Genomic DNA, 43,928 nt, shown 5'->3' on the forward strand with positions numbered 1-43,928 from the left:
CTTGACCACCGCAGCGTAGGGGTCGGCTAGGCCAAAATCGGAGAGAAAGAAAATTTCCCGCATCTGCTGCAGTTTATACGATAAGCCTGCCCAGGTATTTGCTGTGTACCTGAAAACTTGCTGCAAGCCCACTGGCTACGGGCTATGGACTATTGGCCATCAACGATGGACTTTCAAATCCGCTTGTTTAGTTCTTATTTTTGGAGCCCCCATCCGAAGCGCTGCAACTCGAAGCAATCGCAACAGATAAGCTTTTGCCAGCGCCTAGCGAAACGCTTCGGGTGGGGTTCATATCAGCTACCCAACAAGGTGCGAGCCAAAGGCAAATTAGCGACCAGGGCTAGCACAACCCCTGCAAGCACCCAGGCCGTAGCCCCGGCCAATGCCCCCTTGGTGCGCATATAGAGCCAGCCCAGGAAAAGACTCGCCATCAGGAAAAACACCGTAGGGCCAGGAATCGCCAGGGCAAAAAGCATCGGAATCATAAAGGAGCTGAGTTCTTTATAGCGTTCCTTGAAAACCGGATATCCCACCCCTCGAATGACCAGTTCCAACAACGCCATCCCGAAGAAGATCGGATACATAGTACCCAGACCGCTCAGACCGAGGGGTTTGGCAATATAGGAATACAAAACCAGCAAAGCCAACAAGACCAAGCCAGCCCAGGTGCCCTCAACCCAGCCCGTGCGCGATCCCAGGGTATTTACCATGCCCTCTCGGCTGACGGCCTGGTATGCAATCAGCAGTGCAAAGGCTCCGAGTAGGAAATAGAACACAGGACGCACCACCAGACCTTGGAAAGGGGTGAACAAAGCCAACAAGTTTTGGTAGAGCACCTGTCCAATCCCCATTGCTGCCAGCCCAGCTAGCACCAACGCCAGCAGCAGCCACATGTGGATAGAGCCTGGACCATAGCGCCGCTCGGTACCCATCTCAACCGTGCGCATGGGCTCGATGCGGCTCTCACCGTATAGTACCAGCGCCAGATAGATCAAAAAAACAACCAACCAAGGCCAGACCTTTGCCAGCAGGCTGCTGGGCAGGCTCATCCTCGAGGAGAGCTGGCGCAAGACCAAAGCGCCCTTGTCAAATTCGCCCAGACCATAATAGACCATCGCCAGCAGGCCCAGGGTTCGGGTGTAGTCCCCCTCCAGGGGACCCAGGCGGGGCAGCACCTCCTCCAGGGCCTCCGCGGCTGCACGGGTATCGCCCGACAGCCACATCAGGCGGGCCTTGGCAAGTTCTTCCCTGGGGCTGTTGCCCAACAAACCCAGCGCCTCTTGGGGGCGGCCCAGCCGTTCGGCCAGCCGGGCCGCGCCCAGCCGGGCCTCTTCCGAAGCCGTTACCCGGCGGAAGGTGGCATAGGCTTCCTCGTAGCGGCCCAGCGCTTCGTTGATCTGGGCACGCAGAAGCACCGCCTCGGTGTTCAAACCCCGCGGCAGCCGGGCCAGGGCATCGGCGGGGCGGCCCTGCAAAAGCTGAAAGCGCGCATCCAGCAGGGCCACTTCGGGGTCTTGTGGGCTTAGCCGGATCATTTGCTGAAGAAATGGTTGGGCCGCAGTGGGGTTGTTTTCCTCCAGATAGATTCGCCCCAACAGCTTAATACTGGGCAAGTGATTGGCATCGGCTACCAGCGCAAGCTGACAGGTGGCCCTGGCACTATCCCGCACCCCCTGGTCGTAGAGGGCTTTGCACTGCGTATAGTAGCCCTCGGCTCCAAGCTGGGCCGAGGCCGTGAACGCAAATAGGGCGATTCCCACGGCAAAAAGAACCGCTCGTAACGCTGTCATGGGGGTAGTGTAACACGACAACCTAAGATTCCTGCACACAGATGCACATCCGGTAGAATCGGTAGGGCATGGCATGAGGCCATTGGCCGCCAGGGAGGAAGCTGTGAGAAGTTTGGTACTGGTTCTGGTATTGGGGTTGGCGCTGGGTTTGGCCCAAAACGCCGCAACGGTTGAAAAATTGGTGGACGACGGCAAGTTTCAAGAAGCCTACGAAGCCGGCTTGCGCCTGGGCAGCGCTGAAGGTCTGATTTTGGCTGCCAAAGCGGCCAGCTATTTCGCGGGCTACCAAGCCAAGGACAACGAAAAAGCCGGCTGGTTTGGCCGGGCCGAAGCCGCCGCCCGCCGGGCCATCCAGGCCGACGGCAACAGCGCCGAAGCCTACTTTGAGCTGGCTCGAGCCCAGGGCCGCCTTTCGCAGTACCGGGGCATTCTGGAGAGCCTGGGGCTGGCCAGCGGTATCAAGGAAAACCTGGACAAAACCCTGCGCCTGAACCCCCGCCATGCCGGGGCCAGGGTTGCGCTGGCCCTGTGGCACCATTCGCTCATTTCCAAGAACGTGGGCTGGCTGTATGGGGCCAACGGCAACCAGATTATGCCGTTATTCAACGAGGCCATCCAGCTCGAGCCCCAGACCATCATCCACAAAGTAGAGCTGGCCGGGGTGCTGGCCGCTCAGGGCAAGAAAGAAGAAGCCCGCAAGCAGTATGGGGCCGCTTTGGCGATTGCTCCCAAAACTGCCGCTGACCGTTTCGACCTCGAGCGCGCCCGGCGCGAGTTGGCGGCTTTGCAGTAGGCCGGTCGCGGATTGCTGTCGGTCGGCCCCTCGCAACCCGACCAGCCCTATACAAGCCCATCCATGGGGAACCCCGCATACCTGTCATGTGGTATGGTTTGATACAATTTCAGAGGGCTAGCCCCATTTTATAGGTCTCAATTTTCAAAAGGAGCTTTGATGAACGACCCTTTTGGCCGTATCCCCGGTTGGAGTCCTCAGCAGCGCGTAGGCCTGTTCGTAGATACCCAAAACCTCTACCACTCAGCCCGCGACTACTACGGGCAGAACGTCAACTTCGAAAGCCTGATGCGTTATGCCGTGGCCAACCGCCAACTGGTGCGGGCCACCGCCTACGTGGTTGAGCGTGAACACGACACCTCGGCCTGGCCCTTTATCTATAAGCTCTCCACCATTGGCTTCCGGGTGCGCCGCATGAACCTGACCCTCAAGGAGACCACCGACGAGGGCAAGCCCATCTACGAAGGCAACTGGGATATGGGTATCGCCGCCGATATGGTGCGGCTGATGCACACCCTGGATGTGGTGGTGCTGGGTAGCGGCGACGGTGACTTTGTGGACATCGTGGAGGTGCTAATGGAACGCGGCCTCCGGGTTGAGGTGATCGCCTTCAAGGAGACCACCTCGCAAAAGCTGATTGATGCTGTAGACCGCTTTATCCACCTGCCCGAGATTGAGAATGCCTTTGTGCCCAGCAAGGAACGGGAGCGAACCCTGATACCGCGCAGCGAGTCCTAACCCTAAATTCCATGAACCTCGAGGATTTTGACTACCCACTACCCTCCGAACTCATCGCCCAGAGCGGGGCCGAGCCCCGCGACGCCTCGCGGTTGATGGTGGTTGAGCGCCACACTGGCCAGATTGAGCACCACATCTTCCGCGACCTGCCCCAGTACCTTCGGGCGGGGGATGTGCTGGTGCTCAACCAGAGCAAGGTGATTCCGGCCCGCACCTTTGCCACCAATCCACACGGAACGGGGCTCGAGGTGCTGTTGGTGCGGGAAATTCCCTCCAGTGAGGGGCTCTGGGAGGCCCTGCTCAAACCTGCCAGGCGGGCTAAGGTGGGCTCGAGGCTGACCTTTCCCGATGGGCTCTTCGCTACCGTGGAGGCCATCGAAGCAGACGGAACCCGGCTGCTCAGGTTTTCCGGCAATGTCTGGGAACACCTGGAAAACATTGGGAAGATGCCGCTGCCCCCCTACATCCAGGCCTCGGTAGACCCGGCCCGCTACCAGACCGTGTACGCCAAAACCCCCGGCTCGGTGGCCGCCCCCACGGCGGGGCTGCACTTTACCCCCGAACTGCTGGACAGGGTGCGGGGGCTGGGGGTGGATGTTCAATACGTCACCCTGCATGTGGGCCCCGGCACCTTCAAGCCCGTCCAGGACGACCCCGACCGGCACGTGATGCATTTGGAGCCCTACGAGGTTTCGCCGCAAACTGCCGAGGCAGTCAACCGCGCCAGGGCCGAAGGGCGGCGGGTGATTGCGGTGGGCACAACAGTGGTACGCACCCTCGAGACCGCCTACAGCGCCGAGCTAGGCGGCGTGCGAGCGGGCAGCGGCGAGACCCAGCTATTTATACGCCCAGGGTTCAGGTTCAACGTGATAGACGCGCTGATTACCAACTTTCACCTGCCCAAATCCACCCTGCTGATGCTGGTCTCGGCCTTTATGGGGCACGCGCTGATGAAACAGGCCTACCGGACCGCGGTGGCTGAGCGCTACCGGTTTTATAGCCTGGGCGATGCCATGCTGATTCTGTAGAGGCTAGGCTTCCACAGGTTCGAGCGCCTCTTCCCGAACGACAATCTGCGCCGGGTTCCCGATGGCGGTTGCACCGGGGGGCACGGGTTTGGTGACCACCGCCCCGGCCCCAATTTTGGCCCCATCGCCCACCACGATAGGCCCCAGCACCACCGCATGGGCCCCCAGCAGCACCCCCTTGCCAATGGTGGGGTGGCGCTTCTCGCGGGTGAAGCCGGTGCCGCCCAGGGTCACCCCGTGGTACATCAGCACATCATCGCCCACCTCAGCGGTCTCGCCAATTACAATGCCCATGCCGTGGTCAATCACCACCCGGCGGCCAATGCGGGCGCCAGGGTGAATCTCGACCCCCGTGAGCATGCGGGTAAAGTGGGCCAGAATGCGGGCCAGTAGCTTGAAATTGGCCCGCCAGAGCCAGTGGTTGAGCCGGTGCATCCACAAGGCGTGCATCCCCGGACTGAACAGGATGGCCTCGAGGGCACCCCTGGCCGCCGGGTCTCGGTCCAGCACGGCCCGCACATCCTCTCTAAACCGTTCCACTATGGATACCATTCTGGGACACTCGAGGCAGAGCCAACCCTGCCTGCTGATTAAGATTAGCCAGTCTTCCTTCAGCCTGGCTGTGAGCTTGCATCCTATTGGGCCCGAGAGTATGCAGTACACCCGGTCAGGGTTTGGCCCGGTTCTGTTCTCGAATGGCGGCTATCTGCTCGGTCTCGAAACCGGTTTGAGCCAGCATGGATAGAATCAGGTCGCTTTTGGCCTCGATATAAGCCTCGATGTTGTGGGCATGCTCCTGGGCAAGACGCTTCTTGAGGGCACCATACGCCTGTACCGCCGCGGGATGAGCCCGGAGATAGTCCCGCAAGGCCAGGTGGTTGCGCAGGCTCACGCTGTCTTGCAGACAAACATACAGGTGATGCAGCGGCAGGTGGGCCGGTTGTTGGAAGGCTTCCCGCCCCTCGATACCCAGGTTGCCCCGGTGGACATAGCCCAGCGTTCCCAGGCGTTCGATGGCCAGAGGAATTAGGGCGGCAGAGGCGATGACCACATCCATATCTATGATGGGCTTGGCGGCCAGTCCCGGCACCGAGGTACTGCCCACGTGCTCGATGGCCAGGGCAAAATCCTGTACTGCCCGCCAGACCGGCGCCCGGAGCCGTTCAAAAACTTGGGGCCAGGTAGGGTCGTAGTCCACCACCACAATGGGTTGGGACATACCTAGGCCCCGATCGAGACGTTATCGAGGTTCAGGTTGGTGTACACGTTCTGCACATCGTCGAGCTCTTCCAGGGCTTCCACCATGCGCAGCACCTTCTCGGCCTCTTCCTGGCTCAGGCTCATGGTGTTTTGCGGCACCATGGTGATCTCGGTGTCTTCGGGCTTGAAGCCTTTGGCCTTGAGGGCGTTGGCTACGGCATAGACTTCCTGGGGGTCGGTGTAGATTTCCATACCTTCTTCGCTCTCCTGAAGATCAATCGCTCCGGCCTCGATAGCAGCTTCCTGCGCGGCCTCGGTGTTGGGCTCAACCCAGATATAGCCCCGCCGGTCGAACTGCCACGAGACCGACCCGCTAGCCCCCAGGCTGCCCCCGTGCTTGTTGAAGATGTGACGCACTTCGGAGGCCGTGCGGTTGCGGTTGTCGGAGAGGGCATTCACAATAATCGCCACCCCACCCGGCGCATACCCTTCGTAAACCACTTCCTCGTAGTGGCTGCCCTCGTCGTCACCCCCGGCCAGACGCTTCAAAAGGCGTTCGATGTTGTCGTTGGGAACGTCGGCGTTTTTGGCCGCCTCAACCAGGTTGCGCAGGTTGACATTGGCCGCCGGGTCTGCACTTCCCCCCGCCCTAGCCGCTGCTGCGATAAGGCGCAGGTATTTACTCACCACCTTGCCTTTCTTAAGGTCGTTAGCCGCTTTTTTGCGCTTAATTTGTGCCCATTTGCTATGACCAGCCATACATCACCGTCCTTTAGTATACGGGAGCGACAAGGCCCTGGGAAAGGTCACGCAGACTGCAAGCTGGCCATGCTCGGCCTGGGCTTATAGCAATTCCGGCCGTGGTCTATAATGGCCCTCATGCGTCGCGTCGTTGTTACCGGAATTGGCCCGGTGGCCCCCAATGGCATCGGAGCCGAAGCCTTCCACAAAGCCCAGCTCGAGGGCAGGTCGGGCATCCGCCGGATCACCCAGTTCGATGCCTCGAGCTATCCCGTGCAGATTGCAGGCGAGGTGGACGTCAACCCCGAGGCGTACATAGATAAGCGCGAGCTGCGCCGCCTGGATCGCTTCACCCAACTGGCCCTGATCGCCGGGCACCTGGCCTTGCAGGATTCGGGGCTGGAGGTCGAGAAAGAAGACCCCACCCGCATCGGTACCCTGATTGGAACCGGCATTGGGGGCATGATCACCTGGCAGGAGCAGAGCAAGGTGCTCTTCGAGAAGGGCGGCACCCGCCTCTCCCCTTTCTTCATCCCCATGATGATTGCCAACATGGCTTCGGGCCAACTGGCCATGAAATATGGCTTCATGGGGCCCTCCTCCACGGTGGTGACGGCTTGTGCGACGGGTTCAGATGCCATCGGCAACGCTTTCCGGGTGATTCAACTGGGCGAGGCCGATGTGATGCTCACCGGCGGTACCGAGGCGGTGGTTACAGAGATGGCCATTGGCAGCTTTGGGGTGATGCGGGCCCTCTCGACCCGCAACCATGAGCCCGCGAAGGCCAGCCGCCCGTTCACCAAGAGCCGCGACGGCTTTGTGCTCTCGGAAGGGGCCGCGGTGCTGGTGCTGGAAGAGTACGAGCGGGCCAAAACCAGGGGTGCGCGAATCTATGCCGAGTTGGTGGGTTTTGGCCGCAGTGCCGACGCCCACCACATCACCGAGCCCCACCCCGAGGGCAAGGGTGCGGCCCTGGCCATGCAGGCGGCCCTCAGGGATGCCAAGGTGAGCTCCGAGCAGGTCGGCTATATCAACGCCCACGGCACCTCCACGCCGGTCGGGGACAAAGCCGAGACCCTGGCCATCAAAAAGGTCTTTGGCGAACACGCCTACAAGCTCTCGGTCTCGTCCACCAAGAGCATGATTGGGCATCTGCTGGGCGCAGCAGGGGCTATCGAAGCGATAGCCAGCATCCAGGCCCTGGTTTCCGGGGTACTACCCCCCACCATTAACCTCGACGACCCCGACCCGGAACTCGACCTCGACTATGTGCCCAACACCCCCAAAGAAAAGCAGGTGGAGTATGCCCTCTCAAACTCCTTCGCTTTTGGCGGCATGAACGCCACTTTGCTGTTCAAGCGGGCCTGAACCAGCGGACGTAAAACAATTCAACCATCGTCTCGAGGTCACACGAACCACTTCAGGCCCTCCGCTGCCCAGAAGTTCTCGCAGCGACGATTTAGCGTTCACTAACGCACGGGCCAGTGCGCGGCGCTGAGCAGAGTACTACCGCTGTTCTGTACCGGCCTTGATGGTCATGGCGCCGGTGTTGACGTTGACTGCGTGGCAGCTTGTGCAGTTATTTCCGGATCGTTCCGCAAAGGTAAAGCGGTTGGAAACGAAATCGGGGTTCCGGCTCAGGTGGAGCAGGTGAATGACTGAGGTAATGGGCCGCCCCTGGCTTTTGTGGCAGGCGATGCACTGGGTTGGAATCGGCACGGCTCCGGTTGTAATAATCTGGGTTACATCCGGATGCCGCCCCAGCAGAGCAGTAGCCCTCGGGAAAACGGCTTGTGCGACGTTAATGGCCTCCTTGGGACTACCCTGGGTTGCCCAGAGCCGCAAGGTGGTGGACAATCTAAGGTCTCGGTTGGCAGTCTGTCGGTGACAATCCACACACCCATTGGGTTTGTCGTCGGCGGTGGTAATGCCCGGCCAAGCAGGCACACCTGTTTGTTGCGCACCCACCACCAGGAAACCCGCGAGCCCAAATAGCGCAGTTATAACAAGTACCCTTGACAACATAGGCTTTACCTCCTGTTATTGGTAGCACTTTGATATTTCTACCTATTCACTCCATTGACCAGATTCAAATGTCCCTTTGACGGCCATGGAAAAGCTGATGCAAAGGTCAAATACCAGCAATACCCGTTAGAATCAAGCATGTCGCTTCGAACCCAGTTTCCTGCTCTAGCCGGTGGATTTAGCTTTCTCGACAATGCCGCTGGCGCCCAGGTTCCCAGGCAGTGCATCGAGGGCATTGCGCAGTTTCTGGCCAGCTCGAGCTGCAACGTGGGCATGCCCTACCCCGGCTCACAAGCCGCTACGCAGGTGCGCGAGCGCACGCGCGAAGAAACCGCGGCCTTTTTCAACTGCAAACCCAGCGAGGTAGCGATTGGGCCGAGTGCCACCGCCCTTACCTTTATCCTATCGAGGGCCTTTGCCCGGCTATGGGGCGAGGGCGACGAGGTGGTGATTTCCGAGCTCGAGCACGAGGCCAACGCCTCGCCCTGGCGCAACTTGGAAGAAGTCGGGGTGCGGGTCAAGGTCTGGAAAGCCCGTTGGGACGAAGGGGGCCGGCTCGAGCCCGCCGACCTCCGGGCCTTGGTCACGCCCAGAACCCGGCTGGTGGCGGTGACCTCGGCGGCCAACTCGCTGGGCACCACCCCCGATGTGGCCGCTGCCGCCGAAATTGCCCACGCGGTAGGGGCCTGGTGCATTACCGACATGGTGCATTACAGCCCCCACCACCTGCCCGACGTAGAGGCCAGCGGGGTAGACATGGCCTTTTTCTCAGCCTACAAGGTGTTTGGCCCCCACCTGGCCTTCCTGTACGTGCGCGAGGCGCTTATCGCGCAGCTCCCCACCGACAAGCTGTGGTTCATCCCGGACGACAGCCTGCTCAAGTTTGAGCCGGGCACCAACAACCACGAGTGCATGGCCGGCTGGCTGGGCACCCTGGACTACCTGAGAAGCGAGCTGGGGGGCGGCCAGCCGGGGCGCGCGGGCTTGCAGGCGGCCTACCGGCAGATCGAGGCCATCGAACAACCGCTGGTCGCCGAAGCCCTCGAGCGACTCCAGCACATTCCCGGCCTCGAGCTTTACGGGCTACCCACGCCCCAGGGCCGGGTGGGCACTTTTTGCTTCAACCTGCAGGGCCAGCCACCCATGGCCGTGGCCGAACGCCTAGCCAGGCTGGGCGTGGGGGTAGCGTCCGGGCACTACTACGCCACCATGCCCATGCAGGCCCTGGGCCTGTGGCCCCGAGGGGCCATCCGGGCCTCCATCGCCCACTACACCACCCCCACCGACCTGGACAAGCTCATAACGGGCTTGCAGGGCCAGGACTGATACAGTTTCCGCTTGAATCCTTCACCGTTGGACGTAGTCAGAGGTGAAGGATTCAAGCCGACCGAAGGGAGTAGAAAAGCATTTCGGTAGTGTCGTTTAGGCTTGACAAATTGAACGATACTACCGAAATGCGTATGAACCGGCGCTAGGGACACAGCGTCCAGACGGTGTCTTTGTTGAGCATCAGCGAGCGGCTAAAGCGCAGAAATCCGGGCTGGCCGGGCTGGGTGCCCTCGGCCCGTAGCTCATAGCGGCCTTCGCGCAGGCTGGGAAAGAGCCTCGAGCCCCGCACGGTTCCGATAAACTCTCCGTTGATGTAAAAAAACACGGTCTGGTTGGGGCCGGTGCACTGGTTCTGCACAATCAAATCGAAGCGCCGCACCTCGGTAACGCTGGGCGCACAGGCCGAGAGGGCCAGCAGGGTGATAAGGCCGCAGAATAGAACACGCATCATCCAGACCGTGATACCTCGAGCGAAGGCAAAATGTATGAGGGTCTGCTTTGGCCCGTTGAACGAGAATCTTTGCAAATACAAGTGCCCTGCCACTGATTTTCCTTCGCCATGCGGCTCCGGCAAGAAGCGTGCGAAAACACGGTTCAGGGGGCGAAGCTTCTCGTAGAGCCGGTTTGTCAGGGGCACGGGGCCAGCGTAAACTGGGCGCATGTTGTTCGAACGCAGCCGCCTCGAGGCCCTCGAGGCCCAGAACCTTGCCCCTTACGCCGTTAAGTCGGGCCAGAGCCGGGGCCGCGAATACCCCGAGCCCGAGTCGCGCTACCGCACCCCCTTCCAGAAAGACCGCGACCGCGTCAACCACACCACCGCCTTCCGGCGCTTGCAGTACAAAACCCAGGTGTTTGTGAACTTCGAGGGGGACTACTACCGCACCCGCCTGACCCACACCCTCGAGGTGGCCCAGGTGGCCCGCTCCATCGCCCGGGCCCTGGGGCTGAACCCCGAGCTCACCGAGACCATCGCCTTTGCCCACGACCTCGGGCATCCGCCCTTTGGGCACTCGGGCGAGGCGGTGCTGGACGGCCTGATGCAGGGGCACGGCGGCTTCGACCACAACCAGCAGTCCATGCGCATCGTGACCTACCTCGAGCAGCGCTACCCCGGCTTTCGCGGCCTTAACCTGTGCTGGGAGACCCGCGAGGGCATCGTCAAGCACGAGACCCGCTACGACCTGCCCGACGCCGAGGGCTACGAGCCCCACCTGCGCCCCAGCCTCGAGGCCCAGATCGTCAACCTGGCCGACGAGATCGCCTACAACGCCCACGACCTCGACGACGGCCTGCGCTCGGAGCTCCTGGTGGCCGGCCAGCTCTGGGAGGTCGAGCTTTTGCGGGACTTGCTGGGAGAGCTGGGTATGCACCCCGACCGCTTCGACGAGATGAGCCGCCGGGTTTTTATCCGCGAGCTTTTGGGCCTGATCATCACCGACACCATCACCGCCACCCATGCGCTGCTCGAGCAGCACCGGATAGATAGCCTCGAGGCCGTCCGGCAGCACCCAGCCCCCCTGGCGGTTTATTCCGAGACCCTCACCCGGCAACTGGACGAGCTGCGCGACTTCCTGTACGCCAACCTCTACCACCACTACTACGTGGTGCGGCAGGTGGGCAAGTCGCGCTTTGTGCTGGAAAAGCTCTTTGAGGCCTACACCCAGGACCCCCGCATCCTGCCCCCCCAGGTGCAAAAAGCCGCCGAGACCGAGGGCATCCACCGTGCCGCCTGTGACTACATCGCCGGTATGACCGACCGCTTTGCCCTCGACGAGTACGCCCGGCTGTTTGAACCGGAGTTTCACCGCTGACCGGGCAGTTGATGGACCGTGGCCCAAGTGCGCTGTGGATCTTGGGCTTTTTCTGACGCCTTTGCAACACGAACTATACAAAACGTCATATATGCGGGGTAGACTGGAAGGGTGGAAAACCTAGAAACCAACTTTGAACCCCGTTTCGCGGCCCGCACACGGCGCATCCAGGCCTCAACCATCCGCGAAATCCTCAAGCTCACCACCCAGCCGGGTTACATCAGCTTTGCGGGGGGGCTGCCGGCAGCCGATCTCTTCCCCATAGAGCGCATCGGCGAGGCCACCCAACGCATCCTGCGTGAGCAGGGGGTTCAGGCCTTGCAGTACAGCACCACCGAGGGCCACCTGCCCCTGCGGGAGTGGATTGCCAGCCGCGTACCCGGTGCCACCCCCGAGAATGTGCAGATAGTCTCGGGCTCCCAGCAGGGTCTCGATCTCATTGGCAAGGTGCTGATCGACCCCGGCTCGAGGGTGCTGGTAGAGGCCCCCACCTACCTGGGGGCGCTGAGCGCTTTCAACCCCTACGAGCCCCAGTATGTTTCGGTGGATATGGACGAAGAGGGGCTGGAGCTGGGGGCGCTCGAGGCCGCCCTCAAAGCCCATCCCGTAAAGTTTATGTACGTGCTGCCCACCTTCCAGAACCCCTCGGGCCGGCTGATGGGTCTGGAGCGGCGCAAGGCCATCGTCGAGCTGGCCCGCAAATACCGGACCCCCATCCTGGAAGACGACGCCTACGCCGAGCTGTACTTTGATGGGAAGCCCCTGCCCACCCTCTACGCCCTCGACCACGCGCTGGGTGGCGGCAATGTGATCTACCTTAGCACCACCTCCAAGACCCTGGCCCCTGGCCTGCGGGTGGCCTGGGTGGTGGGACCCCGGCCGCTGATTCAAAAAATCACCTTTGCCAAGCAGGGCGCCGACCTGCACACCCCCACCCTGAACCAGATGCTGGTCTACGAGCTGGTGCGGGATGGGGCCTGGTACCGAGCACAGATCGACAAAATCCGCCAGACCTACCAGGCCCGTTGCCACTGGATGTTGCTGGCCCTGCAAAAATACATGCCCGAGGACATGGGCTGGATTGTGCCGAAAGGGGGCATGTTCTTCTGGCTCACCGCCCCCGCCGGACTGGACAGCCTCGAGCTCCTCAAAAAGGCGGTGGAGGAAAAAACAGCCTTCGTGCCGGGGCAGCCCTTCTTTGCCGATGGCAGCGGCAAGAACACCCTGCGGCTTTCGTACTCGAGCGCCTCACGCGAACAGATCGAAGAAGGCATCAAGCGCTTGGGCCGGGCCATACATCGGATGCTGGGTCGGGAGCCGGTGGTATAGGGCTTGTGTTACCAAAATCGGTATAATGCGCCCTGGAAAACCAAAGCTGCCTGTAAGCAGCACTTATGGTGGAGACTGTCAAAGGTCTCTACCCTTTGTTATGTTGTGGGGGGTTTTTACCGGAGCAATCTATGGTGGTCGCTAGCATCGTCGCTTTTTTAGGAGCTCTTACGGCACCGTGGCTCTACCGCTGGCTGGGCAGCGCGGCAGGCTGGGTACTGGCCCTGTTGCCGCTGGGCCTTGCAGTCTACTTTGCCAGCCTGCTGCCGGACGTGGTGGGGGGCCAGACCCTCCGGCACAGCCTGGCCTGGGTGCCCAGCCTGGGGGTCAACTTTTCCTTCTACCTGGATGGGCTTTCGCTACTGTTCGCCCTGCTCATCACCGGCATCGGCGCCTTTATTGTGATCTACTCGGGCGGCTACCTGAAGGGCCACCCTGACCTGGGCCGGTTCTACCTGATCATTTTGCTCTTCATGGCCTCCATGCTGGGGCTGGTGCTGGCCGACAACATCGTGACCCTGTTCGTGATGTGGGAGCTGACCAGCCTCACCTCGTACCTGCTGATTGGCTTCAGCCACAGCGAGTTCAAGTCGCGCCGGGCCGCCACCCAGGCTTTACTGGTAACGGCGGGTGGAGGGCTGGCTCTGCTGACCGGGCTGATTCTCCTGGCCCTCATGGGCGGCTCGATGGAGATTTCCGAGCTGCTGGGCCAGGGCCAGCTACTGCGCGAGCATCCGCTCTATCTGCCCGCCCTCATCCTGGTGCTTCTGGGAGCCTTTACCAAGTCGGCGCAGTTTCCCTTCCACTTCTGGCTGCCCAACGCTATGGAAGCCCCCACCCCGGTCTCGGCCTACCTGCACTCGGCCACCATGGTCAAGGCTGGGGTCTACCTGCTGGCCCGGCTCCAGCCGGCCCTGGGCGGCAGCGAGGTCTGGAGCAGCGCCCTGATGGTCTTTGGGCTGGCCACCCTGCTCACCGGGGCCACCCTCACCTTCCGCCACACCGACCTCAAGCGCCTGCTGGCCTACTCCACGGTGGCCGCCCTGGGGGCGCTGGTGTTCTTAATCGGGCTGGTGCCCCTCACCGACTACTATGCGGCCATGGGCTTTGCCGCCTTTTTGCTGGCCCACTCGCTCTACAAGGGCGGGCTCTTTATGGCGGCGGGCGCGGTGGACCACGAGGCCGGCACCCGCGACATCACCCAGCTCGGGGGCCTTTTCCGGGTGATGCCCCTCACCGGGGTGGCGGTGGTGCTGGCCGCGCTTTCGCTGGCCGGGTTGCCGCCGGTGCTGGGCTTTATCGGCAAGGAAGTGCTCTATGTGGCCGCGCTGCAGGCAGCCCCGGCCTGGATGGTGGGGCTGGCGGTGCTGGGCTTTGCGGTGGGGGCCATGCTGGCGCTGCTGCTGGTGGTGCCTTTCTTCCGGGGCCAGCCGCCCCAGGAGGTACACGAGGGGCCGCCCAGCCTGTGGCTGGGGCCCTTGGTGCTGGCGGGGTTGGGGCTCTTGCTTGGCTTGTTTCCGGGGCTCTATAACCCCCTGGCCGATGCGGTGGCCAGCGCGGTAAAGGGTCAGGCTGTGGCCTACCACCTGAAGCTCTGGCCCGGCTTCAACCTGGCCTTGCTCCTGAGCCTCCTGACGGTGCTGCTGGGGGTAGGGCTCTACTTCCTCTATCCCCGCCTACAGGCCTGGATGGTTACCGACCCGGTGCCCGGCCCCGAGAATGGCTACAATGCCCTGTTGCGCGGACTGATGCGTCTTGCAGCGGGTGTCACAGGGCTGTTGCAGAGCGGCTCGCTGCGGGCCTATCTGATCTGGACTTTTGCCGGGCTGGTAGGGTTGGTGGGGCTGGCCCTGCTGCACTCGGGAACCCTGCTCTGGCCCTCGAATGCCTCGGAAGTCAACCCGGCTCAGGTAGTGCTGATGGCCATGATGCTCCTGGGGGCCATCATCGCGCTGGGTTTGCGCTCACACCTGGGAATGGTGGTAGTGGTGGGGATCGTAGGCGCAGGGGTTGCGATCTTATTCATGCTGCAAAACGCCCCCGACCTCTCAATCACCCAGTTCCTGGTCGAAACCCTGACCGCCATCCTGATTGCTCTGGTGCTGCTGCAAATCACCACGATTGGCCAAGTGCCTGCGGGCCGACCGCTCGATGCGGTGGTGGCCATGGGTTTTGGGGGTCTAATGACCCTTCTAATGCTGGGGATGTTATCACAACCGCTGGAGTTGCACCTGAGCAATTTCTTTACCGACAAGAGTCTGCCCGAGGGCTTCGGACGCAATATCGTCAATGTAATTTTGGTGGATTTTCGCGCCCTGGATACCTTCGGTGAAATTTCTGTGGTAGGACTGGCAGGGCTGGGGGTGTATGCCCTGCTCAGGTGGCGCACTCGCAACGATAAGGAAGACGATCCTCTTCGGGGTACAACCAGCTCCGTGCATCTCATAGGAGCCACCTTGAATACCCTGATTCTGCAGACCGCCTCGAGGTTCCTTTTCACCCTCCTGATTCTGCTCTCGCTGTTCTTGCTCTTGCGTGGTCACAACGAGCCAGGGGGTGGTTTCATTGGGGCTTTGGTGGCAGTCGGGGCCTATGCGCTCTATGCACTGGCCCACGGGCTAGCAGCCTCACGCAAGCTGCTACCAGTCCGCCCCCTGCGCCTGGTGGGAGTCGGCCTACTGATTGCGCTGCTCAGCGCCTTTCCGTCTCTGTCCAGCCAGCGGCCCTTCATGGCGGGTGAGTGGTTTACGGTCTTTGGAGTCAAGATTGGCACCCCGGTGATCTTCGATATAGGGGTCTATCTGACCGTGTTCGGGGCACTGCTCGCGGCCATCTTTGCGCTCGAGGAGAGCGCTCTCAACCAGGAGGCTCCCTGATGGAAATCCTGCTGGCCTTTCTGGTAGGAGGCCTTTTTGCCGTAGGGGTCTACCTGATGCTGCGTCCCCATCTGATTCAGTTTTTGATTGGGTTCCTGGTGGTGGGCAACGCCGCCAACCTGCTGATCTTTACCGCAGGCCGTTTGGGCAGCCAGTTCCCCCCCCTCATCCACAGCAATGGTGGGGTGGCCCAGCCCATCGCCAACCCCCTGCCCCAGGCCCTGATCCTGACTGCTATCGTGATTGGGTTTGCCTTGGCCGCTTTTGGCATTGTGTTGTTTTTTCGAGCCCAGCAGGTATTGGGCACCCTCAACGGTGAGGAGATGCTCGAGGCTTTTGAACCTGCTCCCATCCCCTCGCTGGTAGATGAACCCCACGACCCAACCCAACCTTCGCAGGAGCAAATCCCCTCATGAGCTGGCTCATTGTCCTCCCCCTCATTATCCCCCTTACCACGGCCCTCTTATGCCTGGTGGTTCCCTACCGTCGGGCGCAGCGCTATTTCAGTCTGGTCGGTGCCCTGGCGCTGCTGGCGGCCGCTCTAACCCTCCTGAATCAGGTTGGTCAACGCGGCATTAGCGCAGTGCAGATTAGCGACTGGCAAGCCCCTTTTGGCATCACCTTTGTAGCCGACCACCTTTCGGCCTTGATGGTGGTAGTAACGGGGATCGTGGCCCTGGCGGTAGCGCTCTATGCACTGGCTGCAAACGACACTGCGCGCGAGGCTCTGGGCTATTATGCCCTCACCAACTTCTTGCTGGTAGGGGTCAATGGGGCTTTCCTGACCGGCGACCTGTTCAACTTATATGTATGGTTTGAGGTGTTGCTGCTCTCTTCGTTTGTTCTAATGGTTCTGGGCGGCGACAAGGCCCAGCTATCGGGGGGGGTCAAGTACTTCGCGGTTTCGCTCTTGTCCTCGGTGCTGTTCCTGAGTGCGGTGGGACTCTTGTACGGAGCCACCGGGGCCCTCAACCTAGCCGACCTAGCGACGCGAGTGCAAGAGGTACCCACGGGTCTGCTAAGCGCTCTGGCCATGCTCTTTCTGGTGGCTTTCGGCCTCAAGGCAGCGGTGTTTCCCTTCTTCTTCTGGTTGCCTGCCTCCTACCCAGCACCTCCGGCGATGATTTCGGCTTTGTTTGCCGGGCTCCTGACCAAGGTGGGGGTCTACGCGCTGATCCGGGTCTTCACACTGCTCTTCACCCACGAGACGGCATTTACCCATAGCGTAATTCTGTGGATCGCCGGACTGACGCTGCTACTGGGGGTGCTTTCGGCGCTGGCCCAAGGGGAAATTCGGCGCATCCTGTCCTTCCAACTGGTGAGCCATATCGGCTACATGCTGATGGGGCTGGGCATCCTGACTCCACTGGCCCTAACTGGCTCGGTGTTTTATGCCCTAAACCACATGATCATCATTTCGGCCCTGTTCTTGATCGCGGGCCTGATCTACCGCCTGCAAGGCACTGGGGTATTGGTTTCGTTGGGCGGGCTGTACCGGAGTCATCCCTGGCTGGCAGTCTTGTTTCTGTTGCCCGCACTTTCGCTGGCTGGGATTCCCCCTTTTTCGGGCTTTTGGGCCAAGCTCACCCTGGTAACAGCAGGTTTACAGGCCGAACAGTACTGGATTGTAGCCGCAGCGCTGCTGGTGGGCCTTCTGACCCTGCTCTCGATGGGCATTGTGTTTGCTGAAGCCTTCTGGAAAAATCCCCCCCCGAAAAGTTACAGGTTCACTCCGGGGGCTACCGGCGGATGGTTTGCCCTGACCCTGCCGATCGCTGGGCTGGTGCTGCTCAGTGTAGGGATTGGCTTGTGGGCAGACCCTTTGCTGCGTTTGTCCCAGACTGCTGCCCAGGAACTGCTGGATCCCAGCCAGTATATTCAAGTTGTTCTGGGGGTGAGCCGATGAGAGCTTTTGTCCACAACGTGGTGCTAACCATCTTCTGGATGGCCGTGACCGAAGCCTTTACCCTCGGGAATTTCCTAATTGGCTTTGCCCTTTGTTTCCTGATTCTGCTGCTGGCCCGGCCCCTCTTCGACCCCCAGTCCCAACGCTACTTTATCCTAGCCTGGAAACTACCCCGCTTTGCTGGCCTGATGCTGTGGGAGATCGTGCTGTCCAGCATTCGTGTGGCTCAGGCGGTGCTCTCGCCAGACATGAAGATTAAGCCCGGTATCATTGCCTATCCGCTGCAGGCCAAGAGCGACCTCGAGATCACCTTGCTGGCCAACCTGATTACGCTCACACCAGGCACCCTGAGCCTGGACGTCTCTTCTGACCGTAAGGTGCTCTATGTGCACGGGATGTTTGTGGACGACCCGCAAAAGGTGATCGAGTCTACCCACGAAAGCCTGGAAAAAGCCGTACTGGAGGTGACCCGATGAGTTTCCTAGGGGGGGCTCTGGTCGTTCTGATGCTCACCATTCCTTTGGCAGTTTATCGGCTGGTCAAAGGCCCCAGCCTGGCAGATCGGGTGGTGGGGCTCGACCTGATTACCTCGGTCTCGGTGGCCTTGGCAGCCCTGTATGCGCTGGTCAGCGGCCAGACCGCTTTTCTGGATGTGGCCATTGCGCTGGCCTTATTTGCCTTCCTGGCTACGCTAGGGCTCGCCCGCTATATCGAGTATCGGGGACACCAAGGGGAGTAAACATGCTTGATTTAGTGGTTTATGCGCTGGTATCGGTGGGCATTTTCTTTCTGTTTATTGCTGCGATTGGCGTGGTGAGGATGCCCGACCTCTACAACCGCATGCACGCCACCTCCAAGGCAGGCACCCTGGGCGTGGGATTGATTTTGGTGGCAGTGGCGGTGTTCTATCAAGACCTTTCGATCGCAACCCGTGCGCTATCTGCCCTGGCTTTCGTCATTCTGACCGCGCCGGTAGCCGCTCACGCCCTGGGCCGCGCGGCCTATCTTTCGGGGGTCAAGCCCTGCGACACCACCTTCGTGGACGAACTGGCCGGACACTACCAGGCCAACCACAAGCTCGAGTCGGTAGAGGAAACCCTGCCTGCAAGCAACCCGGAGTCAAACCCCTAAGCGCTCGAGCTCATACGGCAGCATCTTCTGCCACCAAGGCCAGTCGTGGTCTACGTCGTGGCCCCAGTAGTCGAAGGTAGCGTACACACCCTTCTGGTGGAGCAGTTCCTGCATCTCGCGGGTGTCGCGGATACACTCTTCCTCCCAGCGCCCCTGGCCCACTGCAAACACAATCTTGTTGCGCCGGTAGGCGTTTAGCTTGTCTTCGTCGGTAAGATTGCGCAAATACCACAAGGGCGAGTTGTAGTAAGCATCCATGCCCCCTTCGTCCCCCACAAACCCCCCCACCTGATACAGTCCCGATAGTGCGATCAGGCCGTCGAAAACCTCGGGATATTTGAAGAAGAAGTTGGTCGCGTGGAAAGCACCCATACTGCAGCCCGTAACCCACATGGTTTGTAGGCCGGTGTTCTTGCGCACAAACGAGACCACTTCCTGCATGATGTAGGCATCGTAGTCGTTGTGGCGGCGGGCGCGTTCGGCAGGCGAAATGCTCTTGTTGGTCCAGCTCTGCCAATCAATGCCGTCCACGCAAAAAAACTTGACCCGCCCTGCCTCGATCATGGGAGCCAGGGCCTGGGCCATCCCGGCATGGCCTTCCCAGTCAAACCAGCGCCCGTTCTGGGCCGGAAACACGATGACCGGCTGACCGTAGTGGCCATACAGCTTGAGCTCCATCTCGTGCTGCAGAGCAGGACTGTACCATTTGTGGTATTCGGTATGCATATAAGTGCCTCCAAAGTGTGTTTGTCACCATATCAGAACTTGGCGTCCACTGGGGTTCTGCGCCCTTAAGCGTGCGGCTGTGGGGGATAAATCCCGAATTTGACGACCTAAGTGGGGCGCAGCAGAGACCTCGTCAAGGGCCATTTTGGCTTAAGGCTTGACCTTCGACCCTAGGCTCTTTCTTGAATCGCCTGGGCTGCTTTCAGCATGATGTTCAGGTCGGGGTGGCGCAGGATATAGCCGTTGTTACCAATGGCCCCTGCAAAAATGCCGCTAATGCGCTCGTGGTGAGCTATTAGGGGGCCAAACTCAGCCATGACCTGTTCGTGTGAGCGCTGGTAGTGGATGTGGTCTTTGCGGCCCACATAGGTACAGAAATAGGGGTGCTTGGCTTTCTCCCCTACCGTCCCGTGGGTGAGCACATTGACCCACTCCCTGAAGATGTCGATGTCGTTGGCATAGTTGAACATGTCAATCGAGAGGCCGCCGGGTGGGCGCATGTTCACTTCCAGCGCCACCAGGGAGCCATCTTCCAAACGGAAGAACTCGAAGTGGAAGAAGCGCTCGAGCACGCCAAAGGTTTGGGCTACCTTGCGCCCCGCCTCCCGCAAATCTTCGGGGATTTCCCGCACCATGTAGTAATAAATGTCGGTATCCTCGTTGACCACATCCATGACGCCCTTGGAGTACTCGAGGGAGCTATCAAATACCACGTTACCCTTGATGTCGGTCAGACCATCGTAGGTGACGATCATGCCAGGGATGAATTCCTCAATGATGTAGTCCACCGGGGGCTTGGTGGCAATGTAATCCATCAAGTCTGCATCGTTGTTGATTTTGTAGGTTTTGGCCGCACCCACCCCAATATCGGGCTTGGCGACCACTGGGTAGCCCACCTCTTCCACAAAATCCTGGGCTTCTACCGCTGTGCGGCAAACCTTGCCCCGCGCCACCCGCAAGCCCGCCAATTGGAAGTATTGTTTCATGACCGACTTGCGCTTGACGTGGCTCATGTCCTCGGGGCGCAAGCCAAAAATATTGAAGTCTTCGCGCAGCATGGCCTCGGTCTCGAGCCAGTACTCGCTCATGGACTCAATCCGATCCAGCTTGCCGTACTTGTGGGTGAAATAGCCCAGGGCCCGCACCAGCTCGTCGTAGTTGTGCATGTCGCCCACTTTGTAGTACTCGGTGAGGGCATTCTTTAGCTCGGGGCGGAGCTGGTCGTATTCAGCATCGGCTAAGCCCAGCACAGTATGCCCAGCCTCGCGCAGGCGCACGCAAAAAGGCCAGAAGTTGGGGGGAAAATGGGGGGAAAGAAAAACTACATTCATGCCTTACCTCCGGGCTGTCAAGTTGCTCCACAGTATTCCCAACCTGCGCCCACAAATCAAGTTTTTTCTACAAAAAGGGCTCTGCAAGATTCGTCTCAGCCACCTCGGTCATCAAGTCTTTCGGCCAGACCCCACCCAGCCGCACCCAGGCCCGCTCTATATCGGCCGGGATGGGAGCCACAAAATGCAGGTATTTCCCACTGCGGGGATGTTGCAGCCGTAGTTCGTAAGCGTGCAGGGCCTGTCGTGCAATGAGGTCTGAGCCCTTGCCGTACACCTCATCGCCCAGAATGGGGGCATGTAGATGCTTGAGGTGTACGCGAATCTGGTGGGTGCGCCCGGTGTGCAGGATGGCCGAGACCAGGGCATGCGATCCGGCCACCGCCAGTACCTCGAACTCGGTCTGGGCGTGCCGGGCGGCCACCCCCCCCACGTGCATGCGGGTGCGGTCGACCGGGTGGCGTCCAATGGGGGCCGAGAGGATACCTTCGCGCGGGATGCCCACCGTGAGGGCGAGGTAGCGCTTGTACACGTTGCGCCCGGCGAAGGCTTCGGCGAGCCGGCGGTGGGCGGCCTCGTGGCGGGCCACCACAATCACCCCGCTGGTGTCCTTGTCGAGGCGGTGCACGATGCCAGGACGCACCAGCTCGGGTCGGGGGGCTTGCAGGCGCAGCTCGCCCTCCTCCTCGGGCTCGCCCAGCGAGAGATCTAGCCCAAACCGCCCCAAAATGGCGTTCACCAGCGTTCCGGAGTACACCCCTGGGGCCGGGTGGGTGATCATACCGGCTGGTTTGTTGATCACGATCAGGTCGGGGTCTTCGTACAGGACGTGCAGCGGGATATCCTCGGCGGCCACGCTGGCCGGCTGGGGGGGTGGGGGCTCCACCTCCACGGTCTCACCCCGCAGCTTGTAGGCGGGCTTGGTCACCACCTGGCCCCCTACCCTGACCAGGCCGGCCTCGATCCATTCCTGGGCCTTGGCCCTGGAGGTATTGGCCTCAAAGGCCAGGGCCTGGTCGAGGCGAACCCCGCTGGCAGAAAAGCGCACCATCAGGGGGTATTGTACGTCACGCCAAAATGACCCGGCCCCCTTTGGTGGAGGTGCTAAGGTGGGCCTAGCGATGGATGGCCGCAAGCGCCTATTTATACGGTTTTTACACCGTTCGGTCTGGGCTTATTTTTGGGGTTCGCTGGCGGTTTTAATCAATGCCCTAATCGTGCACGGGTTGTACTTCGGCTGGCCGGCCTGGGCCTGGGGGTATGCGATCGCGGTGGGGATGCTGGTAGCACCCCTGGTCGCGCTGCTGGATCTATGGTGGGCCCGCCGGCAGCTCAACCCGACGCAGAAGGTTTTTCTGGGTGGTGCCGATAGCCTCGAGGCGGCCCGACAGGCCTACCGCAACCTGGTGCACTGGCCGGTGCTCTCGGTGGGTCGGGTGATGGGGCCGCACCTGCTCGCTACCATGGGCGGCTTTTTGCTGGCCATCGACTGGGCGCATCACTGGGGCGGCTTTCCTACGGGGCCGCTGGAGATGCTGCACTTGCTGCCGTGGTATCCACTTAACGCTGCTTTGCATGCCATCATCGAGTATCTGGTGGGGGCTAGCCAGTCCCAGCGCCTGATGGCCTATCTGCGCACGCGCTTTGGCGACGAGGTGGTGGTTCCCTCCCGTCTGCGCATCCCCTTTGTTTTTAAGGTACTGGGTGTGTTGGTGGCTTTGGGGTTGTTTCCGCTCTTACAGGTGGCTGTGCTGGTTTACTTCCGGCTTGAATCGACCCATCTGCCGGGGCTGGTGGCCTGGGGGTTGTTTTCGGGCCTGGTGCTGATGGTGGCTGGGGGCGTTCTTCTCTCCCGTGAGGTGGCCCGGCCCGTGCAGGCGGTGCTCGAGGGTATGCAGGCCATACAGGAAGGAAAAGAGCCGGTGCGGGTGAGCGCGGTGGCCTGGGACGAGCTGGCCGACCTGGCCCTGGGCTTCAACAGCCTGGCCCAAGCCCTCGAGGCCGAACGTCAGCGCAACCTCGAGCTGTACCGCGATACCGTGCAAACCCTGGCAGCTGCCATCGACGCTCGAGACCCCTACACCCGGGGCCACTCCCAGCGGGTTGGGGCCTATGCGCAGCTTATTGCCCGCAAGCTGGGCTGGGACGCACAACAGGCCTACCAGCTTTATATCACCGGGCTGTTGCACGACATTGGCAAAATCGGTGTGCCCGAGGCCATCCTGCAGAAAGCCGACAAACTCAGTTCCCAAGAACGCCAGCTCATCGAGAGCCACCCGCTTATCGGCTACGAGATCGTTCGCCAGTCCCGCGCGCTTGCGGCCCACCTGCCGGGCATTCGGCACCACCATGAGCGGCTGGATGGCTGTGGCTACCCCGACGGGTTGAGCGGAGAGGCCATTCCCATCGAGGCCCGAATCCTGGCGGTAGCGGATATCTGGGATGCCCTTACCAGTCACCGACCCTACCGTCCGGCCCTGAAGCCTGCCGAAGGCTATGCGCGTCTTTTGCAGGAGGCCCTCGACCCAGCGGCCGTGCGGGCTTTGGGGTTGCTGTGGCAGGAAGGGACGCTGGACGCTTTGCTTGCGGAAGCCCAGCGGGCCACCGGGTAGCCTTTAACTGCTTCGACAGAGGGTCATGCACCGCCACGCGGCCCGGCGCATTCTATGTCGAAAACAGAATAGAACGCATTCACTTGCTATGATGATGGGCGTGGAAGCGGATTTGACCCTGCGGCCTAAGAGCCTGGAAGACTACGTGGGGCAGGCCAAACTCAAGAAAAAACTGCGGGTCTACCTCGAGGCCGCCAAGAACCGGGGGGAGGCGCTCGACCACCTGCTCTTGTTTGGACCGCCTGGGCTGGGCAAGACCACCTTGGCCCATGTGGTGGCCTACGAGTTGGGCGTGAACATCCGCGTGACCAGCGGCCCCGCCATCGAGAAGCCCGGCGATCTAGCGGCCATCCTGACCAACAGCCTAGAAGAAGGCGACATCCTGTTCATCGATGAGATTCACCGCCTGTCCAAAGCCGCCGAGGAGCACCTCTACCCGGCGCTGGAAGACTTTAAGATTGACATCGTGATTGGCACGGGCCCGGCAGCCCGCACCCTGCGGCTGGACCTGCCCCGCTTTACCCTGATTGGCGCCACCACCCGCCCGGGGCTCATCTCCGGGCCTTTACGCAGCCGTTTTGGGATTATCGAGCACCTCGAGTTCTACACCGAAACCGAGCTGGCTCAGGGCGTGCAGCGCGATGCCCAACTGATGGGATTGCAAATCGAGCCCGAGGCAGCCCTGGAAATCGGTCATCGTAGCCGGGGCACCATGCGCATTGCCAAGCGGCTTTTCCGGCGGGTGCGCGACTTCACCGAGGTAGCCGGTGAGCCGATCGTGCACTTGGAGCGCGCCCGGCAGGCCCTGGATGCCCTGGGCCTGGACGCTTTGGGGCTGGACGCGCGCGACCGCCAGATCATCCAGACCGTGATCGAGCGCTTTGCCGGGGGGCCGGTGGGCCTCGAGACCCTGGCTACCGCGCTCTCCGAAGACCCCGAAACCCTCGAGGAAGTACACGAGCCGTTTCTGATTCAGTTGGGCCTGCTCAAGCGCACCCCCCGGGGCCGCCAGGCCACCGAGCGGGCCTACGCTCACCTGGGCTACCCGCTGCCCGAGCAGAGCCGCCTGCTGGAATAAACCCTCAACCCATCCGAGCGCCGCAGTCGCAGCGCATGGCCTAACCCCTTGTGCCATACTGAGGTCGTCGAGGCAGCCGCACCATGATTCGGGCCAGACTGGGTGAAATTGAACTGGGAGACCTGCTGCGCACCCTCGAGGGGGGCCGCAAAAATGCGGTTATCAGCATCTCTTGCCCCAAACTGAAGGGCCGAATTCATATTCGCGAAGGCAAAATCGCCTATATCCAGACCCACCCCGGCCCCCATCTGGGCGAGTATCTGGTGCGCTTCGACTATTTGACCTTAGAGCAAGTGCAAGAACTGGTCAAATACCAGCAGCAGGAGAACCCTGGAACCCCCCTGGGCTTTCTGGCGCTGCAACAAAAGATGGTCACTGAGGGCGAACTAAACGATGTGCTGCACGCACAAATTCTCGAGGCTCTGGCCACCATCCTGGGCCAGCAGGAAGGCGAACTGGTAGCCGAGACCCCACCCATAGACGCTTCACAGGTGCTGTTGCCGGGTGTAACCGATACCAGCGCCATTCTGATTGAAGCCTTGCGCCGCCTCGACGAATGGATGCGGGGCAAGGTTGACCCAGGGATTGTGTTGCAACTCGCGGGCGACCCCACCCGCCACGCCCTCTCACCCGATGCCTGGACAGTGCTGGAAGCCATAGATGGGGTCAAGCGAGCCCGCTCGGTCGCGCTGGAATGCGATCTTCCCGAAGAACAGGTCTACCACCTGCTCTACGAACTGAAAAGCCGGGGCTTGCTGATGGAAGCCGATGTGCGCCCCCAAGACCCTTTGCTGATGGTCTTGAGCGACTCCAACCTGATCCGGCGGCTCTTGCTGGTCACCCTCGAGCGCCACCGCTACCGGGTCATGCTACCGCCCGACCTCGAAAGTGCAAAGCGTATCCTCGAACACAACCGGGTGCAGGGGATTTTGCTGGAAGGAACTGACCTCCCCGACAAGGTGCGCCAGTTGCGGTCCTTGCCCAGTGGACGCTTCCTGCCCATCTGGCTGATTACCGAGCAAACCCCGCGTGGGCTGTGGGTCAGGAATGCTCGAGTCAACCACATTCATAAGCCCTTTGGGGAGGAGGACTTGCTCGAGGCCCTCTCGATCATCAAGCGAATCCTCTAGAGCTATTTGCATCAACACCCTTGCACAACAGTTTTGTTGTACCAGATCAAGTACGCGCCTAGGCCAGCTAGAGCGCTCTTCATAATTAAGGAGTGCGATAAGTGATGGTGGGAATCTCGAAAAACTTCCAACGAAACCCGCTTGATACCGTTTCCGCTTGAATCCTTCACCTCTGACTCCGTCCAACGGTGAAGGATTCAAGCCGACCGAAGGGAGTAGAAAAGCATTTCGGTAGTATCGTTTAGGCTTGCCGAAGTGAACGATACTGCCGAAATGCGTATGATACGGAACAGGCCAATTCCCCATCAGAGCACTGCAAGAGGATTACTTTCGTGCAATCCAGGAGCGGAAAACGCTGCCGGTATCTTCACCGTAACCGCTGAGGGCAAGCCCCACCCGCCGGATGGAAAGGCGGTCGGCACCAGGATATATATCGCTTAGGGCGCGGTATAGCACGGGTTCCTCATCGAGGTAGACCTGAAACCGAACGCCATCACACACCACCCGCAAACGCAGGGGCACGCCGTGGTAGAGCAGATCGGGCACACGGCTCCAGACCATGTCGTAGGGGTCTTCGTAGCCGGCAAAACGCAACATGGCAGCCACCGAGCTTTCGTTATCGTCCAGGCATAAGGCCACCACCAGATGGTGCTTGGCATCTTGCCAGAAAGAGACTCCTGCCCGGCTTTGCTGCTTCTGTCCAGCGCACTGGCCCGGTGGCAGAATCTCGACCTCCAGATCCGCCAGATCGGTGCAGTTCCAGGGCATGGTGTACACGGTGCGCTCTGCTCCGGTAGTCTCGATACGCAAACCCCCCTCGGCAGGCATCAGCTTTCCACGGCCCAGGGTGGGTTCCCAGGAAATCAACAAATCTTCGGCGGCATGGTTCAGGTAGGGTGCAAACACGGTTTGCTGGCCCTTTACCTGCCAAGGCAGACCCAGTTCGAGCACTGCTGGCAAGGTCACTTCACGCGGATGGACTTCAAGGTCGGCAGCCTGCCCAATCAGTCCGACGCCGGTCTCGTTTCCCAGGCGATGCTCGAGGATGGGGCGTTCGGAAAAGAGGGGTTTGCCATCCAGGGTGATGCTGAGGGCTTGTCCATCGTCCAACACCTGCACCCAGTGGGGTTGTTGGGCTGCGCCGGTATAGGGTTGGGCCGCCAGCACATATTGCTGGAGGTCGTATTGCAGCCGCAGGCGGACTTCGTGGGGGTTCAGTTCCAGGGCTAGGTAGTTCCGGGGATCGCGGTAGCGCCAGATCAGGCTGGCAGGTGCGGTCAGGCGCAAATGAAACAAGCCCCCCGCTTCTTCCGGACGCAAAAGCATGCAGGGGCCATCTAGCTGCCATACCCCACCGTGGGCGGCCTTGCGCCCGAGTTGAGGTTGGGGATCGGCAATCTGGGCCGTGCCATACGCCTGCCATTCCGGTATCTGGGCCACCCGCACCCCGTACACCCGGGTGTCTACCCGGTGTCCCATCTCGCCCAGGATGGATTGGTGAATCCCAGCGTATAGGTCCTTGGCAGTCAGGCTGTAGGGGTCTATGGAGAGGGGCCGCAACTTGGGCAGGGCTGGCAGGTGACGGCTGCCCTCGAGCGAACCCGCATAAAAAGCCACACCCTTCTCGCGCAGTACCGAGACCAGATAGATGGGGTTGTTCTGTACACCCAACAACAGATGGTGCAAACCCCGCACCTTGGCGGCACAGAGCTGACCATTCTCTTTTGGGTGACCCCGCATTACCAGGGCCTGGCCCGCCTCGAGCGGGTTGTTGGGCACAGGGCAATCAAACCAACCCACCGCCAGGTTTTCCCGAATAGGCTGGGCAGAAAAATGCGCCTTGAAGGGGGTTCTCAGGGCTGTATCCTTCTGGCTGCGTACCAGGCGTCGCGGCAGAGAGCCAGGCTCTGCGTCATAGGTTTGCGAGTTGTGGTGGCCGTTTAGCATGAAAACCCCAAAGGCCAGTCCAGGCCTGTGGGCAAAGGGGCCATAGGCAATTCCCTGGCGGCCCCATCCTGGGGTATCCAGGGGAGCAAAACGCAAGACCCCCTCTTCCACCGAGATTTTGGCTTCTGCATCCACTCCCAGGCGCACAGCCCCACAATCGCTAGCGCTCCCTATAACCTCGCCATACAACACCTCTCGCGCAAAGCGATCCAGGATTTCGGTAGGGGAAGTCTTGGGGTGTTTCATGCGGTGGTCACATCACTCTGACCCACTCTACGCAAGCCCGCATAAACCCAGCGTGAAGAATAAAAACCTGCAGCAATCGGGAATTAGTGCTCCGAAACGTTACCACCTATCCTAAAGCTGCTGGGAGGCGAAACGACTACATAACGTCCAAACTTAACGGACAACCTTACTGCATTGTTCATCAGTGGGGTTTTTGGAATATTCAGACCGATTCCCGCGACTTCACAAATGCAGGTAGGAAACCACTCCACCAGATAGCGGAGTGGTCTTGGGAAACGCAAGCTGTCCTCAATAAGCATTAGCGGCAGGCATCGCTCTGGACTCGAAACCAACGCTGTCCGTTAAGGAAGGTTTTCTCGCCGTCGTATTCAATTCGCAGGCGCTCGACCCCACCGCCGTCTACATTCAGCAGCAGCACGGCGCTGTTCTGGGTAGCCGACTCGATACGCCAACGGCCCAAAGCCCGGCCACTCCCTCCGCTCGAGGCCGAAGCACCCGGCACGTTGAGGGTGGTGAGGCTTTCGTCCAGATAAGCAAAGCTGCCATCGGAGCAAAGGTGCAGGGTGCGCTGCTCAGAAATGCCGCCACTGCCCCCTCCGGAGTTGTAGCTGGAGAAATACTTGAGCATGTTCCCAGCCAGAAACTGTGTCCACTGACGGGCCACGCCGGCAGGAGCCGGGGGTGCGGGCTGGGGCCGGGCTGCAACGGGAGCCTGGAATCTGGTGGAACCGGCGAGCCCTTCCAGAAGCTGCGCATATAGGGCTTCGTTCTTTTGTGGCCCTGCATAGAAGTAAATCACGTGGTTTCTCGAGCCCAGCAAGGCCAAGGCCCGCCCCACGTACAGATTGTTGAGGTAGCGGGCTGTTACCCTCGAGCCTTGCGTCCTGACCGAGCCCACCAGTTGCAGTACTACGTTGTCTCCCAGGTCTTGGGCCTCGTTCAACCCAGCCACCACCTGGGCTGGAGTCTGGTTTCTCAGGAAAATCACCAGCCCAACCCCCTCTACACTGTTGGAACCCAGCACCAACACCGCCTGTTCCCCTTCTTCTTTGTAAGCCCCCAGCCAACCTTTGGGCAGGGCAAAGCCAATGCCCAGGGTAGAGGATTTGACCTGTGTACCGCCCTGATATTGTTGGTTGGGCTTGAGCTCGACCTGTGCCACTGCGATTCCGCAGACTATTGAAGCTGTCAACAGAGCGTGTTTGAATTTCATGTCTGGCCTCCTCTACCGAAGTATCTCTACCTTGCGTCTCACCAGCATCTCAGTGCTGGGTTGAGTTTGGGCTGGGCTTGGTAACGAAAGAGTAACGAGGGGTAAAGAGAATATCAAGGTAAAAATACCTGACGGATAATTTTGCAGGGGTGTGATACGCATTTCGGTAGTATCGTTCACTTTGACAAGCCTAAACGATACTACCGAAATGCTTTTCTACTCCCTTCGGTCGGCTTGAATCCTTCACCTCTGACTGCGTCCAACGCTGAAGGATTCAAGCGGAAAGGGTATGACTATAGGTACAAGGGTGGGTGAATGGGGCGATTAGATAGACAAGCTCGCCACCATAAGAGATCTAGGTCAATCACCGCAATAAGGATGCCGCATAATTGCAAATATCGGTCGGGTGCGGAGCTATCCAGAAACCGATGAGCAAATAAACATTTTCCTAACTGCCCAATGGTCTGGTAATTTAAAGATTGATATGCAGTGAAGTTCCAAAAATGAAGCGCTCAAAGCAACTCCCAGATATTAAGGGAGCCAAATCCATCCCACGAATTAAGTTACCGGAGCACTGGGTGCTTTCAGCACCTACAGCAACCGGGATACCTTGCGGTGGATAACAAAAGGCCATTCAAGGTTTTCTTGTAACACCACGAAATGCCTCCAGTAGGATAGGATTAAGAACCATGGTGAGCGCACAGGCCCCCGAAGACCTTCAAACCGCGCTGGTCAAGCGCCTGGGATTGGTGCTTTCTAAACGCAGTGGTCTGGCGCTGGCGATTTGGGGTGAGACCGGGGTAGGTAAAAGCTGGCTGGCCCAGCAGGTTATGCAGCAGGTACCCTGCCGCAACCTAACGGTACAGGCCAGTGATAGCCACACCCAACTGGTAGCCGCGTTGCCTTTTTCGGACTCGAGGCCGCTGTGGGTACAGCAGGGCCTCGAGCGCCTCCGGGAGGGCGAGCTTGGCCTGGCCCAAGCCGCCGATACATTGGCGGCCACGCTGGGCGCATTGGCCCCTTTTATTCTTTTGATCGAAGACCTGCACGAAGCCCGGCCTGAACAGCAAGCCTTGTGGCTCGAGCTGGCCCAGGAAGTAAGCCGAGTGCGCGGAGTTGGATTGCTTTTTACCACCCGCACCCCACCCCCCGAACTGCTGGAACCCTACCTGCTGGCGGTACACTCCCTCGAGGCTTCGGCCCTGTTGCTTCACACCCAGACTGGCGCAACCCTACCTCCTGCTGCGGTGCAATGGATCTACCAACGAGCCCAGGGCAATCCCCTCTTCACCCTGGAGTATTTTCGCCACCTCACCCGCTTGGGCCACCTCTGGAGCGATGGGCAGCGCTGGCGCTGGCGTGAGCCCCCCACCGAGCTGATGCCTACCAGCATCGAAGCGCTGGTCTTGCAGTTGATGGCCCGTAGCAACCTCGAGCCCCAAAGCCTAAGAGTGCTTCAGACAAGAGCTTTGTTGGGAGAGGGAGAAAGCTCCGAGGCACTGTGGGCCGAGGTAAGCGGCCTCGATTCCAAGGCGCTGCAAAAGACCCTTCTGTATCTCGAGCAAGCCGGGCTGTTGGTAGCCAGATCGTTTGTTCACCCACTTTTTGCCGAGGTCGTTCGCTGCGAAATTCCACCCCTAGATCGGCAAGCCCTGGCTCAAAAGATTATCCAGGCGCTGGAATCCAGACACCCCGAGCGGGCAGCTTTGTTTATTGCCGAGGCCAGTCTGCCGCCTCATCGGGCTATAGAGCTGCTCGAGCGTGCTGCCGCCCGCACTCCCAACGAACGGGACAAGGCCAATTTTCTGGCTCAGGCGGCCCAGTTGAGCCAGGAGCCCAAGCGAACCATTCTGGCCCTGGAAGCCGCCCAGATCTTGCGCGATTTTGACCTCCCAGCAGCCTTGGAGGCCTGCGAGCTGGCCCTGAGCAGCAACCCTTCGCATTCCCAAAGCGTGTTTTTATACGCCGAGATCCTGTCGGAACTGGGGCGAGGTAGCGAGGCCGAACAAGCCTTGCTGCGCCTCACAGAAGCAAATCAACGCTTCTACGAAGCCATCCTGCAAGCCCGGGCAGCCCGCGACGACTTTGCTGGGGCCTTAGCCTGGTGGAACCAACACCCCCAGATGCAGGCCGAGGCCAGTGCCACTGCCGCCTACCACCTGGGCCGCAGCCTGTTTCGCCTGGGCCGCTTTGCTGAGGCCAAAGATTTCATCACCCAGACTATCGCTTACAGCAACTCCCTGGATGCGGCCTGGTTCAAGAGCCTGTATGCCCAGATTCTCCTCGATGAGGGCGATTTTGCCGAAGCCGTACGGGTTCTGAGTCAAGCCATCGAGGGCTTTGAGCAGACCTCGCCCAACCACCCGGCCTACGCCACCTTGCAAAACCGCAAGGCGCTGGCCCGCTACAGCCGGGCACTAGGCTTTTATCGTTGGGGACGCTATTCTCAGGCCATCACCGACTTGGAAGCCTACTTGCTGGTTGTCAGCCAACAGGGCGATGGACGCAAGTTTGCCGAGGGGCAGGCCAACTTGGGGCTGTATTTGCTCGAGTTGGGCGAGTATGAGCGGGCCGAGGAAGTGTTGCTGGAAAGCCGGAGCGTGCTCGAGCACATCGCCAACCACCGGGGGTTGAGCATCGTGGGGCAGGGTCTGGTACGGCTCTACCTCGAGTGGGCACCTCCCCACGGCGGGGCACTAGCACTCAAATATGCCCAGAGCGCCGAATTCCATGCCCGCAAGACCGGCAGTCCCCCCATCCTGGCCGAGACCCTGGCCTTTGTAGCCTGGGCCGAGGCCGTCCATGGGCAGCCACTGCGGGCCTTCCAACTGGTCGAAGAGCTGGAGCAACTGGCCGCCGGATTGGGTGAAACCCGCATCGAAGTATTCGCCTTGTGGGTGCGGGGGCTTGCGCTGGAAAAGCAGGGTCAGCTCGAGGCCGCCCAAAGGACCCTCAGCGAGGCGGTAAGCCAGATGCGCGAGTTGGGCCACAACCCCTTCGCTCACCGCATGGCCCTCGAACTCGACCGCATCCAGGGCAATCGCAAGGCTGCCACCGCCCGCATTGCCCCCTTCGAGGCCATGGGCAACCGCAACTGGATCAATATTGTGCGACGCTACTTCCCTAGCACTGCCCAACCCCTTGCCCAGCCCGAAGAAAGCGAGGTGCGGTTGGAAGTGCTAGGACCACTGCTGCTACGCATCCAGGGCCAGCCCATCAAATACGAGGCCAGAAAGGGCAAGGAGCTGCTGGCACTGTTGCTGGAAGCCCGGATCGCTGGACGCAGCGAGGTTGAACAACTCGAGCTCTACGACACCCTCTATCCCGAGATGGACGAGGGAAAAGCCGCCTCGGCACTCAAACAACTGGTCTATCGGCTGCGCACCGCCCTAGGCCACCAGGCCATTACCCGCACCAGCCTCGGCTACGCGCTGGGGGCAGTCGAATCCGACTCCGAGGCGTTTTTGCAAACCGGCTATTCTCAACTCTGGCGCGGCCCTTACTTGCAGGGAATTGGCGCGGGCTGGGACGCCTCGGTGAGCGAGTCGCTGTACCACAGTCTGCACCAACAAGCCACCCAGGCCAAGCCCGATGAAGCGCTGCGACTGGCCCGGATTTTGCTCGAGGCCGACCCCTACGACCGTGAAGCTCTTGCGCTGGCCTTAAGGGCCCTGCAACAAGACAAAAGCTTAGGTGCCGCAGAACGCTTTTACCAGCAGCAACGCCAGCGCTTTAGCGAGGTGGGTGAACGCCTACCAGAGCGGTGGGACGACTTCCTCGTCGTGGTCGGTAAAGTTGCACCTAGGTAATACCAACTCTGCGCGTGAGTGGCGCATAAAGCGCACCGCGCCTGGGGGGTCTCTTACGTTGTTTTTGGGTCAGCTAGAGCGGTTCCCGCGAATACCCAGCACAGCGGTTTTTGCTGTACTGGGCAAATTACGCCGCACCGCCTGCGGCGTAATTGTAGGAAACGCGGTATGATACCGTTACCGCTTGAATCCTTCACCGTTGGACGTAGTCAGAGGTGAAGGATTCAAGCCGACCGAAGGGAGTAGAAAAGCATTTCGGTAGTATCGTTTAGGCTTGTCAAAGTGAACGATACTACCGAAATGCGTATGAGCAGAATCGGTATAAAATTCATAGGGCAAGTTCACAATCAGTAAGCTACCCACCGGGCGCAATTCCCGGGTGACCGCTGGCTGGCCTATCCCAAAAAACATGTGCAGAGTACACCCCCCACTGCGCTCGGCGAAGCAAGCGTATCCCTTTCCAAGGGGCAGTACTGCCCTCCGCTATACGGATAACTTCCAAGGGGCGGTATCGCCCTCCGCTACGCGGATAACTTCGGTCGAGTTGGTTCGTCACCATTCGGTGACGGATTACCCGAATTTGGTATATCGGGCTTTCCCTCAACGCAGATTTTCGCTTACCCATTCGGGCGTGACGCGCCAAGCCTTAAGGTTGGTCAGCTTGGGGTGATCGGACAACAGGGTCTGGGGTATCAGCACTGAGGCCCGTAGGCTGCCACCTCCAATTACCGACCCTCGCTGCACCCCCTGCTGATCCACAATCCAACCGCCCAGATAGCGGCTTCCCTCGACCGTGCCGTCGTACCGATAAAGCCCGGCAGTGCCGCCGGCAACCTTGGCCACGAAGGCTTTGGCGGTCTGTCCGGGCAAGATGAAGGAGCCTGCCACTTCACCCTGGTTCAAACGGGCCTGGATGGTTCCGCCGGTGCTCGAGGTGTTGGTTAACTGCAAAACCCCGTCTGTTCCAACGCGCCCGGTAAACCACTGAGCCACTGTCTCGCTATCGCACACATAAGCAATCGCTTTCTGATCAGCAGCCACCACCACTGCCACAAAAGCTTTGCTGTCTTGCACCACCCCCACAAAACTGCCCTGCGCCAGGGTCAAGCTACATCCCAACAATGCAAACAACAGCCCCACCTTTTTCATATTTAGATACCTCCTGCTCAATCCCCACTTTAGCAAACCTGTCTATTCCGTAGAGCCGCAACCATAGAAAACTCCTTATAGCTGAAGCTTTTCCCGCAGACGTTACCCCTGCGTTACCAGACCAAACCTATCTTAGTTAAGCGCAAGGAGAACGCTATGAAAAAACAGTTATTCTGCACCAACCCGGCTTGTAAGCAAGAAGTATTCGAAGTCGAAGTCATAGAGCCCAAACTCTGGCGAATCTGTCAGGACACAGGGCGTACCTGGCAGATTGCAGCCTCAAAGCCCATTTGTCCCGGCTGTGCCATGTCCCTCGAGCCCGAAAATGAAATCCTGCTACACCCATCCTCATCGCGCCCCAAGGAAAACAAAGCAAGCATCGAAATCTGACACCGGAGAACACCTATGAAACCACAGTATGTAGGCAAACACGCAGTCGTGATCGGGGCAAGCATGGGCGGGTTGTTGGTCGCACGGATCCTGACCGACTATTTCGAGCAGGTCACCCTGCTGGAACGCGACACTTTCCCCCAACTTGGGCAGCATCGAAAGGGCGTTCCCCAAGGGCAACATGCGCACGGGTTGTTGGGCCGGGGCCGCGAAGTAATGGAGCAATTTTTTCCTGGCCTAACCCAAGATTTGGTAAATATGGGCGGACTGAGCGGTGATAGCCAAAACACTGTACGCTGGTATGCAGGAGGTAAGACTCTAGCTCAGGGTTCAAGCGGCCTGGTTGGGCTTGCCGTAAGCCGACCCTTGCTCGAGGGCTATATTCGCCAACGACTGATGACGATGCCAGGGGTTTATTTCGTCGAGAACTGCGACGTGCTTGGGTTGGTGAGCGACAACCACAAACGGGTCACCGGCGTACGGGTGGTACAGCGCAACCAAGGCCACAACGAAGAAGTATTGAGTGCCGACTGGGTGATAGATGCCAGCGGACGTGGTTCGCAAAGCCCCAAGTGGTTGGTAGCAATGGGGTTTGACGCACCTGACCAAGAAACCATCCAGGTAAACATCGGCTATGCCACAGCGCATTTTCGCCGTTACCCCAATGATGCCGATGGACAAGTCGCCGTAGTGATTGCCCGCTCCAGAGTCTCTCCCAGGGGCGCAGCTCTCATTGCCCAGGAAGGGGATCGCTGGATTCTCTCCATTGGCGGCTATGCCGACGATCACCCTCCCACCGATCTGGCCGGGTTCAGTGCCTATGCCAACTCCCTTCCTTCACCCGAGATTCAAGCCATCGTGCAACGGGGTGAGCTGATAGGTCAGATCCAGTCCTTCAAATATCCGCAGAGTCTACGCCGCCGCTACGAAAAACTGCCGCGCTTTCCCGAGGGGTATCTGGTCTTTGGCGATGCCTTTTGCAGCTTCAATCCGGTGTATGGGCAAGGCATGACCAGTGCTGCCCTACAAGCTTTGGCCCTACAGCAGGAGCTAGTCAAAGGCACCACGCAGCTAGCCAGACGTTTCTTTCGCACCGCAAGCAAAGTAGTGGAAATCCCCTGGGAGATTGCTGCGGGTAACGACCTCAACGACCCCAGAATTGAAGGCAAGCGCACCCCCAAAACACAATTGGTCAACTGGTATCTGAGCAAGCTCTTCCCGGTAGCCTGGAAAGACCCGGTAGTCGCCAGGGCTTTTCTCAAGGTGACCAATCTGGTAGCCCCGCCTCCTAGCCTAATGCATCCTGCCATTGCCTTGCGGGTGCTGTGGGGCCATCTACCCCTGCAAATAAATCGCCCCGCCAACCACCGGAGTACTGAGTCTGCTTGGTAGTGCTTACAGTGTTTCCCACGAATAAGCCGTACGGCCAAATTACGATCTGTACCGCTTAATTTATGCTCCCGTGTGGAAGGAACCCGTACGTTGCTCGGCAACACCTACTGCCGTACGGGAGCGTAAATGTGGGAAGCGCTGTTAAGATCAAAAACAGCAGCCTCGGCTGCTGTTTTTTGCATTTGTGTTAACTAAATACCGGTTCCGCTTGAACCCTTCACCTTTGGGTGTAATCAAATGTGAGGGGTTCAAGCCGACCGAAGGGAGTAGGAGTGCATTCCGGCAGTATCGTTTAGGCTTTCAAAAGTGAACGATACTGCCGGAATGCGTATAAAAACTTGCCCCTAAGAATCCCATGCAGGAGTCCTCGAGCTCCCATCACTTAGCACCGGTCATTCCGACGAAGGAGGAATCTGATACGGCATGGACACCGGTGATGTTCTCGACCGCACCCCAACAGATTCCTCGGCCAACTACGCCTCGCAATGACGGGTTTTTATGCCTGATGTTGTGTCGTTTGCGCGATTTTGTATGACTGCAAGTTCTGAGTTAAGCCTGAATACGGTTGGGAGGAGGTATGGGGCTCTCTTCGCTTCTTGTACCCTGCTGGATGCCAATCAGGAAACCCATTTTCATCAAAGCGATAATCTGCTCGGTCTGGCCCGACTTAACCAGTTCGTCTACATACTCGGCCAAGCCCGGTGGAAAGGGCATCTGCTGCAAGGCTTCGCGGTTGGCCTCTACCATTTGTTGAATCCACTCGAGGGGTGTCATACCTACTTGCTAATATAACACTCAACTTTCCTAACAATCGGGTCTTTGACACTATCGGGCATATCCCAAGTCTTATAAAGGCGCAAATCCTGTCGGAGAGGCCCCACCGCTAGGTACTTCCTACCTGTGTTATTGGGGGGCAAATGGCGTCGGTGAGGCTGAGGCCCATTAAAAACTCTCCTGGCGTTCATTGGCCGATAGGTCGCTCTGGAGCCAGGCCAACACGGCCTCGGCAGCCGTCAGGTTGGTTGCTAGGGGTACGTTGTGAACATCACAGACCCGCATTAGGGCCTGCACATCGGGTTCGTGCGGCTGGGCCTGGAGGGGGTCGCGTAAAAAAATGACCGCCAGTACCTTGTCCTCGGCAATCATGGCCCCAATCTGCTGGTCACCACCCAGCGGGCCCGAAAGCATCCGGGTTACGCTGAGGCCGGCTTTTTCCTGCAAGAGTCGCCCGGTAGTGCCCGTTGCGACCAAGGGAAAATGGGCGAGCAGGTCTTTGTGATCCTTGGCAAAAGAGATCATATCGGTTTTCTTGCCATCGTGGGCGATCAGGGCCAGTACCTTCATGGGTTCTATTCTAGGGTTCTACCCTGAAAGGTAAGAGCAATTCGAGAGCTTGCTACTGTTCCAGTTCACCCATCCATCGCTACCCGCTACCAACCATCAGCGATACAATCTCCCTCAGCAACTACCTAGAGGAGCCCATCCATGAACCTTGATTTCCTCGAGCGACTCCTCCAAGCTCTAGGCCCCACCGGCTTCGAGCAAGAGGCCATCGCGGTCTGGACAGCCCAGGCCCTCCGTTTTGCCGACCAAATAGACTCCGATCGCCACGGCAACGCCTACGCGACCCTGAACCCTGGCGGCTCGCCTCGCATCATGCTGGCAGGCCATGTGGACGAGATTGGGGTGATCGTCTCGCACATAGACGAAAATGGATTTATCTGGTTCAAGGCATTGGGGGGTTGGGATGCACAGGTGCTGGTAGGGCAGCGCCTGCGCTTCAAGGGGCCGAAGGGGGAGGTGCGGGGGGTCGTGGGGCGCAAGGCCATTCATCTACTCGAGCCCGACGAACGCGATAAAGCCGTCAAGCTGAAGAACCTCTGGGCCGACATTGGTGCCAAAGACGGCAATGAAGCCAGGGAGTGGCTCGAGGTCGGTTCCGTCGGGGTCATTGACCAGCCCTTCCACTATCTGCTGGGCCGTCGGTTGATCTCCAAGGCCATTGACAACCGCATCGGAGCCTTCATCGTGCTGGAAGCCCTACAACAAGCCAAAACCCTAGGAGCCACGGCCCAAATTACGGCTGTGGCTACCGTTCAGGAAGAAATTGGGGCTTATGGTGCACGCACCGCGGCTTTCAAGCTCGAGCCCGACACCGCATTGGTAGTGGACGTGACCCATTGCTCGGCAGCCCCCGAAATGGACAAGAAAAGCGTGGGCGAGGGTGCTTTGGGCAAAGGGGCCGTGCTGGATATTGGCCCCTTTGCCCATCCCCGGGTCAACCAGCGCTTGCGCGAAATTGCCCGCCTCCACCAGATCCCCTACGAACTCCAGGCCCACGGCAGCTATTCCGGCACCGACGCCGACGAGATTGCCCTGGTACGCGAAGGGATCCCTACCGCGATCATTTCTGTGCCCAATCGCTATATGCACAGCCCATCAGAGATGATTGACCTAGACGACGTAGAAAATGTCATCCGTTGGTTCGCCTTATATGCCCACCACCCTGCCGACGAGCTGAAGCGCTAGGCTACAAAATTCCGTAGGAACCGCCCCGACTGGATTACAGCCCGTTTACGGTCTTCCAGACTGCCCTCATAAGCCCGGTCTTCGACCTCGATGCAGACGGGCCCGCTGTAGCGGGCTTCGGTCAGGTTGGCAAAAAACTGTGTCCAGTTCACATCCCCCAGGCCCGGCAGTTTGGGGGCATGGTACTCCAGTGGGGTTGCCATAATCCCCACCTGGCGAAGTCTGTCTTTGTCTACCCGAACATCCTTGGCATGAATATGAAACAGTTTGTCCTTAAACTCCAACAAAGGCCAGGCTGGGTCCATCATCTGCCAGACTAGGTGGCTGGGATCATAGTTCAGACCGAAATAATCCGAGCGGATGCGGCTAAACATCTCGCGCCAGACCACTGGGTTGATAGCCATATTTTTACCACCGGGCCACTCATCGCCGGAGAAATACATGGGACAGTTTTCGATCCCCACCTTCACCTTTTGCTTCTGGGCGTGCTTTACGATCTCGGGCCAGCGCTCGTCAAACAAAGTCCAGTTATCTTTGAGACTTCGGGTATGGTCGCGCCCGATGAAGGTGTTCATCCGACCCACCCCCAGCTTGGATGAGGCAGTGATGACCTTTTTGATGTGGTCTATATAAACACTGGCTTCTTTTTCGTCAGCCACCAGCGGGTTGGGATAATAGCCCAGACCCGAGATGGATACACCATATTTCTGGGTCAGGGTTTTGATCTTCTTGATCTCCGCATCGCTTAAATTAGCTACATCAATATGGGTTACACCCGCATAGCGCCGCTCGGCCTTGCCTTTGGGCCAGCACATCACTTCCACGGTATCGAAACCCTGATCGGAAGCAAACTTGAGCACTTGTTCGAGCGAGAGGTCGGGGAGAATCGCACTTACAAAACCGAGTTCCATGAGGATCTCCTTTGGTTTTTAGCTCTTGCATCAGCACATTGCGCATTTTTTGTATAGAGCTCAGGTGGCTTCGGTCTGTTGGAGGGCAGGATTTACTGTGGAGCAACTATTTTCAAAGTCTACAGTGCATTTAGATTCTTTGGTAACCAGACCACCCAGCTGTTAGCCAATCGCTATATGCCTCAATATTTCACCTTTGCCCACTTCCCTGCTTTGCTGCTGACCAGAATCGCCTCGCACAAGGCCAGTTCCTTGTGGCCATCCTCGAAGGTGGCATAGAGCGGGTTTTTGCTGGGTTTGCCCACTTCGATGTCGGCATAGACGGCTTTGTAGAGTTGCTTGAAGGTGTCGGGAAAACCTTCAGCGTGGCCCCCAGGGTAGCTGGTATAGGTCGCAGCCGCATCGTTGAGCATGCCTGGGTCGCGAAGCAGTATTCGATTGGCTTCGTTACGCTCCCCAATCCAGAGTTGCTCAGGGCTTTCGCCATTCCACGCCAAGGCTTGCTTACTGCCAGCAATCTCGTACTCGATGGCATTTTTGCGCCCCGCAGTCACCTGCGAAACCGTGAGTACCCCCCGCTGCCCTCCCTTAAATCGTAGCAGCACACTGGCATAGTCCTCAGTATGGATCTTGACCGGGGTAGTGGTCGGTTTCTTACCGCCCTTTTTTGCACTGAAGGTTTCTACCGAGCCCTGGGGAGGCTGCTGCCGTACCGGATGAACGGTACAGAGGTCGGCCATCACGCTCTCGACTTCCAGACCCGTGATAAAGGTGATCAAGTCCAACCAGTGGGTACCGATATCGCCAATAGCCCGCAACGCACCCCCCTCCGAAGCCAGTACGCGCCAGTTAAAGTCGGTGGGGTATAGGAGCCAGTCCTGCACGTAGCTGCCCTTGATGTGAAACACCTCGCCAATCGCCCCGGCCCGAACCATGCTGCGGGCCTGTAGATTCAGGGGGTAAAAGCGGAGGTTGTAGTTGACTGCAGTGACCTGTTTTGGGTATCGCTTGGCAGCCGCGAGCAGTTTTCGGGTTTCCTGGGTGGTCATCCCAAGGGGCTTCTCGCAGATCACATGCTTACCCGCCTCGAGGGCCGCCAGCACCTGTTCCAAATGAAACCGGTTAGGGCTGGTCAGATGCACCACCCCGATTTCCCGATCGGACAGCATCTCCTTATAGCTGGTATAGCCTTTTTGGAGTCCCATCTTTCGGGCAGCAGCCTCCGATTTAGAGGGCGCAGAGCCCAGCACCCCCTTGACCTCGATCCCCAGCCGCCGTAAGGCCTCTACATGCACTGGGCCAATAAAACCAGTCCCCACAACGCCTACTTTTTGCTCCATGTCTTCCTCCTACTCCGGTTGATCTGTGCAAAAAGCCAAAAAACTTCTTGGGTTCTGTACCAGAATATCGTTTATTTGCGCCGCTGTGAGCCCGGCCTGGGCCAACATCTCCGGTATCCGCAAGGGGATAAAGGTAGAGCCAAAGGGGTCGCCGTAGTACTTCCAGTACGAACGCCGTGCCAGATCCCCCCCGATTAAGATCTGCCTCCCATACCCTGCTTCCACCAGTTTGGCCACCAGGTAGACACGGGTTTCATCCGGAAGGTATTTGGTTTTAGCGAACTGATCTAGACCAAGGTAGACACCTGTGGAGGCGACCTCGAGTAAATAGGCCAGGTCTGGCTTCAAATCTAGGTGCCCAATCAAGACCCGGGCAGGGCTGACCCCCCCCTCGAGCAGCAATCCTATCTGCTCCAAAGCCCAGGTACCTTTTTCGGTATGGGTCGAGATGGGCGCACCAGTGACATGGTGGGCCTGAATCGCCACATCAAACACCTTACGCTCATTACGGCTTAGCGCATTCAGACTGCTGCTGGCCTTGATTACCCCGGCTTTGGCGTTTGATGCTTCCCAAACAGGCTGATCGGAAGAAAAGGGCTGTACCCCGTCCAATACCTCGGCAATCATCCAGGAAGCGATTGCCTCCACGCTGCGACCCTCGGTAAGCCGGTCGGCAAACTTACCCTTGTTGAAACCCGTAGCGGCAATCAGATGAACCCCGGTGGCACGGCTAATGCGTTGTAGAGCAGACGTATCTCGACCATAGTCCACCGTGGTCATCTCAATCATTGCGCTGCCGCCCACTGCAGCAAAAGCCTGCATCTCAGCAATGGAGGCTACTTCGTCATTGATACGTAGATCGGTGTCGGCCACATCTGACGGGGGCGCTGCAAAAATATGGTCATGTCCCAGGGTAAGCCCAAGCTGTTCAGGGGCAATATCGCCCAGCACCGTGCGAATAGACCTGCCTGTTCTGGCCGGGGGGGCGTCACAACACCGCTCCCATCTCGGCAAGCCGGGTTCGCAACCCCTGCACGTCTACTTCCCGCACCGCCCCATTTCTGGCAAGCGCTGCTGCTACCCCAGCCGCCTGACCCATGGCCAGGCACTGCCCAATGCTACGAATGCTGGCATGGGCTTCATGGCTGGCCGAAAGGCAACGACCTGCCACCACCCCCTCAATTTGTTGGGGCAACAGGGCCCGAAACGGGATATCCACGGTTTCGCCATCGGGCAGGTATTCCCAGCGGGTATCGCCCCCAGCGTGGTGTTCCTCGATGGGAGCGCCGCACTGGGCAATGGCATCGGGGAACTTACGGGCGGAGAGCACATCATCGCGGGTAATCCAGTACTCGCCCACGATGCGGCGGGTCTCGCGCACCCCGATATTCACAGCAAAACTGCCCAGCTCGGCTTTCTCATAGCCCGGCACCTTGTCGCGCAAAAAGCGCATGTATTCCAGGGCTTGCTTGCGGCCTTCCACCTCGGCTCGAGACAGTGCATCGGGGTCAGTGGCATCCACACCAGCCACACGGGTCATGTTGGTAACCATCACGCCAGCAAAAGGGGTGATGTGGGCACTTCCCTCCTTGCGTGGAAGGGTATAGCCTTCCTGCACAGCCGCTTCCATCAAAGCCCATAGCTCTTTTTTTAGGAAATGCTTGGGCGCGGGATACATCCACATTGATGACCTTGAAGGTAGTGGTGAGGCTCTGGGCAATACCCAGCGCACCTGCATCCTCAAAGGGTGCTCCAGCCCGGGCGCAAACGTCGGCATCGCCTGAGGCATCCACCACTGTTCTGGCCTGGATGGCCCGCAGACCACGCTTGGTTGCAATCGCTGCACCCGTGATTTTCGGCCCATTGCGCAGCACATCGGCAAAATAGCAGTGGAACAAAACCCGCACCCCCGCACCCGTTACTAATTCGTCCCAGACTACCTTGAGGGTTTCGGGGTCGTAGGTGAGGCCCGCCCCGGCACCATAGGTGTTGGGGCGTTTGAGCAACGCTTTGCGCTTTTGCAAACCTGCTACCACTTCGTCTGGGATGCCGCCCACTACCTTTTTTTCTACCGATCCTGGAGTGTAGAAGCCGTAGAAGGTATCGAGCACCGCGGCCCCGGTACCCCCCAGAAAGCCGTAGCGCTCGACTAGAATTACTTTAGCTCCCATGCGGGCTGCGGCCACCGCAGCGCTGCTGCCCGCCGAACCACCTCCCACCACCAACACATCACAACTATCGAGCACTGGTATTGAAGCCCGATAAGTCACCTGCATAGTCACCTACCCTCAGGCATGGACAACCACATCAAAGCGGCCTGTACTGCCTTGGTTTTTTCCCGAGTTGCCCGGACGCTCTCGCTAACCAGATAGCCGCCCATCCCCACCGCGACTGCGCCTGCTGCAAACCACTCATGCAGGTTTTCCGCGCTCACACCGCCGGTAGGCATGAAGTACAGATCCGGGAAAGGCCCACGCAGTGACTTAAGATGCTTAACACCCCCCAACTCGCCAGGAAATAGCTTGAGCACCCTGAAGCCCTGTGCCCTGGCTTGCATAACCTCGCTGGCCGTGAACACCCCTGGCAAAAATGGAATTGTGCAGTGGCGGGCCACCTCGAGCAGCTTTGGCTCCAGCCCTGGGCTAACCAGAAACCGGGCACCTGCTTGCAGGGCAGCCTCGAGCTGCCCTGCATCCAAAACGGTTCCTGCCCCCACCACGGCATTTTCCAACCGGCACAGCTCACGTATGACATCCAGCACACCCGGTACTGTGAAGGTTATTTCCAGGGTTTGGAATCCTTCTTCGTAGAGCACCCTGGCAAGTTCTACCACCGTCTCGGGGTCGGAACCTCGCAAAACTGGAATGACTTTGGCCTGCACCACCAGCTCCAGTGCTGTCATCCGGCCACGCTCCATCCCCCGGCAATTTCCAGCACCACCCCGGTCACAAAAGGCGCAGTGCTCAGATACAGAATGGCTTGGGCCACATCCTCTGGTTTTCCGGGCTGGCCCGTGATGGGCTGCCGGTTTTGTAAATAGGCCCGAATTTGGGCATCACTCTGTGCACGCTGGCTCATCGGCGTGGCAATCAACCCCGGTGCTACGGCATTCACCCGAATCCCATAGCGGGCATAAAAGGCCGCCATACTTCTGGTGAGGGCAATTCGCGCTCCGCTGCAGGCAGCATACGCATGGGTCGCAAAAAACTCCACTGCAGGCGCGTAGGCCAGCACACTGGCGATATTGACAATGGCCCCCGACCGCTGCGCCATCATGGGGCCAAGGGCCGCACGGCACATTCCTTCGTGTGCTACTTGACCTACCCCAGGGGATGTAAAAAAGAGGGGGTGCTATGGAAACCCACAGAGAGCACCCCCTGTACTATCTTGACGCAGAAACCCTCCTGGTGGCTACCTACGTCTGGGTG

At 59.4% G+C, this 43,928-nt stretch carries 40 protein-coding genes and 1 pseudogene (1 of these 41 cut by a window edge); 20 read left to right on the forward strand and 21 right to left on the reverse strand.

Going from position 1 to position 43,928, the window contains the following annotated elements; translation table 11 throughout:
- A protein-coding gene (locus WKI89_RS01390; protein ID WP_337867426.1) for an SAM-dependent chlorinase/fluorinase crosses the window boundary here: on the reverse strand, positions 1-63 show its 5' end (the start). 696 nt of this gene lie to the left of the window's left edge; only the first 63 of its 759 coding nucleotides appear in the window; the start codon lies at positions 61-63; its stop codon lies beyond the left edge, outside the window.
- Between the two features lie 230 nt (positions 64-293).
- Positions 294-1,790, reverse strand: coding sequence for a tetratricopeptide repeat protein (locus tag WKI89_RS01395; RefSeq protein ID WP_337867427.1), 1,497 nt, complete (start codon positions 1,788-1,790; stop codon positions 294-296).
- Between the two features lie 73 nt (positions 1,791-1,863).
- On the opposite strand from WKI89_RS01395, the gene WKI89_RS01400 reads away from it, so the two are divergent.
- The 3 genes from WKI89_RS01400 to queA all read left to right on the forward strand — a co-directional run bounded on the left by WKI89_RS01400 (position 1,864) and on the right by queA (position 4,349).
- Entirely contained in the window at positions 1,864-2,583 is a 720-nt protein-coding gene (locus WKI89_RS01400) for a hypothetical protein (RefSeq protein ID WP_337867428.1), read from the forward strand.
- A 159-nt stretch (positions 2,584-2,742) separates the two neighbouring features.
- Complete coding sequence (locus WKI89_RS01405; protein WP_337867429.1) at positions 2,743-3,321, forward strand: NYN domain-containing protein; 579 nt, start codon at positions 2,743-2,745, stop codon at positions 3,319-3,321.
- Positions 3,322-3,332: 11 nt separating this feature from the next.
- Entirely contained in the window at positions 3,333-4,349 is a 1,017-nt protein-coding gene (gene queA / locus WKI89_RS01410; RefSeq protein WP_337867430.1) for a tRNA preQ1(34) S-adenosylmethionine ribosyltransferase-isomerase QueA, read from the forward strand.
- A 3-nt stretch (positions 4,350-4,352) separates the two neighbouring features.
- On the opposite strand, the gene cysE is transcribed toward queA, so the two are convergent.
- The 3 genes from cysE to WKI89_RS01425 all read right to left on the reverse strand — a co-directional run bounded on the left by cysE (position 4,353) and on the right by WKI89_RS01425 (position 6,308).
- Positions 4,353-4,889: a serine O-acetyltransferase gene (cysE, locus tag WKI89_RS01415; protein WP_337867431.1), complete on the reverse strand. Its 537-nt coding sequence runs from the start codon at positions 4,887-4,889 to the stop codon at positions 4,353-4,355.
- A 127-nt stretch (positions 4,890-5,016) separates the two neighbouring features.
- Positions 5,017-5,568: a GrpB family protein gene (locus WKI89_RS01420; RefSeq protein ID WP_337867432.1), complete on the reverse strand. Its 552-nt coding sequence runs from the start codon at positions 5,566-5,568 to the stop codon at positions 5,017-5,019.
- A gap of 2 nt (positions 5,569-5,570) precedes the next feature.
- Positions 5,571-6,308, reverse strand: a complete 738-nt coding sequence (locus WKI89_RS01425; RefSeq protein WP_337867433.1) for a YebC/PmpR family DNA-binding transcriptional regulator — start codon at positions 6,306-6,308, stop codon at positions 5,571-5,573.
- Between the two features lie 120 nt (positions 6,309-6,428).
- Here WKI89_RS01425 and fabF point away from each other — a divergent pair, with 120 nt between their 5' ends.
- Complete coding sequence (gene fabF, locus WKI89_RS01430) at positions 6,429-7,658, forward strand: beta-ketoacyl-ACP synthase II (protein ID WP_337867434.1); 1,230 nt, start codon at positions 6,429-6,431, stop codon at positions 7,656-7,658.
- A gap of 138 nt (positions 7,659-7,796) precedes the next feature.
- Here the strand turns inward: fabF and WKI89_RS01435 are convergent, their stop codons facing one another.
- A complete protein-coding gene (locus tag WKI89_RS01435) occupies positions 7,797-8,315 on the reverse strand; it encodes a hypothetical protein (RefSeq protein WP_337867435.1) in 519 nt (172 codons plus the stop codon).
- Between the two features lie 138 nt (positions 8,316-8,453).
- On the opposite strand from WKI89_RS01435, the gene WKI89_RS01440 reads away from it, so the two are divergent.
- Entirely contained in the window at positions 8,454-9,641 is a 1,188-nt protein-coding gene (locus WKI89_RS01440; RefSeq protein WP_337867436.1) for a cysteine desulfurase-like protein, read from the forward strand.
- A 145-nt stretch (positions 9,642-9,786) separates the two neighbouring features.
- Here WKI89_RS01440 and WKI89_RS01445 read toward each other — a convergent pair whose 3' ends face one another.
- Positions 9,787-10,095 (reverse strand): hypothetical protein, encoded by a 309-nt coding sequence (locus WKI89_RS01445; protein ID WP_337867437.1) that lies wholly within the window; start codon positions 10,093-10,095, stop codon positions 9,787-9,789.
- A gap of 208 nt (positions 10,096-10,303) precedes the next feature.
- Here WKI89_RS01445 and WKI89_RS01450 point away from each other — a divergent pair, with 208 nt between their 5' ends.
- The 8 genes from WKI89_RS01450 (at position 10,304) to mnhG (ending at position 18,697) form a co-directional block, all read left to right on the forward strand.
- Complete coding sequence (locus tag WKI89_RS01450; protein WP_337867438.1) at positions 10,304-11,455, forward strand: deoxyguanosinetriphosphate triphosphohydrolase; 1,152 nt, start codon at positions 10,304-10,306, stop codon at positions 11,453-11,455.
- A 111-nt stretch (positions 11,456-11,566) separates the two neighbouring features.
- Positions 11,567-12,784, forward strand: coding sequence for a PLP-dependent aminotransferase family protein (locus WKI89_RS01455; RefSeq protein ID WP_337867439.1), 1,218 nt, complete (start codon positions 11,567-11,569; stop codon positions 12,782-12,784).
- A gap of 131 nt (positions 12,785-12,915) precedes the next feature.
- Entirely contained in the window at positions 12,916-15,660 is a 2,745-nt protein-coding gene (locus tag WKI89_RS01460; RefSeq protein ID WP_337867440.1) for a putative monovalent cation/H+ antiporter subunit A, read from the forward strand.
- Complete coding sequence (locus tag WKI89_RS01465) at positions 15,660-16,076, forward strand: NADH-quinone oxidoreductase subunit K (protein WP_337867441.1); 417 nt, start codon at positions 15,660-15,662, stop codon at positions 16,074-16,076. The genes WKI89_RS01460 and WKI89_RS01465 overlap by 1 nt, the downstream gene beginning before the upstream one ends.
- Positions 16,073-17,566 (forward strand): Na+/H+ antiporter subunit D, encoded by a 1,494-nt coding sequence (locus WKI89_RS01470; protein ID WP_337867442.1) that lies wholly within the window; start codon positions 16,073-16,075, stop codon positions 17,564-17,566. The genes WKI89_RS01465 and WKI89_RS01470 overlap by 4 nt, the downstream gene beginning before the upstream one ends.
- Positions 17,563-18,042 carry a Na+/H+ antiporter subunit E gene (locus tag WKI89_RS01475; protein ID WP_337867443.1) on the forward strand — a complete coding sequence of 160 codons (480 nt, stop codon included), beginning with the start codon at positions 17,563-17,565 and terminating at the stop codon, positions 18,040-18,042. Before WKI89_RS01470 ends, WKI89_RS01475 begins: the two co-directional genes overlap by 4 nt.
- A complete protein-coding gene (locus WKI89_RS01480; RefSeq protein ID WP_337867444.1) occupies positions 18,039-18,305 on the forward strand; it encodes a monovalent cation/H+ antiporter complex subunit F in 267 nt (88 codons plus the stop codon). The genes WKI89_RS01475 and WKI89_RS01480 overlap by 4 nt, the downstream gene beginning before the upstream one ends.
- A gap of 2 nt (positions 18,306-18,307) precedes the next feature.
- Positions 18,308-18,697 carry a monovalent cation/H(+) antiporter subunit G gene (gene mnhG, locus WKI89_RS01485; protein ID WP_337867445.1) on the forward strand — a complete coding sequence of 130 codons (390 nt, stop codon included), beginning with the start codon at positions 18,308-18,310 and terminating at the stop codon, positions 18,695-18,697.
- Here mnhG and WKI89_RS01490 read toward each other — a convergent pair.
- The 3 genes from WKI89_RS01490 to WKI89_RS01500 form a co-directional block, all read right to left on the reverse strand.
- Positions 18,686-19,423, reverse strand: a complete 738-nt coding sequence (locus WKI89_RS01490; protein WP_337867446.1) for an alpha/beta hydrolase-fold protein — start codon at positions 19,421-19,423, stop codon at positions 18,686-18,688. The two genes, mnhG and WKI89_RS01490, sit on opposite strands and share 12 nt — an antisense overlap.
- Before the next feature lie 170 nt (positions 19,424-19,593).
- Complete coding sequence (locus tag WKI89_RS01495; RefSeq protein WP_337867447.1) at positions 19,594-20,754, reverse strand: ATP-grasp domain-containing protein; 1,161 nt, start codon at positions 20,752-20,754, stop codon at positions 19,594-19,596.
- A gap of 67 nt (positions 20,755-20,821) precedes the next feature.
- On the reverse strand, positions 20,822-21,805 hold the full coding sequence (locus tag WKI89_RS01500) for an RluA family pseudouridine synthase (protein WP_337867448.1): 984 nt from the start codon (positions 21,803-21,805) through the stop codon (positions 20,822-20,824).
- 58 nt (positions 21,806-21,863) lie between these two features.
- Here WKI89_RS01500 and WKI89_RS01505 point away from each other — a divergent pair, with 58 nt between their 5' ends.
- The 3 genes from WKI89_RS01505 (at position 21,864) to WKI89_RS01515 (ending at position 25,574) form a co-directional block, all read left to right on the forward strand.
- Positions 21,864-23,366 (forward strand): HD domain-containing phosphohydrolase, encoded by a 1,503-nt coding sequence (locus WKI89_RS01505; protein WP_337867449.1) that lies wholly within the window; start codon positions 21,864-21,866, stop codon positions 23,364-23,366.
- 94 nt (positions 23,367-23,460) lie between these two features.
- Positions 23,461-24,444: a Holliday junction branch migration DNA helicase RuvB gene (gene ruvB, locus WKI89_RS01510; protein WP_337867468.1), complete on the forward strand. Its 984-nt coding sequence runs from the start codon at positions 23,461-23,463 to the stop codon at positions 24,442-24,444.
- An 83-nt stretch (positions 24,445-24,527) separates the two neighbouring features.
- Positions 24,528-25,574 (forward strand): response regulator, encoded by a 1,047-nt coding sequence (locus tag WKI89_RS01515; protein ID WP_337867450.1) that lies wholly within the window; start codon positions 24,528-24,530, stop codon positions 25,572-25,574.
- A gap of 324 nt (positions 25,575-25,898) precedes the next feature.
- On the opposite strand, the gene WKI89_RS01520 is transcribed toward WKI89_RS01515, so the two are convergent.
- Together WKI89_RS01520 and WKI89_RS01525 are read right to left on the reverse strand one after the other, a co-directional pair.
- On the reverse strand, positions 25,899-27,767 hold the full coding sequence (locus tag WKI89_RS01520; protein ID WP_337867451.1) for a hypothetical protein: 1,869 nt from the start codon (positions 27,765-27,767) through the stop codon (positions 25,899-25,901).
- A 298-nt stretch (positions 27,768-28,065) separates the two neighbouring features.
- Positions 28,066-28,980 (reverse strand): hypothetical protein, encoded by a 915-nt coding sequence (locus WKI89_RS01525; protein ID WP_337867452.1) that lies wholly within the window; start codon positions 28,978-28,980, stop codon positions 28,066-28,068.
- 689 nt (positions 28,981-29,669) lie between these two features.
- On the opposite strand from WKI89_RS01525, the gene WKI89_RS01530 reads away from it, so the two are divergent.
- Positions 29,670-32,789 carry a tetratricopeptide repeat protein gene (locus WKI89_RS01530; RefSeq protein ID WP_337867453.1) on the forward strand — a complete coding sequence of 1,040 codons (3,120 nt, stop codon included), beginning with the start codon at positions 29,670-29,672 and terminating at the stop codon, positions 32,787-32,789.
- Positions 32,790-33,389: 600 nt separating this feature from the next.
- On the opposite strand, the gene WKI89_RS01535 is transcribed toward WKI89_RS01530, so the two are convergent.
- Positions 33,390-33,938: a hypothetical protein gene (locus WKI89_RS01535; RefSeq protein ID WP_337867454.1), complete on the reverse strand. Its 549-nt coding sequence runs from the start codon at positions 33,936-33,938 to the stop codon at positions 33,390-33,392.
- Positions 33,939-34,094: 156 nt separating this feature from the next.
- Between WKI89_RS01535 and WKI89_RS01540 the strand changes: the two genes are divergently transcribed.
- The gene (locus tag WKI89_RS01540) at positions 34,095-34,328 is read left to right on the forward strand and encodes a hypothetical protein (RefSeq protein ID WP_337867455.1); all 234 of its coding nucleotides are present in this window, start codon (positions 34,095-34,097) and stop codon (positions 34,326-34,328) included.
- 15 nt (positions 34,329-34,343) lie between these two features.
- On the forward strand, positions 34,344-35,720 hold the full coding sequence (locus WKI89_RS01545; protein WP_337867456.1) for an FAD-dependent monooxygenase: 1,377 nt from the start codon (positions 34,344-34,346) through the stop codon (positions 35,718-35,720).
- A 549-nt stretch (positions 35,721-36,269) separates the two neighbouring features.
- Here the strand turns inward: WKI89_RS01545 and WKI89_RS01550 are convergent.
- Together WKI89_RS01550 and WKI89_RS01555 are read right to left on the reverse strand one after the other, a co-directional pair.
- Positions 36,270-36,494 carry a hypothetical protein gene (locus tag WKI89_RS01550; RefSeq protein ID WP_337867457.1) on the reverse strand — a complete coding sequence of 75 codons (225 nt, stop codon included), beginning with the start codon at positions 36,492-36,494 and terminating at the stop codon, positions 36,270-36,272.
- 168 nt (positions 36,495-36,662) lie between these two features.
- Entirely contained in the window at positions 36,663-37,064 is a 402-nt protein-coding gene (locus tag WKI89_RS01555; RefSeq protein WP_337867458.1) for a methylglyoxal synthase, read from the reverse strand.
- Positions 37,065-37,205: 141 nt separating this feature from the next.
- Between WKI89_RS01555 and WKI89_RS01560 the strand changes: the two genes are divergently transcribed.
- Positions 37,206-38,249: a M42 family metallopeptidase gene (locus WKI89_RS01560; protein WP_337867459.1), complete on the forward strand. Its 1,044-nt coding sequence runs from the start codon at positions 37,206-37,208 to the stop codon at positions 38,247-38,249.
- Here WKI89_RS01560 and WKI89_RS01565 read toward each other — a convergent pair.
- From WKI89_RS01565 to WKI89_RS01590, 6 genes and pseudogenes are all read right to left on the reverse strand, one after another.
- Positions 38,246-39,160, reverse strand: coding sequence for a sugar phosphate isomerase/epimerase (locus WKI89_RS01565; RefSeq protein WP_337867460.1), 915 nt, complete (start codon positions 39,158-39,160; stop codon positions 38,246-38,248). The genes WKI89_RS01560 and WKI89_RS01565 overlap by 4 nt on opposite strands.
- Positions 39,161-39,342: 182 nt before the next feature.
- Positions 39,343-40,500, reverse strand: a complete 1,158-nt coding sequence (locus tag WKI89_RS01570) for a Gfo/Idh/MocA family oxidoreductase (RefSeq protein ID WP_337867461.1) — start codon at positions 40,498-40,500, stop codon at positions 39,343-39,345.
- 9 nt (positions 40,501-40,509) lie between these two features.
- Positions 40,510-41,451 (reverse strand): hypothetical protein, encoded by a 942-nt coding sequence (locus WKI89_RS01575; protein ID WP_337867462.1) that lies wholly within the window; start codon positions 41,449-41,451, stop codon positions 40,510-40,512.
- Between the two features lie 37 nt (positions 41,452-41,488).
- A pseudogene (locus tag WKI89_RS01580) lies at positions 41,489-42,776 on the reverse strand (FAD-dependent oxidoreductase).
- Positions 42,777-42,778: 2 nt separating this feature from the next.
- Positions 42,779-43,402, reverse strand: a complete 624-nt coding sequence (locus WKI89_RS01585; RefSeq protein WP_337867463.1) for a bifunctional 4-hydroxy-2-oxoglutarate aldolase/2-dehydro-3-deoxy-phosphogluconate aldolase — start codon at positions 43,400-43,402, stop codon at positions 42,779-42,781.
- Positions 43,399-43,800, reverse strand: coding sequence for an SDR family oxidoreductase (locus WKI89_RS01590; protein ID WP_337867464.1), 402 nt, complete (start codon positions 43,798-43,800; stop codon positions 43,399-43,401). Before WKI89_RS01590 ends, WKI89_RS01585 begins: the two co-directional genes overlap by 4 nt.
- Positions 43,801-43,928 lie beyond the last annotated feature (128 nt).

It is taken from the genome of Meiothermus sp., assembly GCF_037443965.1.
Classification (GTDB): domain Bacteria; phylum Deinococcota; class Deinococci; order Deinococcales; family Thermaceae; genus Meiothermus.

Bases quoted from the DNA above. Each gene is read 5' to 3' on its own strand.
- queA (WP_337867430.1), top strand. From the start codon at position 3,333: ATGAACCTCGAGGATTTTGACTACCCACTACCCTCCGAACTCATCGCC.
- WKI89_RS01460 (WP_337867440.1), top strand. From the start codon at position 12,916: ATGGTGGTCGCTAGCATCGTCGCTTTTTTAGGAGCTCTTACGGCACCG.
- WKI89_RS01440 (WP_337867436.1), top strand. From the start codon at position 8,454: ATGTCGCTTCGAACCCAGTTTCCTGCTCTAGCCGGTGGATTTAGCTTT.
- WKI89_RS01535 (WP_337867454.1), bottom strand. From the start codon at position 33,938: ATGAAAAAGGTGGGGCTGTTGTTTGCATTGTTGGGATGTAGCTTGACC.
- WKI89_RS01550 (WP_337867457.1), bottom strand. From the start codon at position 36,494: ATGACACCCCTCGAGTGGATTCAACAAATGGTAGAGGCCAACCGCGAA.
- WKI89_RS01545 (WP_337867456.1), top strand. From the start codon at position 34,344: ATGAAACCACAGTATGTAGGCAAACACGCAGTCGTGATCGGGGCAAGC.
- WKI89_RS01445 (WP_337867437.1), bottom strand. From the start codon at position 10,095: ATGATGCGTGTTCTATTCTGCGGCCTTATCACCCTGCTGGCCCTCTCG.
- WKI89_RS01490 (WP_337867446.1), bottom strand. From the start codon at position 19,423: ATGCATACCGAATACCACAAATGGTACAGTCCTGCTCTGCAGCACGAG.
- WKI89_RS01590 (WP_337867464.1), bottom strand. From the start codon at position 43,800: ATGTGCCGTGCGGCCCTTGGCCCCATGATGGCGCAGCGGTCGGGGGCC.
- WKI89_RS01520 (WP_337867451.1), bottom strand. From the start codon at position 27,767: ATGAAACACCCCAAGACTTCCCCTACCGAAATCCTGGATCGCTTTGCG.
- WKI89_RS01555 (WP_337867458.1), bottom strand. From the start codon at position 37,064: ATGAAGGTACTGGCCCTGATCGCCCACGATGGCAAGAAAACCGATATG.
- WKI89_RS01470 (WP_337867442.1), top strand. From the start codon at position 16,073: ATGAGCTGGCTCATTGTCCTCCCCCTCATTATCCCCCTTACCACGGCC.
- WKI89_RS01495 (WP_337867447.1), bottom strand. From the start codon at position 20,754: ATGAATGTAGTTTTTCTTTCCCCCCATTTTCCCCCCAACTTCTGGCCT.
- WKI89_RS01530 (WP_337867453.1), top strand. From the start codon at position 29,670: ATGGTGAGCGCACAGGCCCCCGAAGACCTTCAAACCGCGCTGGTCAAG.
- WKI89_RS01500 (WP_337867448.1), bottom strand. From the start codon at position 21,805: ATGGTGCGCTTTTCTGCCAGCGGGGTTCGCCTCGACCAGGCCCTGGCC.
- mnhG (WP_337867445.1), top strand. From the start codon at position 18,308: ATGCTTGATTTAGTGGTTTATGCGCTGGTATCGGTGGGCATTTTCTTT.
- WKI89_RS01425 (WP_337867433.1), bottom strand. From the start codon at position 6,308: ATGGCTGGTCATAGCAAATGGGCACAAATTAAGCGCAAAAAAGCGGCT.
- WKI89_RS01585 (WP_337867463.1), bottom strand. From the start codon at position 43,402: ATGACAGCACTGGAGCTGGTGGTGCAGGCCAAAGTCATTCCAGTTTTG.
- WKI89_RS01480 (WP_337867444.1), top strand. From the start codon at position 18,039: ATGAGTTTCCTAGGGGGGGCTCTGGTCGTTCTGATGCTCACCATTCCT.
- WKI89_RS01465 (WP_337867441.1), top strand. From the start codon at position 15,660: ATGGAAATCCTGCTGGCCTTTCTGGTAGGAGGCCTTTTTGCCGTAGGG.
- ruvB (WP_337867468.1), top strand. From the start codon at position 23,461: ATGGGCGTGGAAGCGGATTTGACCCTGCGGCCTAAGAGCCTGGAAGAC.
- WKI89_RS01515 (WP_337867450.1), top strand. From the start codon at position 24,528: ATGATTCGGGCCAGACTGGGTGAAATTGAACTGGGAGACCTGCTGCGC.
- fabF (WP_337867434.1), top strand. From the start codon at position 6,429: ATGCGTCGCGTCGTTGTTACCGGAATTGGCCCGGTGGCCCCCAATGGC.
- WKI89_RS01475 (WP_337867443.1), top strand. From the start codon at position 17,563: ATGAGAGCTTTTGTCCACAACGTGGTGCTAACCATCTTCTGGATGGCC.
- WKI89_RS01450 (WP_337867438.1), top strand. From the start codon at position 10,304: ATGTTGTTCGAACGCAGCCGCCTCGAGGCCCTCGAGGCCCAGAACCTT.
- WKI89_RS01420 (WP_337867432.1), bottom strand. From the start codon at position 5,568: ATGTCCCAACCCATTGTGGTGGTGGACTACGACCCTACCTGGCCCCAA.
- WKI89_RS01400 (WP_337867428.1), top strand. From the start codon at position 1,864: ATGAGGCCATTGGCCGCCAGGGAGGAAGCTGTGAGAAGTTTGGTACTG.
- WKI89_RS01525 (WP_337867452.1), bottom strand. From the start codon at position 28,980: ATGAAATTCAAACACGCTCTGTTGACAGCTTCAATAGTCTGCGGAATC.
- WKI89_RS01565 (WP_337867460.1), bottom strand. From the start codon at position 39,160: ATGGAACTCGGTTTTGTAAGTGCGATTCTCCCCGACCTCTCGCTCGAA.
- WKI89_RS01395 (WP_337867427.1), bottom strand. From the start codon at position 1,790: ATGACAGCGTTACGAGCGGTTCTTTTTGCCGTGGGAATCGCCCTATTT.
- WKI89_RS01435 (WP_337867435.1), bottom strand. From the start codon at position 8,315: ATGTTGTCAAGGGTACTTGTTATAACTGCGCTATTTGGGCTCGCGGGT.
- WKI89_RS01570 (WP_337867461.1), bottom strand. From the start codon at position 40,500: ATGGAGCAAAAAGTAGGCGTTGTGGGGACTGGTTTTATTGGCCCAGTG.
- WKI89_RS01405 (WP_337867429.1), top strand. From the start codon at position 2,743: ATGAACGACCCTTTTGGCCGTATCCCCGGTTGGAGTCCTCAGCAGCGC.
- WKI89_RS01560 (WP_337867459.1), top strand. From the start codon at position 37,206: ATGAACCTTGATTTCCTCGAGCGACTCCTCCAAGCTCTAGGCCCCACC.
- WKI89_RS01540 (WP_337867455.1), top strand. From the start codon at position 34,095: ATGAAAAAACAGTTATTCTGCACCAACCCGGCTTGTAAGCAAGAAGTA.